General features: G+C 72.1%; 42 protein-coding genes, 3 tRNA genes, 2 pseudogenes and 2 CRISPR repeat arrays (1 of these 49 only partly in view). Of the genes and pseudogenes, 34 read left to right on the top strand and 13 right to left on the bottom strand.

Features of this window, described 5'->3' with window-relative positions:
* From ACIRJT_RS16310 to ACIRJT_RS16300, 3 genes are all read left to right on the top strand, one after another.
* Positions 1–724, top strand: partial view of a M28 family metallopeptidase gene (locus ACIRJT_RS16310; RefSeq protein WP_403909903.1) — the 3' end only. 809 nt of this gene lie to the left of the window's left edge; the window shows 724 of its 1,533 coding nt (coding positions 810–1,533); its start codon lies off the left edge, out of view; it ends in the stop codon at positions 722–724.
* Positions 725–1,061: 337 nt separating this feature from the next.
* Entirely contained in the window at positions 1,062–1,358 is a 297-nt protein-coding gene (locus ACIRJT_RS16305; RefSeq protein ID WP_003967677.1) for a type II toxin-antitoxin system VapB family antitoxin, read from the top strand.
* Between the two features lie 195 nt (positions 1,359–1,553).
* On the top strand, positions 1,554–2,156 hold the full coding sequence (locus ACIRJT_RS16300) for a LytR C-terminal domain-containing protein (protein WP_403909900.1): 603 nt from the start codon (positions 1,554–1,556) through the stop codon (positions 2,154–2,156).
* A 149-nt stretch (positions 2,157–2,305) separates the two neighbouring features.
* On the opposite strand, the gene upp is transcribed toward ACIRJT_RS16300, so the two are convergent.
* Entirely contained in the window at positions 2,306–2,941 is a 636-nt protein-coding gene (upp, locus tag ACIRJT_RS16295; protein WP_403909411.1) for a uracil phosphoribosyltransferase, read from the bottom strand.
* Between the two features lie 102 nt (positions 2,942–3,043).
* On the opposite strand from upp, the gene ACIRJT_RS16290 reads away from it, so the two are divergent.
* The 19 genes and pseudogenes from ACIRJT_RS16290 to ACIRJT_RS16200 all read left to right on the top strand — a co-directional run bounded on the left by ACIRJT_RS16290 (position 3,044) and on the right by ACIRJT_RS16200 (position 25,751).
* Positions 3,044–3,286, top strand: a complete 243-nt coding sequence (locus tag ACIRJT_RS16290) for a hypothetical protein (protein WP_403909408.1) — start codon at positions 3,044–3,046, stop codon at positions 3,284–3,286.
* A 218-nt stretch (positions 3,287–3,504) separates the two neighbouring features.
* Entirely contained in the window at positions 3,505–4,059 is a 555-nt protein-coding gene (locus ACIRJT_RS16285; protein WP_403909897.1) for a hypothetical protein, read from the top strand.
* Between the two features lie 212 nt (positions 4,060–4,271).
* Positions 4,272–4,700: a tRNA adenosine(34) deaminase TadA gene (gene tadA / locus ACIRJT_RS16280; protein WP_403909894.1), complete on the top strand. Its 429-nt coding sequence runs from the start codon at positions 4,272–4,274 to the stop codon at positions 4,698–4,700.
* 136 nt (positions 4,701–4,836) lie between these two features.
* A tRNA-Ser gene (locus ACIRJT_RS16275) sits at positions 4,837–4,924 on the top strand.
* Between the two features lie 292 nt (positions 4,925–5,216).
* Positions 5,217–5,552 (top strand): annotated as a pseudogene (locus tag ACIRJT_RS16270) (HD domain-containing protein); the annotation flags it as partial.
* 369 nt (positions 5,553–5,921) lie between these two features.
* Positions 5,922–7,022: a MarR family transcriptional regulator gene (locus tag ACIRJT_RS16265; protein WP_403909405.1), complete on the top strand. Its 1,101-nt coding sequence runs from the start codon at positions 5,922–5,924 to the stop codon at positions 7,020–7,022.
* Between the two features lie 269 nt (positions 7,023–7,291).
* A CRISPR array of direct repeats spans positions 7,292–10,066; the repeat unit is 29 nt; unit sequence GTGGTCCCCGCGCACGCGGGGGTGGTCCC.
* A 365-nt stretch (positions 10,067–10,431) separates the two neighbouring features.
* Complete coding sequence (gene casA, locus ACIRJT_RS16260; protein ID WP_403909402.1) at positions 10,432–15,171, top strand: type I-E CRISPR-associated protein Cse1/CasA; 4,740 nt, start codon at positions 10,432–10,434, stop codon at positions 15,169–15,171.
* Complete coding sequence (casB, locus tag ACIRJT_RS16255; RefSeq protein ID WP_403909399.1) at positions 15,168–15,944, top strand: type I-E CRISPR-associated protein Cse2/CasB; 777 nt, start codon at positions 15,168–15,170, stop codon at positions 15,942–15,944. The genes casA and casB overlap by 4 nt, the downstream gene beginning before the upstream one ends.
* 84 nt (positions 15,945–16,028) lie before the next feature.
* Positions 16,029–17,288 carry a type I-E CRISPR-associated protein Cas7/Cse4/CasC gene (gene cas7e, locus ACIRJT_RS16250; protein ID WP_403909891.1) on the top strand — a complete coding sequence of 420 codons (1,260 nt, stop codon included), beginning with the start codon at positions 16,029–16,031 and terminating at the stop codon, positions 17,286–17,288.
* Complete coding sequence (gene cas5e / locus ACIRJT_RS16245; protein ID WP_403909396.1) at positions 17,285–18,082, top strand: type I-E CRISPR-associated protein Cas5/CasD; 798 nt, start codon at positions 17,285–17,287, stop codon at positions 18,080–18,082. The genes cas7e and cas5e overlap by 4 nt, the downstream gene beginning before the upstream one ends.
* Positions 18,082–18,816, top strand: coding sequence for a type I-E CRISPR-associated protein Cas6/Cse3/CasE (cas6e, locus tag ACIRJT_RS16240; protein ID WP_403909393.1), 735 nt, complete (start codon positions 18,082–18,084; stop codon positions 18,814–18,816). The genes cas5e and cas6e overlap by 1 nt, the downstream gene beginning before the upstream one ends.
* Positions 18,813–19,772, top strand: a complete 960-nt coding sequence (cas1e, locus tag ACIRJT_RS16235) for a type I-E CRISPR-associated endonuclease Cas1e (RefSeq protein ID WP_403909390.1) — start codon at positions 18,813–18,815, stop codon at positions 19,770–19,772. The genes cas6e and cas1e overlap by 4 nt, the downstream gene beginning before the upstream one ends.
* Positions 19,769–20,134 carry a type I-E CRISPR-associated endoribonuclease Cas2e gene (gene cas2e / locus ACIRJT_RS16230; protein WP_403909387.1) on the top strand — a complete coding sequence of 122 codons (366 nt, stop codon included), beginning with the start codon at positions 19,769–19,771 and terminating at the stop codon, positions 20,132–20,134. The genes cas1e and cas2e overlap by 4 nt, the downstream gene beginning before the upstream one ends.
* Positions 20,135–20,256: 122 nt before the next feature.
* Positions 20,257–21,566: direct repeats of the CRISPR family, unit length 29 nt; unit sequence GTCGTCCCCGCGCGTGCGGGGTTGTTCCC.
* Between the two features lie 51 nt (positions 21,567–21,617).
* A pseudogene (locus ACIRJT_RS16225) lies at positions 21,618–21,831 on the top strand (Uma2 family endonuclease); the annotation flags it as partial.
* A 359-nt stretch (positions 21,832–22,190) separates the two neighbouring features.
* On the top strand, positions 22,191–22,355 hold the full coding sequence (locus ACIRJT_RS16220) for a hypothetical protein (protein ID WP_003967683.1): 165 nt from the start codon (positions 22,191–22,193) through the stop codon (positions 22,353–22,355).
* A 10-nt stretch (positions 22,356–22,365) separates the two neighbouring features.
* A complete protein-coding gene (locus ACIRJT_RS16215) occupies positions 22,366–22,659 on the top strand; it encodes a Dabb family protein (protein ID WP_003967684.1) in 294 nt (97 codons plus the stop codon).
* Positions 22,660–22,857: 198 nt separating this feature from the next.
* Positions 22,858–23,736 (top strand): RNA polymerase sigma factor SigF, encoded by an 879-nt coding sequence (locus ACIRJT_RS16210; protein WP_403909383.1) that lies wholly within the window; start codon positions 22,858–22,860, stop codon positions 23,734–23,736.
* Between the two features lie 234 nt (positions 23,737–23,970).
* Entirely contained in the window at positions 23,971–24,837 is an 867-nt protein-coding gene (locus ACIRJT_RS16205) for an RNA polymerase sigma factor SigF (protein ID WP_403909380.1), read from the top strand.
* An 83-nt stretch (positions 24,838–24,920) separates the two neighbouring features.
* Entirely contained in the window at positions 24,921–25,751 is an 831-nt protein-coding gene (locus ACIRJT_RS16200) for a hypothetical protein (RefSeq protein WP_403909377.1), read from the top strand.
* A 288-nt stretch (positions 25,752–26,039) separates the two neighbouring features.
* On the opposite strand, the gene ACIRJT_RS16195 is transcribed toward ACIRJT_RS16200, so the two are convergent.
* The gene (locus ACIRJT_RS16195; protein WP_003967688.1) at positions 26,040–26,255 is read right to left on the bottom strand and encodes a hypothetical protein; all 216 of its coding nucleotides are present in this window, start codon (positions 26,253–26,255) and stop codon (positions 26,040–26,042) included.
* Positions 26,256–26,479: 224 nt separating this feature from the next.
* On the opposite strand from ACIRJT_RS16195, the gene ACIRJT_RS16190 reads away from it, so the two are divergent.
* The 5 genes from ACIRJT_RS16190 to ACIRJT_RS16170 all read left to right on the top strand — a co-directional run bounded on the left by ACIRJT_RS16190 (position 26,480) and on the right by ACIRJT_RS16170 (position 32,280).
* Positions 26,480–26,992 carry a MarR family winged helix-turn-helix transcriptional regulator gene (locus tag ACIRJT_RS16190; protein WP_403909888.1) on the top strand — a complete coding sequence of 171 codons (513 nt, stop codon included), beginning with the start codon at positions 26,480–26,482 and terminating at the stop codon, positions 26,990–26,992.
* Between the two features lie 30 nt (positions 26,993–27,022).
* Positions 27,023–29,584: an MFS transporter gene (locus ACIRJT_RS16185; protein WP_403909374.1), complete on the top strand. Its 2,562-nt coding sequence runs from the start codon at positions 27,023–27,025 to the stop codon at positions 29,582–29,584.
* Positions 29,585–29,848: 264 nt separating this feature from the next.
* Complete coding sequence (locus tag ACIRJT_RS16180; protein ID WP_403909371.1) at positions 29,849–30,664, top strand: YceI family protein; 816 nt, start codon at positions 29,849–29,851, stop codon at positions 30,662–30,664.
* A 55-nt stretch (positions 30,665–30,719) separates the two neighbouring features.
* Positions 30,720–31,190 carry a PPOX class F420-dependent oxidoreductase gene (locus ACIRJT_RS16175; protein WP_402020934.1) on the top strand — a complete coding sequence of 157 codons (471 nt, stop codon included), beginning with the start codon at positions 30,720–30,722 and terminating at the stop codon, positions 31,188–31,190.
* A 106-nt stretch (positions 31,191–31,296) separates the two neighbouring features.
* Positions 31,297–32,280 carry an NAD(P)-dependent oxidoreductase gene (locus tag ACIRJT_RS16170; RefSeq protein WP_403909885.1) on the top strand — a complete coding sequence of 328 codons (984 nt, stop codon included), beginning with the start codon at positions 31,297–31,299 and terminating at the stop codon, positions 32,278–32,280.
* Between the two features lie 100 nt (positions 32,281–32,380).
* Here ACIRJT_RS16170 and ACIRJT_RS16165 read toward each other — a convergent pair whose 3' ends face one another.
* Together ACIRJT_RS16165 and ACIRJT_RS16160 are read right to left on the bottom strand one after the other, a co-directional pair.
* A complete protein-coding gene (locus ACIRJT_RS16165; protein ID WP_403909368.1) occupies positions 32,381–33,217 on the bottom strand; it encodes a TetR/AcrR family transcriptional regulator in 837 nt (278 codons plus the stop codon).
* A gap of 129 nt (positions 33,218–33,346) precedes the next feature.
* Positions 33,347–34,975 carry an MFS transporter gene (locus ACIRJT_RS16160; protein WP_403909365.1) on the bottom strand — a complete coding sequence of 543 codons (1,629 nt, stop codon included), beginning with the start codon at positions 34,973–34,975 and terminating at the stop codon, positions 33,347–33,349.
* A gap of 292 nt (positions 34,976–35,267) precedes the next feature.
* On the opposite strand from ACIRJT_RS16160, the gene ACIRJT_RS16155 reads away from it, so the two are divergent.
* Together ACIRJT_RS16155 and ACIRJT_RS16150 are read left to right on the top strand one after the other, a co-directional pair.
* Entirely contained in the window at positions 35,268–36,155 is an 888-nt protein-coding gene (locus ACIRJT_RS16155; protein ID WP_403909362.1) for an endonuclease/exonuclease/phosphatase family protein, read from the top strand.
* Between the two features lie 237 nt (positions 36,156–36,392).
* Positions 36,393–37,556: a serine hydrolase domain-containing protein gene (locus ACIRJT_RS16150; protein ID WP_403909359.1), complete on the top strand. Its 1,164-nt coding sequence runs from the start codon at positions 36,393–36,395 to the stop codon at positions 37,554–37,556.
* A gap of 23 nt (positions 37,557–37,579) precedes the next feature.
* Here the strand turns inward: ACIRJT_RS16150 and ACIRJT_RS16145 are convergent, their stop codons facing one another.
* From ACIRJT_RS16145 to ACIRJT_RS16115, 7 genes are all read right to left on the bottom strand, one after another.
* Positions 37,580–39,718: an ArnT family glycosyltransferase gene (locus ACIRJT_RS16145; RefSeq protein ID WP_403909356.1), complete on the bottom strand. Its 2,139-nt coding sequence runs from the start codon at positions 39,716–39,718 to the stop codon at positions 37,580–37,582.
* Positions 39,715–41,097 (bottom strand): glycosyltransferase, encoded by a 1,383-nt coding sequence (locus tag ACIRJT_RS16140; RefSeq protein WP_403909353.1) that lies wholly within the window; start codon positions 41,095–41,097, stop codon positions 39,715–39,717. The genes ACIRJT_RS16145 and ACIRJT_RS16140 overlap by 4 nt, the downstream gene beginning before the upstream one ends.
* A gap of 25 nt (positions 41,098–41,122) precedes the next feature.
* Positions 41,123–42,796 (bottom strand): sensor histidine kinase, encoded by a 1,674-nt coding sequence (locus ACIRJT_RS16135; protein ID WP_403909351.1) that lies wholly within the window; start codon positions 42,794–42,796, stop codon positions 41,123–41,125.
* 16 nt (positions 42,797–42,812) lie between these two features.
* On the bottom strand, positions 42,813–43,559 hold the full coding sequence (locus ACIRJT_RS16130; RefSeq protein WP_403909348.1) for a response regulator transcription factor: 747 nt from the start codon (positions 43,557–43,559) through the stop codon (positions 42,813–42,815).
* A gap of 91 nt (positions 43,560–43,650) precedes the next feature.
* Positions 43,651–44,535: an amidohydrolase family protein gene (locus ACIRJT_RS16125; protein ID WP_403909345.1), complete on the bottom strand. Its 885-nt coding sequence runs from the start codon at positions 44,533–44,535 to the stop codon at positions 43,651–43,653.
* Positions 44,536–44,558: 23 nt separating this feature from the next.
* Positions 44,559–45,536: a DUF2797 domain-containing protein gene (locus ACIRJT_RS16120; protein ID WP_403909342.1), complete on the bottom strand. Its 978-nt coding sequence runs from the start codon at positions 45,534–45,536 to the stop codon at positions 44,559–44,561.
* A gap of 68 nt (positions 45,537–45,604) precedes the next feature.
* Positions 45,605–46,147, bottom strand: coding sequence for a hypothetical protein (locus ACIRJT_RS16115; RefSeq protein WP_403909339.1), 543 nt, complete (start codon positions 46,145–46,147; stop codon positions 45,605–45,607).
* Between the two features lie 105 nt (positions 46,148–46,252).
* Between ACIRJT_RS16115 and sigJ the strand changes: the two genes are divergently transcribed.
* From sigJ to fxsT, 3 genes are all read left to right on the top strand, one after another.
* Positions 46,253–47,197, top strand: a complete 945-nt coding sequence (gene sigJ, locus ACIRJT_RS16110; protein ID WP_403909336.1) for an RNA polymerase sigma factor SigJ — start codon at positions 46,253–46,255, stop codon at positions 47,195–47,197.
* 94 nt (positions 47,198–47,291) lie between these two features.
* Positions 47,292–48,509, top strand: a complete 1,218-nt coding sequence (locus ACIRJT_RS16105; RefSeq protein ID WP_403909333.1) for an NAD(P)/FAD-dependent oxidoreductase — start codon at positions 47,292–47,294, stop codon at positions 48,507–48,509.
* Positions 48,510–48,685: 176 nt separating this feature from the next.
* Complete coding sequence (gene fxsT / locus ACIRJT_RS16100) at positions 48,686–51,574, top strand: FxSxx-COOH system tetratricopeptide repeat protein (protein ID WP_403909330.1); 2,889 nt, start codon at positions 48,686–48,688, stop codon at positions 51,572–51,574.
* 138 nt (positions 51,575–51,712) lie between these two features.
* Here the strand turns inward: fxsT and ACIRJT_RS16095 are convergent.
* Together ACIRJT_RS16095 and ACIRJT_RS16090 are read right to left on the bottom strand one after the other, a co-directional pair.
* Positions 51,713–51,785, bottom strand: a tRNA-Arg gene (locus ACIRJT_RS16095).
* Positions 51,786–52,015: 230 nt separating this feature from the next.
* Positions 52,016–52,106 (bottom strand) — tRNA-Ser (locus ACIRJT_RS16090).
* Positions 52,107–52,404: 298 nt separating this feature from the next.
* Between ACIRJT_RS16090 and ACIRJT_RS16085 the strand changes: the two genes are divergently transcribed.
* Both ACIRJT_RS16085 and ACIRJT_RS16080 read left to right on the top strand, forming a co-directional pair.
* On the top strand, positions 52,405–52,980 hold the full coding sequence (locus tag ACIRJT_RS16085) for an SSI family serine proteinase inhibitor (RefSeq protein WP_403909327.1): 576 nt from the start codon (positions 52,405–52,407) through the stop codon (positions 52,978–52,980).
* A gap of 303 nt (positions 52,981–53,283) precedes the next feature.
* Positions 53,284–57,513, top strand: coding sequence for a PAS domain-containing protein (locus ACIRJT_RS16080; protein ID WP_403909324.1), 4,230 nt, complete (start codon positions 53,284–53,286; stop codon positions 57,511–57,513).
* Positions 57,514–57,671 lie beyond the last annotated feature (158 nt).

The following is a 57,671-nucleotide window of genomic DNA, read 5'->3' as shown; positions in this document are numbered from 1 at the left end:
CGACTCGGTGACCGAGGGCCCCGGCATCAACGACAACGGCTCCGGATCCGCCGGCCTGCTCGAAGTCGCCCTGGACCTGGCGAAGTCGAAGAGCAAGCCCGCCAACAAGGTGAGGTTCGCCTGGTGGTCGGCCGAGGAGAACGGTCTGATCGGCTCGGAGAAGTACGTCGCGGCGCTCTCCGAGAAGCAGCGCGAGCAGATCGCGCTCTACCTGAACTTCGACATGATCGCCTCGCCGAACGGCGTCCAGTTCGTCTTCGACGGTGACAACTCCGACGAGGTCGGCGAGGGCCCCGGCCCGGAGGGCTCGGCCCAACTGGAGCGCGACATCAACGAGTTCCTCGACGGCAAGGGCAAGCCGCACGAGGGCACCGACTTCACCGGCCGCTCGGACTACGGGCCGTTCATCGAGGTCGGCATCCCGTCCGGCGGTACGGACACCGGGGCGGAGGGCATCAAGACGGCGGCCCAGGCCGAGGTGTTCGGCGGCGAGGCGGGGATCGCGTACGACCCCTGCTACCACGCGGCCTGCGACGACCTGGACAACATCGACATGGGCCACTTCGACACCAACATCGACGTGATCGCCAACGCCGTCGGGACGTACGCCCACGACCTGCGCTCCCTGACCCGCCCGGTCACCCCCGACACCGGCACGGGTACGCCGGGCAGCGGTGGCAGCGGCGGCGGCCTGCGCGAGGGCCACGGCCGCGTCGCGGAGTAGCGGCCGCCCCGAAACGGACCCCGCGAGCGACGAGCCTTAGGCGGCGACCGTAAGCACGGTGAGAACCGTGAGCACGGTGAGAACCGTGAACTGAACCGTGAGCACAGTGAACTGAACCGGCCGTGGGCCCGGTGCGGGATCCGTACGTACGTCTCCCGCACCGGGCCCGCTCAGGCACTCCCTCCGCTCCCTGCCCCTGCCCCTGCCCCCGTAACCCCTGTCCCCGTAACCCCTGTCCTGGTATCCCGCCCTATTCAGCGGTATACGGCCTTTGCACCCGCATCGCGGTGAGCTTCCCCGGCTGCGCCCGGTGGCCCTTGCCCGGTAGGCTTTCCGTGTGATCTTCAAGCGCATCGGAAATGGGAAGCCATACCCCGACCACGGCCGGGAAAGCACCCGGCAGTGGGCGGACGTCGCGCCGCGTCCGGTTCGCCTGGACCAGCTCGTGACCACCAAGGGCCAGCTGGACCTGGAGACCCTCCTCGCCGAGGACTCCACGTTCTACGGCGACCTGTTCGCCCACGTCGTGAAGTGGCAGGGCGACCTCTACCTGGAGGACGGGCTGCACCGGGCGGTCCGGGCCGCGCTCCAGCAGCGCCAGGTACTGCACGCCCGCGTCCTCGACCTGGGCTGACGCCGCCCCGGCCACCCACGCTCACCGCCGCGTGGACGCCCGCACACCCCACCCGGGTTTACGCACCTCACCAAAGCCCGATTCGGGCCTTTCGAGTGTTTTCACGCTCATCCGGGTGCCATGTGTTGATCATTTTGTACGCGTCCTCACCGGCCGCACTACGCTGCGTCCATGAGCATGCTCACTCCCCCCGGCATGGGCGGAAAGTACCGCATCACGGGCGACGCCTATCCTCGTATGCGTCGCCCCCGGCACCGCCGCAGGCTGGTCATCGCGGGCATCGGAGCCGTCGTCGCCCTCAGCCTGGCCGGCTGGGGCACGTTGCAGCTCATCGACGTCTTCACCGGCGGCGACAAGAGCGCCAGTGCGGCCGACCACAAGCGGGACTGCCCCACCGCGAAGCCGTCGGCGGCCCCGGCCAAGGCACTGCCGAAGCCCGCCGCCATCAAGGTCAACGTCTACAACGCGACGACGCGCAGCGGGCTGGCCAAGTCCGCGGCCGAGGAGCTCAAGAAGCGCGGCTTCGCCATCGGCGAGGTGGGCAACGCGGCGAAGGCGTACGACAAGAAGGTGCCGGGCACAGGCGTGCTGCTCGGCGCACCGACCGCGACGGACGGCAGCTTCACCGTGCTCGGCACCCAGCTGGCGGGCACGGTGCAGAAGACCGACACCCGCAGGACGGGCGAGGTCGACCTGATCCTCGGGGCGAAGTTCAAGGCGTTCAGCACCCCGCAGGAGGCCACCGCCGCGATGGCGGCCCTGACGAAGCCGGCACCGGCCCCGTCCCCCTCCTGCTGAACCCCGCACACGAAAGCGCCCCGTCCCGGCACCGTACGCATAAGTACGAGCCGGAACGGGGCGCGAAACCGTGGAACGGCCCTACCTGGCCCCTTGGCGTCCGGAGGACCTAATCGGGCCCCGGGGACCCACTCGGCCGCCGCCCGAACCTATTCGGCCGTGCCGTACATCCGGTCGCCCGCGTCCCCGAGGCCCGGCACGATGTAGCCGTTCTCGTTGAGCCGCTCGTCCACGGAGGCGGTGACGACGGTGACCGGGGTCCCGGCCAGCTCGCGCTCCATCACCTCGACGCCCTCGGGCGCCGCGAGGAGGACGACGGCGGTGACATCGTCGGCGCCGCGCCTGATCAGCTCGCGAATGGCCGCGACGAGGGTGCCGCCGGTGGCCAGCATCGGGTCCAGCACGTAGACCTGGCGGCCGGAGAGGTCCTCCGGCATCCGGGTCGCGTACGTCTCCGCCTGGAGCGTCTCCTCGTTGCGGATCATGCCGAGGAAGCCCACTTCGGCGGTCGGCAGCAGCCGCACCATGCCGTCCAGCATGCCCAGACCTGCGCGCAGGATCGGGACGACCAGGGGCCGGGGGTACGAGAGCTTCACCCCGGTCGTGGGCGTCACCGGGGTCTCGATGTCGACCTGCTCGGTGCGCACATCCCGGGTGGCCTCGTAGGCGAGAAGGGTGACCAGCTCGTCGGCGAGCCGCCGGAAGGTCGGGGAGTCGGTGCGCTTGTCGCGCAGCGTGGTGAGTTTGTGCGCCACCAGCGGGTGGTCGACGACGTGGATCCGCATGTGTCAACAGTAACCGCGCCGCCCGATGCTCTGCGCTGGCATCAACCACCTGTTCGGAGGGAAGGTGGGGGCATACGGACCCAGCACTGGGGTGGTGTGTCGATGGCTGACGGGGAACTGCGGAGCGGCCCGGCCTCGCGCGGGCCGCGCGATGGGCGCGACGCCGAGGGCGCGGCGAATGACGTCGAGGACGCGCAGGAGAGTGACGCCGCCCGACGCCGGCGACGCGCCCAGTTCCTCCGCGAACTCCACGAGGCCAAGCAGCTGCGCGACCGGGTGCAGCCGCGCCGCGCCCGTGCGGCGCGTATGCGGCAGCAGATGCGGATGCGCACGTTCCGCTGGTGAATTCTCCTCGTACCACCGGCGCACTCCCTCCGCCGATCGGCTCGTCAGGGAGACGGCCGACCAGGCACTCCTGGAACTGATGGCCGACGCAACGGCCGAAGAGGTCTCGCACAGCGCTTGTTTCTGCCACGATGCCGATTGGGCGGGGCTCAGGACGGACGGATCACCGTTCGCCCTCCCGTCGGACCGATTCGCCTATGACCAGTGGGAGAGTCACGGTGTACTTCGCCGCACTGCTCGCGCGCACCGAAGACGGGTGGGAAGCGAGCGATACAGAGCTCGACGATGTGGAGACCCTGTCCGATCTGACGGATCTGGCCCGGGAGGCCTCGGTGGACGAGGACACGGTCCTGGTCTACATCGAGCAGGAGGACGCCTGGTTCGGCGTCGTCCGGGTGGACGGTGAGGAGGACCCCCGAATCTACGTCTCGGACGCGTCCGCCGCCGCCCGCTCCTCGTACGGGGAGATCCTGCTCACCGACGAGATCCTCGGCCGAGAACCAGGGGCCGAGGACGAGATCGCCGCCCTGGAGGAGCTCGTCGACCTCGACGGCACCGAGGACGGCGAACCGGAACGGCCTGCCCCCGCGGCCGTCGACCCGGACGAGGACGGCCCCGACCCGGACACCGTGCCCGCGGGACCGATCGGGGAGCTCGGGGTCCTCGCCGACCTCGGGATGTCCGAGAAGGAGCTGCTCACGCTGCAGACCGACGCACTCGCGGAGATCGCGGAGGCCGTGGGAGCGGCGGAGGTCCTGGAGTCGGTCCGCTAGGCCGGGCCGACAAGCGTTCTGACCGTCGTGCGCCTGTCCCTGTCCGGATGTCCGTCCCTGTCCGGATGTCCGTCCCCGTCGTATGTCCGTCCTGTCCCGTCCGTTAGGGTCCGCGGGTGACCGCCGGACCGCCGAACCCCTCACCCGAGCCCGCCCCGGATCCCGTACGCGTACCCGAGCCCGACCCCGTGCGCGACCCCTGGCAGGCACCGATGCGCCGCGCCCTGGCCGAGGCCGGGCGGGCGGCGTCGGCCGGCGATGTGCCGGTCGGCGCCGTCGTCCTCGGCCCCGACGGCGCCGAGCTGGCCGCCGCCCACAACGAACGCGAGGCCACCGGCGACCCGACCGCCCACGCCGAGATCCTGGCCCTGCGCCGGGCGGCCGAGACCCGCGGCGGGTGGCGGCTGACCGGCTGCACGCTGGTGGTCACCCTGGAGCCCTGCACGATGTGCGCGGGCGCCCTGGTCCAGTCCCGCATCGCCCGGGTCGTCTACGGAGCCCGCGACGAGAAGGCGGGCGCGGCCGGCTCCCTCTGGGACGTCGTCCGCGACCGCCGCCTCAACCACCGCCCGGAGGTGATCGGCGGCGTCCTGGAGGACACCTGCGCCGAGCAGCTGACGGCCTTCTTCCGCACGCTCTGACCAGGTACGACCTGGTCGACCGACCAGGTACGGCCTGACCGCTCGACCACCTACGGCCCGGCCGCCCGACCGGGTAGGGCCCCGCTCCCGAGAACCGATTTCTGTCCACGCCCCGGGATGGTCTAAGCTCTCTCTCGGTAGCGTGTCCGAGCGGCCGAAGGAGCTCGCCTCGAAAGCGAGTGTGGCGTAACCCGTCACCGTGGGTTCAAATCCCACCGCTACCGCTCTTACACCCCCCTTGATCTGCGGAGACGCGGTCAAGGGGGGTTTTGCGTGCGCCCTGTGATACACGGCCGCAAAAGCACGAGACCACCGCCAAGAAGTCCGCCACCATCCCCAGATCGCTTGCGAGCGAGGTCGAAGCCCGCACAAACGGCCGGGGACTCTCTCGCTTCGTCTCCGACGCCGCCGAACACGCCCTCGCCCTGACCAAAACCAGAGAGATCATTGAGGCGTACGAGGACGAACACGTCCCCTTAACTCCCTTGGAGACTGATGCTCCCCGCGCGTGCGGGGGGGAAGAAGTACGCGCCCGCCGGCGACCCGCAGGAAGTCACCGCCGACCAGACGGCCGGCATGCCCGATGTGCTCGCCTCGGCGGTCCGCGAACTGGTCGCGGAGTACGAGGCCAAGGAGTCACCCGAGGCGGTCTGCGCCCGGGACGCGGACAAACTGGAGTGCATGCTCCAGGGCATCGAATACAAGGCCCAGGGCTACGAGAACGCCCAGCGCTGGATCGACAACAGCCGCAGCCGCCTCGTCACCGACACCGCCAACCGCCTGGCCGACGAACTTCTGGCGCAAGGAAGCCTCGACTGGCTCCGCGCAGCCCTGAGGGAGGGCAAGAAGTAGCCCTCCCCGAAGCTCGGATCCCGAGCCCTGAGCTTCGGGCTTCGGGCTCCGGGCTCCGGGACGGTCGGGTCACTCTTCCGGGGGTACGTGAGCGGGTCCCCGGCCCGAAGCTCGGGTGCCGGGACTCGGGCGTCGGGATGCGGGACCCGGGGTTCGAGCGCCTTCTTTAACCGGCAGGGAGAAATAGGGGGTTAGGGAAAACCTCCCCTACCCCCCTACCCCGTCACGGGCAGCAAGTATGACTAATCCCGACAGCTTGCGACACAGCGTCACGACTGCTTACGGTGCGAGAACTAAACGACCCCGACCGGTGTTGTAGCACCAGGCCGGGGTCTCACCACAAGATCACCCCACTAGAAAGACGATCCCGTGGCTACTCAGCACCCTAGCTCCGCCCTGCACGCCCCAGCAGCCTCCGCCGCGTACCCGATGGCCAAGCCCGGCTACGGCAAACGCTCCGCACCGGACCAACAGGCCCGTACGCGAGATGACTTCGCCCTCCTGCCGACGCGAGAGCGGTACGTCGCCGGGTTCGTCGACCACCTCCCCGAAGGCGCGGCGATGAGCGTGAAGACCCTGGCGAAACAGCTCCCGCTCTACGGACAGCAGGCCATCTCCACCGCCCTGACGGCCTTGTCCGTCGCCGGGCACCTGCGGCGCGTGCGGTGCGCGGTCGGCGGTACGGGCGAGGAGACGCGCTGGGTCTTCCGCACGTTCTGGTCGCGCACGGCGCGGGACAACGAGTGGTGGAACACCTACCTCGCCACCGAGAAGGCCACCCTGGCCGCAGCGCCTGTACCGGAAGCCTCCGCCCTCGACACGGCACCGCCGTCACCGTGGGGTCCGGCCGAGGAACCGTCGCCGCACACCCCGGAGAGCCCCGACACGGACCAGGCTCCCGAACCCACCGCCGTACCGCGCCAGCGCGCACTGGCCCCCGCGCCGGAAGCCGAACCCGCACCGTCCGCTGCGGACACCGCTCCCGCGAAGCCCCACGCCTCCGAAGCCGGCCGGTCTCCCGCCTACCTCGCCCTGGCCCGCCTCGGCCGCGACGACCACCGCCTCACCCTCTCCGCCGACGACTGCACCGCCCTCGAAGCCCAGGCGGCGCAATGGCTCGCCCGGGGCGTGAGCGTCGACTACCTGACCCACGCCCTCACCGCGGGACTCCCCACCCAGGTCGACAGCCCCCTCGGATTCCTCCGCCGCCGCCTCACCGACAAGATCCCACCGCGCCTGGCCACCGAGAACACCCGGCCCGCCGCCCCCGCCCCGGCTCGCCGCCTCCTCATGGAATGCACCGACTGCGGACGCCCCGGCCAGCCAGAAGCCCTCCCCGACGGCCTCTGCCGCCCCTGCCGCACAACCCACACCGGCTCCCTGGACGACGAGAACACGACCCACCCCGCCGACATCGCCCACGTCAAAGCACACATGAACAACCTCCGCGACCTGCTCAAACCCGTCTGAGCTCACGTCGACAAGCCTGCTTGCCTCACGGCCCCGGCATACCGTAGCCATCGGCAAGGTCCACTCCTGAGGCCAGGCTCCCTCACGACGGGCGACGACCATGTCTCCCTTAAAGACACCGCCCCTCACGGCCCCGGGAAGGGCAGAATCACTCCCAAGCATGTAGGGCTTCAAGCAAAGCCATTCGCAACACAGAGGGCAATATGTCCGTTTCTCAAGAAGTAGGTAAATTCAGCCCCGCCGCCACATAAACCCGCAGGTCACGAACTGTGGTCCCCGCGCACGCGGGGGTGGTCCCGTGCCGGACAGCTCCAGTCGCGTGGACTGGACGTGGTCCCCGCGCACGCGGGGGTGGTCCCACCTTCGTCCAGTACGACATGCGGTTCGCGTACGTGGTCCCCGCGCACGCGGGGGTGGTCCCCTTGTGAGCGGCACCCGGTCCGGATCGTTCGAGTGGTCCCCGCGCACGCGGGGGTGGTCCCGCACTGCGGCCACCAACCCAGTGGGTTGGTGGGTGGTCCCCGCGCACGCGGGGGTGGTCCCCCGAAGAAGGGCGTCGTCGTGGAGCCGGTCGGATGTGGTCCCCGCGCACGCGGGGGTGGTCCCGCACTCGGGTTGGGATTCGACGATCCCCTCCCGTGGTCCCCGCGCACGCGGGGGTGGTCCCCAGCGTCCAAGTCGGTGACGGATCCGGCGTCGGTGGTCCCCGCGCACGCGGGGGTGGTCCCGCTCCGATCGCGGCCCCGGATGCGGTGAGCCCGTGGTCCCCGCGCACGCGGGGGTGGTCCCTCCACTACCCGACTACCGGGGGTTTTTTCATGGTGGTCCCCGCGCACGCGGGGGTGGTCCCATCATCAAGCGCTATGAGGAGAGCGCATAAAAGTGGTCCCCGCGCACGCGGGGGTGGTCCCGGCGTCGGCCAGTGGCCCGGGGCCGGCCAGGGGTGGTCCCCGCGCACGCGGGGGTGGTCCCGAACGGGTGGGAGTACCCGCGCGAGCCTGGCCGTGGTCCCCGCGCACGCGGGGGTGGTCCCCACTTCCCCTCGGGCCGCTCATGCCAGCCTGCGTGGTCCCCGCGCACGCGGGGGTGGTCCCTCCGGTTCGCCCGCGCACCGTTCGAACTACTGGTGGTCCCCGCGCACGCGGGGGTGGTCCCTTCTGGACCGACGCGATTACGTCGCCGCGCTGGTGGTCCCCGCGCACGCGGGGGTGGTCCCCTTGACAAGGTTCTGTCGATCGGGTCCGCGATGTGGTCCCCGCGCACGCGGGGGTGGTCCCGAGTGAGGGCCCACCCGTGACCTGGCCGGTCGGTGGTCCCCGCGCACGCGGGGGTGGTCCCAGGGTGCCGAGCCCGGTGAACCACCGGAACAGGTGGTCCCCGCGCACGCGGGGGTGGTCCCGGTGGGGCCGGTCGGCCCGGTCGAGCATGGAGGTGGTCCCCGCGCACGCGGGGGTGGTCCCGCGGCTGCGGCTTGTCGGTGTGCGGCTCGGGTGTGGTCCCCGCGCACGCGGGGGTGGTCCCGGATATCAGTTCTTCACCGACTGACCAGGGGGGTGGTCCCCGCGCACGCGGGGGTGGTCCCGCGCCGATCGCCGCCCCGGATGCCGTGAGTCCGTGGTCCCCGCGCACGCGGGGGTGGTCCCCGATCATGCCGCCGAGCGCAGCCCGGTTCGTCGTGGTCCCCGCGCACGCGGGGGTGGTCCCAAGCGCGGCCCGGCCACGAACGTCCTCCGGGAGTGGTCCCCGCGCACGCGGGGGTGGTCCCGGAAAGGGCCCCCACCGAGGTGGGGGCCCTACGTGGTCCCCGCGCACGCGGGGGTGGTCCCCTTGTTGTCGGAAAGCCGAGCGGCCAGGGACCGTGGTCCCCGCGCACGCGGGGGTGGTCCCGTGATCAGTGAGATTGCGCTGATCGACGTCAAGTGGTCCCCGCGCACGCGGGGGTGGTCCCGTCGCGGCGTGTCCAATCAGTTCGTCCCGCTTGTGGTCCCCGCGCACGCGGGGGTGGTCCCTGGTTAGAGCGCCCGCCTGATACGCGGGAGGTAGTGGTCCCCGCGCACGCGGGGGTGGTCCCGGGCTCACCATCCCCGAGACCGCGCACACCATGTGGTCCCCGCGCACGCGGGGGTGGTCCCTCCGCCAAGCAGGCGAAGTTGTCGCACCTCGGTGGTCCCCGCGCACGCGGGGGTGGTCCCGCGGCGCCGCCGATCTACCGGGGCCAGTGCGGGTGGTCCCCGCGCACGCGGGGGTGGTCCCGGACCGCCGGGGGTGGCCACCGGCGGACCGTCGTGGTCCCCGCGCACGCGGGGGTGGTCCCGTCACGTTCCCGGAGCCGTTCCCCGTGGCCCCGTGGTCCCCGCGCACGCGGGGGTGGTCCCTCGTCGACAACTCGGTTGCCGGGCCACGCCCCGTGGTCCCCGCGCACGCGGGGGTGGTCCCACATGGGTGCCGCTGCTGGAGATGGCGCGGGGGTGGTCCCCGCGCACGCGGGGGTGGTCCCATGGTCCACCTCCTCGAAGCCCCCGGCGTACGGTGGTCCCCGCGCACGCGGGGGTGGTCCCGGATGGACGGCGCACACCAGACGAAGGCGTGGGTGGTCCCCGCGCACGCGGGGGTGGTCCCGACGTGATGGTTACGGGCTGTTGGGTGTGGTCGTGGTCCCCGCGCACGCGGGGGTGGTCCCATCGCGTACGAGATCACGGGGCCCGACGCGGGGTGGTCCCCGCGCACGCGGGGGTGGTCCCGCCAATCACGTGCGCGTTTTCGAACACGCCATGTGGTCCCCGCGCACGCGGGGGTGGTCCCGTCAAGGACAAGGCGTACGGGGCGAAGGGCGAGTGGTCCCCGCGCACGCGGGGGTGGTCCCTGGTCGACCATGTCGTGGATGCGGTCCAGCCGGTGGTCCCCGCGCACGCGGGGGTGGCCCCGTGTTGGAGCCCCTGCAAGACGCCGCACTGTTGTGGTCCCCGCGCACGCGGGGATGGTCCCGTCGCGAGCGCGGTCCGTCGCGTCGTAAAGGTGTGGCCCCCGCACGCGGGGCAGCCCCCCACCCGGGTCAACCGAGTGAGGAACTACCCCCACCGGTCGACCGGCATGGTTGGCCCCCTTTGTGGTCCCGGCCGGGGGGCACGTGCGAATCAAGCCGTCCTGCCTCAGCGAGGGCTGCCTCTCGCGCTATGGCGCCCGTTCTCCTACCGCTCCCGCCATGCCCCCACACTCCGCGAGTCGACCAACGGAGCCCCCGCGACCAACGAAGCCCGACAACCAGGCTCACCGCCGCCTCCGGTCGGCACCAAGCGCGGCGCGCATCAGCAGCTCTCTCCCCGACCGCCACACTCGATCAGATGAACGCACTTGCGTTCATTCTCGATCATCGCGACCGCCGGCGACTTCGACGATGTCCAATACGCCCATGAGCCGCGATCATCCGGAAAGCCTTTCGGCTTACGCCCGCCTGTCCCCCGCGTCCCGCACCGCCTGGGGCAAGCACGACCGGCAGACCGAACAGTGGCTCCCTCTCTGGCGGCACATGGCGGACAGCGCCGCCGTGGCAGGCCGGCTCTGGGACGAGTGGGTGCCCGACAACGTCAAAGTGCTCGTCGCGGACGCGTTCCCCCACGGCGAGCAGGACGCGCGACAAGCGGCCGTCTACCTCGCCTGCGTCCACGACATCGGCAAGGCCACCCCCGCCTTCGCCTGCCAGGTGGATGGGCTCGCCGACCGGATGCGGGTGGCCGGGCTCTCCATGCCGTATCAGAAGCAGTTCGGGCTGGACCGCAGGATGGCGCCGCACGGGCTGGCCGGGCAGATGCTTCTTCAGGAGTGGCTGGCGGAGCGGTTCGGGTGGAGTGAGCGGGTTTCCGGGCAGTTCGCCGTGGTCGCGGGCGGGCATCACGGCACACCTCCGGATCACCAGCAGATCCATGATCTCGGGCTCCGGCCACAGCTGTTGCGCACCGGAGGAGAGAGCGAGGGCGTCTGGCGAGACGTCCAGTACGAGTTGATGGATGCCTGTGCCGTGCGGGCCGGCGTGGACGAGCGGTTCGACGAGTGGCGGCCCGTCCGTCTGCCGCAGCCCGTGCAGGTCGTGCTCACGGCGATCGTCATCGTCTCGGACTGGATCGCCAGCTCCTCCGAGCTGTTCCCGTACGATCCCGCCTCCTGGGCCCCCGTGGGCCCGGAAGGGGAGGGCCGTCGGCTCGCGGCCGCCTGGGCGGGGCTGGACCTTCCCGGGCCGTGGCGGGCGGATCAACCAGGGGGCACCGCGGCGGAGTTGTTCCAGGATCGGTTCGATCTTCCGCCGGGCGCCGCGATCAGGCCCGTACAGGAAGACGCCGTACGGGTCGCCCGGGAGCTGCCGGGAGCCGGGCTCCTGATCATCGAGGCGCCCATGGGCGAGGGCAAGACCGAGGCCGCCTTCGCGGCTGCGGAGATCCTGGCTGCCCGGTCGGGTGCCGGAGGATGTCTCGTGGCGCTGCCGACCCGTGCCACCGGCGACGCCATGTTTCCCCGTCTGCTGCGCTGGCTGGAGCGCCTGCCCACGGACGGGCCCCGCTCCGTGGTCCTCGCCCATGCCAAGGCCGCCCTCAACGAGGTGTGGGCCGGGATGACGAAGGCCGACCGGCGGACGATCGCGGCCGTCGACCTGGACAGCCCGGTGGAGGAGGTCTCCCGTGCGGGGGGCGCGCGCCGCGTGAATCCTGCCTCCCTCCACGCCCACCAGTGGCTTCGCGGCCGCAAGAAGGCGCTGCTCTCCTCCTTCGCCGTCGGCACCATCGACCAGGTGCTCTTCGCCGGGCTCAAGAGCCGGCATCTGGCACTGCGGCACCTCGCCGTCGCGGGCAAGGTCGTCATCATCGACGAAGTGCACGCCTACGACGCGTACATGAACGCCTACCTCGACCGGGTACTGGAATGGTTGGCCGCCTACCGGGTGCCCGTCGTCATGCTCTCCGCCACCCTGCCCGCGCGGCGCCGCCGCGAGCTGGCCGCGGCGTATGCCGGGGAAGAGACTCCCGAACTCGCCGATGCCCTTGAACTGCCCGATGACGCCTACCCGTTGATCACCGCCGTCGCCCCCGGAGGCCTCATCCTGACGGCCCGGCCCGAACCCGCCTCCGGGCGGCGCACCGAAGTGGTTCTGGAGCGACTGGACGACGAACTCCTCCCGCTCGTACGGCGGCTGGACGAGGAGTTGCGGGACGGCGGCTGCGCCCTCGTCGTACGCAACACCGTCGACCGGGTTCTGGAAGCCGCCGAACACCTCCGCGCCCACTTCGGGACGGAGGCTGTCACCGTGGCGCATTCCCGGTTCATCGCAGCCGACCGGGCACGCAATGACACCGACCTGCGTGAGCGGTTCGGGCCCGGTGGCGACCGTCCCGCCGGGCCGCACATCGTCGTGGCCAGCCAGGTCGTCGAACAGTCCCTGGACATCGACTTCGACCTGCTGGTCACCGATCTCGCCCCCGTCGACCTGGTGCTCCAGCGCATGGGACGGCTGCACCGTCATCCGCGTACCCGACCGCCCCTCCTCGCGCAGGCCCGCTGTCTGATCACCGGGGTGGAGGACTGGAACGCCGATCAGCCCGCGCCCGTACGTGGCTCCCTCGCCGTGTACCAGGGGCCGCACACCTTGCTGCGAGCCCTCGCCGTGCTGGGTCCGCATCTCGATGGCGTAGCGCTGGTGCTGCCGGACCACATCAGTCCGTTGGTGCAGGCCGCTTACGACGAACGACCGGTCGGGCCCGCGCACTGGGCCCCCGCGCTGGCCGAAGCCCGGCGACGGTATCTGACCCGGCTGGCCGAGAAGCGGGAGCGGGCCGATGTGTTCCGGCTGGGGCCGGTACGGCGGGCGGGCCGGCCCCTGTTCGGCTGGCTCGACGGCAACGCCGGGGACGCGGACGACAGCCGCGGAGGGCGCGCGCAGGTGCGGGACAGCGAGGAGAGCCTTGAGGTCCTGGTCGTCCAGCGCCGCGCGGACGGCCGACTGACCACCGTGAGCTGGCTCGACGGCGGCCGTGGTGGGCTGGATCTGCCGGAGCACGCGCCTCCGCCCCATCGGGCCGCCGAGATCGTCGCCGCGTGCGCGTTGACGCTGCCCCGGTCGCTCACTCATCCGGGTGTGATCGATCGGACCATCGCGGAGCTGGAGCGCTTCGTCGTACCGGCCTGGCAGGTGAAGGAGTGCCCGTGGCTGGCGGGAGAGTTGCTGCTCGTTCTGGACGAGGACTGTCAGACCCACCTGTCAGGGTTGGAGGTCCACTACAGCGCCGACGACGGACTCCGGGTGGGTCCTGTCGGCGCGCGCAGCGCAAGCAGAGCAAAGGGGCTCGAAGCAGTGGCGTCCTTAGTACCTTCTTTCGACCTGGTCTCCCGGCCGTGGCTGCCCGTCCAGTACGAGGACGGCTCCATCGGCGAGCTGTCGCTGAGGGACGTCTTCGCGCGGGCGGGCGAGGTACGTCGGCTGGTGGGCGATCTCCCGACACAGGAACTGGCCCTGCTGCGCCTGCTGCTGGCGATTCTGTACGACGCGTTCGACGAGGCCGAAGGCCGATCGGGCGGCGCACCGGCGCAGCTGGAGGACTGGGAAGCGCTGTGGAACGCCCCGGGTTCCTTCGAGATCGTCTCCGGCTATCTCGACCGGCACCGGGACCGCTTCGATCTTCTCCACCCGGAGCGCCCGTTCTTCCAGGTGGCGGGGCTGCATACGCAGAAGCACGAAGTCGCCTCGCTGAACCGGATCGTGGCCGACGTGCCGAACGGTGAGGCGTTCTTCTCCATGCGCCGGCCCGGTGTCGGTCGGCTCGGTCTCGCCGAGGCTGCCCGCTGGCTCGTCCACACCCATGCGTACGACTCGTCCGGGATCAAGTCCGGTATGGAGGGCGACGCGCGGGTCAAGGGCGGAAGGGTCTACCCGCAGGGTGTCGCCTGGGTGGGCGGCCTCGGTGGCGTCTTCGCGGAGGGCGCGTCCCTGCGCGAGACCCTCCTGCTGAATCTGATTCCGACGGATGAGGACATCCTGACGGCGGAGCCGAAGGCCGATCTCCCCGTATGGCGCCGCGAGACGCCCCCGGGGCCCGGCGTGGTGGAAGGCGACCCCTCCACGCCTCGCCCGGCGGGGCCCCGCGACCTCTACACCTGGCAGTCCCGGCGGCTGCTCCTCCACACGGAGGGCGTCGACGTCACCGGAGTCGTCCTCGGTTACGGTGACCCGCTCGCCCCCGCCAACCGGCAGAAGGCGGAGCCGATGACGGGCTGGCGCCGCAGCCCCGCGCAGGAGAAGAAGCTCGGCCGCCCGCTGATCTACCTGCCGCGTCAGCACGACCCCGCCCGAGCGGCGTGGCGTGGCCTGGCGAGCCTGCTGTACGCCCAGCGGCAGGACGGCGACACGACCGGGCGGGGCACGGACCAGAGCCGACCGCCCGGGGTCGTGAAATGGCTGGCCCTGCTCAGTACCGAGGGACTGCTGCCGAAGGGTTCGCTGATCCGTACGCGGTTGGTCGGCGCGGTCTACGGAACGCAGCAGTCCGTGGTGGACGAAGTGGTGGACGACACCATCGCCCTGCCGGTCGTTCTGCTCCACCAGGACCGCCGCCTGCACGGGGCGGTCGCGGTCGACGCGGTCGCCGACGCCGAGCGGGCCGTGTCCGCGCTGGGGCACCTCGCCGGGAATCTGGCGCGTGCGTCCGGTTCGGAGGCCGGGCCGGCCACCACCACTGCCCGGGACCAGGGCTTCGGTGCTTTGGACGGACCGTACCGGCGCTGGCTGGTGGACCTCGAAGAGGACACGGACCTGGAGCGGGCGCGTGCCACGTGGCGGGCCACCGCCCGGCACATCGTGCTCGGCCTCGGCCGTGAGCTTCTCGACTCGGCGGGCCGGGGGGCGGCCGAGGGGCGGGTGATCGAGTTGCCAGGCGTGGGCAGGCGCTGGATCGACAGTTCTCGGGCGGATCTGTGGTTCCGGACCCGCGTCAACAAGGTGCTGCCCAAGCCGCTACCGGAAACATCTGTACCGACCGCCGCCAACCACGCCAACCACGCCGATCCCGCCGGCCTGGCTGACCGCACCGACCTCGCTGACCGCACCGACCTCGCCGGCGAAGCACCTGACGAAACACCTGACGAAGCACCTTCGGAGGGACCCGCATGACCATCGCCCCTACAACGACCGGCGCGGACGCCTCGCCGCCTCCCCAGGACGGCGCACCAGCGGTCGGGCAGATGCCCGCCCACCGGCTGGTCGCCCGCGCGACGGGCTCGTACATCGCACGAATCCAGCCTCAGTACCTGTCCGACACGTCGGCCGCCGTGGCGGAACTCGCCCGGTTGCGGCGCGGCGCGGGAAAGCGTGCTCATCAGGTCCAGGACCTCTGGGGCATCGGAGGCACGGAGGAGTTGGCCCGGCTGCTCGATGGCCGGCGCGAGTTCATCCGTCTCGAATACGCCGAGGAAGCCGTCTTCCTCGCCTCCACCATGTGGGCCCTGCACCAGCAGTCCGGCCGCGACACAGGCATGCACGACCGGAGGCAGAACCTCGGTGGAGCCGTCCGCGCGCTGATCCGGCTGAAGGGGGCCTCAGGCGAGGACGAGGAGGACTCCCCGCTGCGCAAGCGCCTGGTGCGGGTCGGAACGGCCGAATCCCTCGACTCTGTCGCGGTACGGCTCAGGGAGATCGTGTTGCTCCTGCGCGGCGCGCGCGAGCCCCTCGACTACGCGCGCCTGGCCGGGCAGCTCTACCGGTGGCAGCACCGCCCCGACCGGGCCGGGGTTCAGCGGGAGTGGGGACGCGAGTTTCATCTGGCCGCGGCCTCGGCCGCGGCCGCGAGGAAAGGCAAATCGGCCTCCGAGGGCGGCACCGGCGATGCGATCGACCGAACATTGGCCCCGGATGAGGAATACGGCGGATACGCGGCAGGGGAATGACGCTTCCCGCTCAGCCCCCGCACCCTTTCCCCTCATAGAACATCTCTCGCGCATGACGAACAAAGGAATTGAGCACGCGTGACCCTGAACCGGACGATTCTCGACATCCACATTCTCCAGACCGTTCCGCCGAGCAATCTGAATCGCGATGACACGGGGACGCCGAAATCGGCGACGTACGGGGGCGTGCGGCGCTCCCGTGTGTCCAGCCAGGCGTGGAAGCGGGCGACCCGTACGGCGTTCGCGGAGCTGCTCGACCCGTCCGAGCTCGGCATCCGCACCAAGAAGGTCGTGGAGGTCCTCGCCGACCGGATCCTGGATCTGGACCCGTCGCTGCCGCGTGCCGCCGCGCAGAGCCTGGCGGCGGAGACCATCACCACCGCAACCGGCTCGAAGGTCGCCGTCCCCAACCGAAAGAGCAAGCAGGACCTGGAGGATCCCGCAGCCGAGTCCACCTATCTGATGTTCCTGAGCGGTCGGCAGTACGACGCCCTCGCCGCGATGACGCTCGAAGGCGGGAAGGGCGGTGACGTCAAGGCGCTCAAGGAATTCTTCAAGGACAAGGAGAACAAGGCCCGGGCCAAGCAACTCGTCCTCACCGAGCACTCGGTGGACATCGCCCTGTTCGGACGCATGGTCGCAAATTCGACCGACCTCAACGTGGACGCGGCGGCCCAGGTCGCCCACGCACTGAGCGTGCACGCGGTGGAGGTCGAATCGGACTACTACACAGCGGTCGACGACAAGAACACGAACGCTGAGACCGGTGCCGGAATGATCGGCACCGTCGACTTCAACTCCGCCACCCTTTACCGCTACGCCGCACTCGATGTGAACCGTCTCCAGGAGAACCTGGGCGCCGGACACGACGATGCCCGGCCGGTGGAACCCACTCGACGCGCTGTCACGGCCTTCCTCGAAGGCTTCATCACGTCCCTTCCCACCGGAAAGATCAACTCCTTCGGCCATCAGACCTTGCCGGCGGCGGTGATCGTGAAGGTCCGGTCCCGGCGCCCCGTCAGTTACGTGGCCGCCTTCGAGGAACCCGTGGCGGTGGGCGGGGAAGGCGGCTTCCTCGCGGGGAGCTGCGAGAAGCTGGCCGACTTCGTGCCGGATCTGGAGGCGAGCTTCGGCCTCTCCGACGGCCCGGAGGGCTGGGTCGTCCGGGTGGGCAAGGAGACGAAGCCCCTGGAGGCGCTGGGCAGGTCCGTGAGCCTGCCCGAGCTGCTGACCGCGGTGGGAGACGCTGTGGTCGCCCGGGTGGCACCGGAGGGCGCGGGGCCCGCCACCGGCGTCCCTGGTGCGAGGAGCGCCTCGGGCCTCGTGCCGGAGCCCGGGGCATGAGCGTGCTGCTGCTGCGGCTCGCGGGGCCCCTCCAGTCCTGGGGATCGGCGGCCCGCTTCACTCGCCGCACCACGGAGAACGCGCCGACCAAGAGCGGCGTCATCGGCCTCCTCGCCGCGGCTCAGGGACGTAGGCGGGATGCCGGCCTCACCGACCTCGCGGCGCTGGAGTTCGGTGTGCGTATCGACCAACCGGGCACCCGGCTGCGCGACTTCCAGACGGCGCACCACGGCGACACGCTCAAAGCGATGCCGCTGTCGGAGCGCTTCTACCTCGCCGACGCGGTGTTCGTGGCAGGCGTGCGCGGTGACCCCGGACTCGTGCGGCGGCTGTACGAGGCGCTGCTGGAGCCGGTGTTCCTGCCCTACCTGGGCCGTCGTTCCTGTCCGCCGTCGCAGCCGGTGACGATCGCGGAGCCGCTGGACGGGGAGCTGGAACAGACCCTCCGGGAAGCATCGTGGGAGGCGTCCGGCTGGTACCGAAAACAGCGTGCTGCCTCTTTTCGCCGACAAGGCCAGTCACCACCCGCCGACGTGCGCCTGGACCTCCTGCTGGACAGCCCGTCCGCCCCCGGCCGGTTGCCGGACATCACCCTGCGGGATCTCCCGGTGAGCTTTGATCCGCGCCACCGCCGGTACGGGTTGCGGGGCGTACGGACGACCGAGGCCAGCGTGCCCACAACGGCCGGGGCCCGATCGTCACGGCCGCCACACGAACCCACCGCCCTGCTCACACCCGTCACACCCGCTACGCCCGCCACGCCCGCCACGCCCGCCGCAACGAGGACCGACTGATGTACCTCACCCGATTCCGTGTGAACACCGGCCGGTCAGAGGGCCGCCGACTGCTCGGCTCACCGCACCGTCTACACGGCGCGGTGAACGCATCCTTTCCCACCCCGCCCTCCCGCGACGGTTCCGGCCCCCGCGTGCTGTGGCGTGTGGACCGCAACGGGACCTCCGAGACGGTGCTCTACATCGTCAGCCCCAGCCGCCCCGACCTGACCCACCTGGTCGAGCAGGCGGGCTGGCCCGCCTCGGACGAGCCCGGGTGGACGACGTTCGCGTACGCCGATTTCCTCACCGCGCTCCATCCGAACGACACGTGGGGATTCAGGCTCACCGCGAACCCCGTGCACAACATTCGCCACGCGTACGTGAAGGAGGGCGAGCGGACGAAGAGGGCCGCGCACCAGACCCCCCGTCACCAGATGAACTGGCTGCTGGAGCGGCAGGAGAAAGCCGGCTTCGAGGTCGTTCGCAAGCCGCCGGAACAACGCCTGCTGCCCGTGGGTGACGAGTACGAACTGATCGTCCGCGACCAGATCCCCCTCCAGTTCCGACGTACGTCGGAGACGACGCGCGGGAACAGCGATGTACAGATCACCAAGGTCACCTTCGACGGCCGCCTGCGCGTCACGGATCCGGACCTTTTCCGCCGCACGCTCACCCACGGCCTGGGCAAGGCCAAGGCGTACGGCTGCGGCTTGATGACGCTGGCCCCCGTACAGGTGAAGGGGGAAGGTTGAGCACGGTCGGCCGTAGAGGGGCCTCCACCCCTCGCGAGCTCACACGGGTCGGCGACCGGCTTTCGTTCGTCTACCTGGAACGGTGCACGGTGCACCGGGACTCCAACGCGATCACCGCCGAGGACGCGGACGGCGTCACGCACATTCCGTCAGCCACCATCGGCACGCTCCTGCTCGGCCCCGGCACCCGCGTCACCCACCAGGCGATGGCCCTCCTCGGCGACAGCGGCGCGGGCGTGGCATGGGTCGGCGAGCACGGGGTCCGGTACTACGCGGGCGGCCGGGCGCTCACCCGATCCTCGGGCCTGATCGAGGCCCAGGCCACGGCGTGGGCGAACCGGCGCACCCGGCTGGACGTGGCACGCGCCATGTACCGGCTGCGGTTTCCGGGCGAGGACACCACGGGCCGCACGCGGAACGAACTCCTCGGCAAGGAGGGCACGCGGCTGCGGGAGTGCTACAAGCGGGAGTCCCTACGTACGGGCGTTCCCTGGCGCAAGCGTGAGTACCACCGTGACGACTTCTCGGCGGGCGATGCCCCCAACCAGGCCGTCACCGCCGCCGCGCAGTGCATGTACGGCGTATCCCACTCCGTCGTCGCGGCCCTCGGCTGCTCGCCCGGGCTGGGGTTCGTCCACTCCGGCCACGAACGCTCGTTCGTCATGGACGTCGCGGACTTCTACAAGACGGACATCGCCATTCCCGCAGCCTTCGACGCGGCAGTCGAGGGCGTGGACGACATCGCGGCCCGGACCCGCCGCATGCTCCGGGACCGCATCAACCGGATGGGCCTGCTCGACCGCTGTGTCCAGGACATCAAGGACCTGCTCGGCTACGACGGCACCCGCGACACGACCCGGGCGGACGGCACGCCGTCGGACCGGGTCACGCTCCAGTCCGACGGAGACGTCATGGTCGAGGGCGGGCGCAACCACGGAGACGAGATCATCTGGTGACCGTCATCGTCCTCACCAACTGCCCGGTCGGCCTCAGGGGCTTCCTCACCCGCTGGCTGCTGGAGATCTCCCCGGGCGTCTTCCTCGGCTCTCCGTCCACCCGCATCCGCGACCTCCTGTGGGCCGAAGTCCGCGAGTACGCCGGCCAGGGCCGCGCCCTGCTCGCCTACCAGACGGACAACGAGCAGGGCTACGCCTTCGAAACCCACGACCACACCTGGCACCCGACCGACCACGAGGGCCTCACGCTGATCCACCGCCCGAGCTCCCGCGCCCCGCGGGCGGGGAGCGCGGCGGCCGATGTTCCCCGCCAGGGCTGGAGCAAGGCGTCGAAAAGGCGGCGGTTTGGGGGCGGGAGGTAGGTGCGGCTTCGAGGGCAGATGCGGGTCGGCGTGCACCACAGAACGGAAGGGCCCCTTATGCCCGAATTCAAAGAAGTGGGTAAAAACAGGCTCCTGCCCTCATAGAACACCAGGTCAGTGACGTCGTCCCCGCGCGTGCGGGGTTGTTCCCCGGGCGAGGACGCCCCTCTCCACCGCCTCCATGTCGTCCCCGCGCGTGCGGGGTTGTTCCCGCTGGGAGTCGCTGCGGCCGACGGTGGGGGCGGTCGTCCCCGCGCGTGCGGGGTTGTTCCCTTCGAGTTGTCGCCTGTCAGGGGAGTAGATCGGTCGTCCCCGCGCGTGCGGGGTTGTTCCCGCCTCGGAAAGGTCCTGGCCCGTGGTCCAGATGTCGTCCCCGCGCGTGCGGGGTTGTTCCCTCGTCGACAACCCAGTCGTCGGACCATGCCCCGTCGTCCCCGCGCGTGCGGGGTTGTTCCCATGTAGAGCGGGAGTTCCGCAGGGCGCGCGGGGTCGTCCCCGCGCGTGCGGGGTTGTTCCCTGCTGGATACGGACGCGCGCCGTGCCCGGGGTGTCGTCCCCGCGCGTGCGGGGTTGTTCCCCCGATGCGGGTGGGGACCAGTCAGAAACAGGTGTCGTCCCCGCGCGTGCGGGGTTGTTCCCGTCTGGGTCTCGGTGCAGGCGTCCAACTGGACGTCGTCCCCGCGCGTGCGGGGTTGTTCCCTCGTCAAGGTCGAGGAGGGCTTCGCCTGCCTCGTCGTCCCCGCGCGTGCGGGGTTGTTCCCTGGTCCGGGGCCCTGAACTGGCCCGATGCCGAGTCGTCCCCGCGCGTGCGGGGTTGTTCCCTTGCGGGTCTGCGTGGCGTGGACGGCCAGGGCGTCGTCCCCGCGCGTGCGGGGTTGTTCCCTGGTTGAAGAAGGTGAGCATGAGCGTCCTTGGGTCGTCCCCGCGCGTGCGGTGCTGTTCCCGGACAGGTACCGCAGGTGCAGGACGGGGTACCGTCGTCCCCGCGTATGCGGGGCTGTTCCCAGCGGATTCGGCCGCGGGTGGAGCATGCCGAGGTTGTCCCCGCGAGTGCGGGGGTGTTCCCAGATCCTCGGCCAGGTGACCGAGGATGCCGCCGGTCGTCCCCGCACATGCGGGGTTGTTCCCTTCGGCCCTCTCCAAGCGGATCGGGGGGACGTGTCGTCCCCGCACATGCGGGGTTGTTCCCTTCGGCCCTCTCCAAGCGGATCGGGGGGACGTGTCGTCCCCGCGCGTGCGGGGTTGTTCCCATTCCGACCGTGTCCGAGTTCTGGATGAGCACGTCGTCCCCGCGCGTGCGGGGCGTAGCCCTGCTTTGCAGTGTCAAAAAGGTGAGGGCCGGGTCTCCCTCGCGCGTGCGGGGCTGTTCCCCCTATGGCGAAGTACCTGAAGCCTCAGCGGCTGTCGTCCCCGCGCCGGCGGGGGCATTCCCCAACCTTGCATCACGTACTCATCCAACTGATACGTCCCGGACATCGCTGTCGCGAACGCGGAGACGGACCGGGCCGTCAAGCGACGTAGATACGCCGAGTACGGGGGCACCGTCGTACCTGCTCGTCGACCGCGTCGATCGCAGCATCACGCTTTTCTCAGAGCCGCAGAAGCTGGGGTACGCCCACGTGGAGGGTTCCTACCCGTTCGGTGCCGTCGTGCGGCTTCCGTTGCCGTTCGGCCTCGACATCGACACGAGCGGGCTCGTCCGAGCGGCGGCGTGGGCGTCGGGAAAGTCAGGTCGGGGGAAGCGGCATCGGGGGGACAAGCCGCTTCCCCCGGTGAGAACAGGGCCTGCTGGTCCTCCGCCGCGGTCAGGGGGGATCGCGCGGCGGTGACCCCACAGAGAGGCCCTGTTCCGGCCCTCCGGGTCCTGCCTGGTCCCGTTGGGCTCGGTTTCCATCCTGCCGCGCGGCAGGATCCTTGAGGTCGGGCAAAAGACCTTGATGGCGAGGTCATAAGTCCCTAAAGGCCGCATCAGTGATCAGAAACAGCCACCCGGATACGACCATCCGTGCGGATACAATCGCCCGATCGCACATGGGGTCGATGGAGGGGCAGGATTGTGGCCAAGGCAAAGACGATCATCATCTACATAGTGGTGGTCTTCGTGCTGTACACGATCATCATGTCTCCGCAGCGGGCCGCCGAGCTGGTCCAGGTAGGGTTCGAAGGCATTTCCACCGCCGCGCAGAGCGTCGGTGACTTCATGTCAGAGCTGGTGAAGTAGGAGTAGTGCGATGATCCGCCACCTGGTCCTTTTCAAGCTGAACGAGGGCGTCGAGCGGGACGACCCGCGGGTCGTCGCCGGGGACCGGGCCTTCCGGGAGCTGGAGGGGCAGGTTCCGGAGCTGGAGTTCTGGGAGTGCGCCTGGAACATCACCGACCGGCCGATCGCGTACGACTACGCCATCAACTCCGCCGTCGCCGACGAGGACGCGCTCAAGCGGTACATCGAGCACCCGGCCCACCAGGCCGCCGCCGGACAGTGGCGGGAATTCGCCACTTGGGTGATCGCCGACTATCCCTTCTGACGCTTCCCCGGCACCGGTCCGTCCCGGTTCCAGCAACCCCTCGCCTGCCAGGCGGGGGGTTTCTCCGTTCTGTTTAAACCTTTATGACCTCAACACGGCACTATGAGGTGCTTGCACACAGTGGACATGTCTTGTGATGCTATGACCGCTTTTGACGGATGAGTTGACCGTAGTTGACCGCAAAGGGGTGGCGTCACCGTGCCGGCCAGTACAGCGCCTCAAGTGCCTCCCCAGACCGTCCAGACCGTTCAGACCGCCCGGGCCGAGGACATCCAGACCGAGACCCCGGACCCCTCGGCCAGGCCCGCCAGGGCCCGCGGCGCCGACACCAGGGCGCTCACCCAGGTCCTCTTCGGCCAGCTCAAGGACCTGGAGCCGGGCACTCCTGAGCACCGCCGGGTCCGGGCCGCCCTCATCGAGGCGAACCTGCCCCTCGTGCGGTACGCCGCGGCGCGGTTCCGCAGCCGCAACGAGCCGATGGAGGATGTCGTCCAGGTCGGCACCATCGGCCTGATCAACGCCATCGACCGGTTCGACCCGGACCGCGGGGTCCAGTTCCCGACGTTCGCCATGCCCACCGTGGTCGGCGAGATCAAGCGGTACTTCCGCGACAACGTGCGCACCGTCCACGTCCCCCGCCGGCTCCACGAGCTGTGGGTCCAGGTCACCGGCGCCACCGAGGACCTGACGACCGCGCACGGCCGGTCCCCGACCACCGCCGAGATCGCCGAGCGGCTGAGGATCTCCGAGGACGAGGTACTGGCCTGCATCGAGGCCGGGCGCTCGTACCACGCGACCTCGCTGGAAGCCGCCCAGGAAGGTGACGGGCTGCCCGGGCTCCTCGACCGGCTCGGTTACGAGGACCCCGCGCTCGCGGGCGTCGAACACCGCGATCTCGTCCGGCACCTCCTCGTCCAGCTCCCCGAGCGCGAGCAGCGCATCCTCCTCCTGCGCTACTACAGCAATTTGACCCAGTCTCAGATCAGCGCGGAACTGGGCGTCTCCCAGATGCATGTGTCAAGGCTTCTGGCCAGAAGTTTCGCCCGACTGAGATCCGCAAACAGGATCGAGGCGTAGCCGGAACGGGTAGACCGTCCACAGAGCAGTTCTGACGGCATAAAAGGCCTACACCCCCTCTTTCCAGGGCGGATTCGGCGCTGACTTGTCGACATGTCACTACAGCGTGTTGCCGACATGTGACATTCTGCTCGAAGCGCGTTTGCCGCAGCCCCGCCTCCGGTATTCAGGTGGAGGCTGCGTTCCTCCGATGGTCGCGGCCACCGCGACCGTCCGCGACCTCAAGGGGGTGGCATGTCCGAAGAACAGGGCAGCTCGAAGGTGCTCACGCTCACGAAGAGCGTGCCGGCACCCGCCGTGCTCACCAGCTCGCCGGAAGCCATCGACACCCGCACGCTGTCCCGCTCCCTGTTCCTGCGGCTCGCCGCGCTCGGCCCCGCCTCGGGCCCCGGGGGAACGGACAGTCCGGAGCGGACCTATGTGCGGGACACACTGATCGAGCTGAACCTCCCGCTGGTGCGGTACGCCGCGGCGCGGTTCCGCAGCCGCAACGAACCGATGGAGGACATCGTTCAGGTCGGCACGATCGGCCTGATCAAGGCGATCGACCGGTTCGACTGCGAACGGGGCGTCGAGTTCCCGACGTTCGCGATGCCCACCGTCGTCGGCGAGATCAAGCGCTTCTTCCGCGACACCTCCTGGTCCGTGCGGGTCCCCCGCCGCCTCCAGGAGCTGCGGCTCGCCCTGACCAAGACCAGCGACGAGCTCGCGCAGAGGCTCGACCGCTCGCCGACCGTGCCGGAGCTGGCCCGCGCGCTCGGGGTCTCCGAGGAGGACGTGGTCGACGGTCTTGCCGTCGGCAACGCCTACACCGCCTCCTCGCTGGACTCCCCCTCCCCCGAGGACGACGGCGGCGAGGGCTCCCTCGCCGACCGCCTCGGGTACGAGGACGCGGCGCTGGAAGGCGTCGAGTACCGCGAGTCGCTCAAGCCGCTGCTGGCCAAGCTCGCCCCGCGCGAGCGCCAGATCATCATGCTGCGGTTCTTCGCGAACATGACGCAGTCCCAGATCGGCGAGGAGGTCGGCATCTCCCAGATGCACGTCTCCCGGCTGCTGACCCGCACGCTCGCGCAGCTCAGGGAAGGGCTCATCGCGGACTGAGGCCGGCCGGCGGAGTTCGGCCGGACTCCGCCGGTCCCTGCACCGGGGTTCAGATTTGACGGGTCGTCAGCCACACTGGCGCGATGCGACGTCAGACATTCGGCTCCACCCGCCGCCGAGGCACCGTCGTCGTCGCCTCGGCGGCCGCTCTGTGTCTGGGCGGCGGCCTCCTGGCCGCCTGCGGGAGCGGACCGGGCGACGACGGATACGTGGCCGTGGGCGCCGCCGCCGATGGCGGGGACCGGCCGTCGAGCGGCGACGGCAAGCCCTCGGGCAAGGTGACGCTGGTCCCGCTGGACGGGAACGGCGGCAGCGGTGAGCGCGGGTCCGGCGGCCGCGGGTCCGGCAGTCCCTCGTCCGCGCCCTCCTCCCCGGGTGCGAGCGGGCCCGGGCGCGCCCAGGACACTCCCGGCGGGGCGCGTACGGAGACGCCGGGCGGTCAGGGAGGCGGCTCACCCGCCGGGCCGGGCGCGAAGCCGCCGAAGCCCGCTGAGCCCTCGAAGCCGGGCAGCGGCTCCCGGCCCCCGGCCTCCGGTGGGCCCGGCACCCCTTCACCACCGGGTGAGGGTGGTCCCGGAACCCCGGAACCTCCCGCTCCCCCCGCGACCCCGGCCGCGCTGACGTTGAGCGCACCGCAGCGCGAGGCGGCGGACAAACGGTGGTGCGAGAAGGTGACGGTGGAGTTCCGCAACACCGGCGGCTCCCCGGCGCACTCGGGGACCGTCACCTTCGCCACGCACATCATCGGCGCCCTGGGCGTCGACTGGGCGACCATCACCTCCTCCCAGCCCCTGCCCGCCCCAATCGGCGCGGGCTCGGCGCGCTCGGAGACGTACACCGTCTGCGTGGAGTCCTGGCGGGTCCCGCTGGGCATGCGCGTAGAGACTCAGGACGTCTCCGCCGTGTGGAAGTGACCTGACCGGACGGCGGGACCCCGTGACGCACGAAGGCCGCCCGGGGGCGGTGGCGCGGTGGTCGGCTGTGCGGCCCCGCTTCCCGTCCTCCGTGCGGCCGGATCGTACGGTCGTACGCGTCGTGCTGTCGTGTCGTGCGGTCGCGGCCGCACCGTCCTGGAGCGCGCATGCCGTCGAGGCCGGCCGCAGGTCCTGGAGCGCGGGTGCTGATGAGGGCGCACCCTCTTGCGGCGCGCGTGCCGGCGTGGGCGCGCGCACCGTCCTGGGGCGCGGCCGTGCCGGCGCGGGTCAGCCCAGGGCGAGCCAGGCCACCGCGCCGAGGACGACGACGACCGCGATCACCGCCGCGATCACCCCGACCTTCGGCCCGGAAGAGGTCGCCGCGGGCTGCTGCCGGCGCTGCGGCTCGCCCTCGTCGACGAAGGCGCGGAACATCTGCGTGCTGCCCGCCGGGTCCGGGGTGCCCTCGGGGCCCGGCTGAGGGGCGTGGGGGTTGTGTGCCATGGGGCAGGACCCTAGCGAACTCGGGCCCACGGCCCAACCCCCGGGCCACCCGGCACCCCCTCCGACCTGCGTCGGCGCGGCCGGGCGGCGGGCTTGACCCGGACCCTACGGAGGCTTTTGCGTTCCTTTACTTCTGCAAGGCCGTTTTCGTTTGCCTGTAGCAACCAACGGCTTCTATCGTTGCCCTAAGCAACAACATAGTCGTGAGTGTGCTGGGGGTTCCCGTGGCCGCACGGAGTAGTTACGAGGAACTGGCCCGGCAGCTCAGCGCCGTCGGGGCCGTCAAGAGGGGACTGGCCCGCGCGCTGCCCCACGAGTGCCCCGCGGGCTCCGCCGCCGTGCTGACCCTCCTGGACCGGCACGGCGAGATGCGGATCAGCCGGCTCGCCGAGCTGCTGTCCGTCGACATGTCGGTGACCAGCCGTCATGTGACCCACGTGGCCGATCGCGGCTGGATCGAACGGTCTCCGGACCCGGCGGACAAGCGGTCCCGCATCCTGCGGCTGACCCCCGGCGGGCACGAGCAGCTCGACGAACTGACCCGGCGGACCACCGAGGTGTTCGCCCACAACCTCCAGGACTGGTCCGACGACGACGTCGGCCGGCTCATCGCGCTGCTGTCCCGGCTGCGCGACAGCTTCGCCTGTCGCGGATCCGGTGGCTGCGCCCCCGGACGTCACACCGGCGAGTGCAGGACCCGCCTCGGCGACGAGGCTCACACCCGTACACCTGTGTAACAGAAGCAAATTCGCACGGATAGGAACTCAATGGCTACGACCACACCCACCGGTGTGCGGGGCGGCCACGCCAAGCACGGAGGACACGGAGGCGCCACCGCCTCCGGCGCCTCCGACGGCACGCCGATGACACACCGGCAGATCATGGAGGCGCTGACCGGGCTGCTGCTCGGCATGTTCGTCGCGATCCTGTCGTCGACGGTCGTCTCCAACGCCCTGCCCGAGATCATCTCCGACCTCGGCGGCGGCCAGAGCGCCTACACCTGGGTCGTGACGGCCTCGCTGCTGGCCATGACCGCCACCACCCCGCTCTGGGGCAAGCTCTCGGACCTCTTCAGCAAGAAGCTGCTGGTCCAGATAGCCCTGATCATCTACGTCCTGGGCTCGGTCGTCGCCGGTCTGTCGACCAGCAGCGGCATGCTCATCGCCTGCCGGATCGTCCAGGGCATCGGCGTCGGCGGTCTCTCCGCCCTCGCGCAGATCGTCATGGCCGCGATGATCGCCCCGCGCGAGCGCGGACGTTACAGCGGCTACCTGGGCGCGGTCTTCGCCGTCGCCACCGTCGGCGGTCCGCTGCTCGGCGGCGTCATCACCGACACCAGCTGGATGGGCTGGCGCTGGTGCTTCTACGTGGGCGTGCCGTTCGCGATCATCGCGCTGATCGTGCTCCAGAAGACCCTGAAGCTCCCGGTCGTCAAGCGCGAGGGCGTCAAGGTCGACTGGACCGGCGCGTTCTTCATCAGCGCCGCCGTCTCCCTGCTGCTGGTCTGGGTGACCTTCGCGGGCGACAAGTACGACTGGATGTCGTGGCAGAGTGGCGTGATGGTCGCGGGCTCCGTCCTGCTCGGCCTGATCTTCGTCTTCACCGAGTCGCGGGCCGCCGAGCCGATCATCCCGCTGCGCCTCTTCCGCAACCGCACCATCACGCTGGCCTCGATCGCCTCGCTGTTCGTCGGCATCGCGATGTTCGCCGGCACCGTCTTCTTCAGCCAGTACTTCCAGCTGGCGCGCGGCAAGTCGCCGACGATGTCCGGCGTGATGACCATCCCCATGATCGCGGGGCTCTTCCTCTCCTCGACCATCTCCGGCCAGGTCATCACCAAGACCGGGCGCTGGAAGGCGTGGCTGGTCACCGGTGGCTTCCTGGTCACGGCCGGGCTCGGGATGCTCGGCACGATCCGGTACGACACCGTGTACTGGCACGTCGCGGTCTACATGTTCGTCATGGGTCTCGGCATCGGCATGATGATGCAGAACCTGGTCCTCGCCACCCAGAACCAGGTCGCTCCCGAGGACCTCGGTTCCGCGAGCTCCGTCGTCACCTTCTTCCGCTCCCTCGGCGGCGCGATCGGCGTCTCGGCGCTCGGCGCGGTCCTGGGCAACCGGGTCACCCACTACGTCAAGGACGGCATCGCCGCTCTCGGCCCGGAGGGTGCCGCGTTCGGCCACGGCGGTACCGGCGGCGGGGGCATCCCCGACCTGGACAAGCTGCCCGAGCCCCTGCGCCTGGTCATGGAGGCCGCGTACGGGCACGGCGTCGGCGACGTCTTCCTGTACGCCGCTCCGGCCGCGCTCGTCGCCTTCATCGTGACGCTCTTCATCAAGGAGGTCGCGTTGAAGAGCAGCGTGGCGAACGACGCCCCCGCCGACGCCCCCGCCGACGCCTCCGCCGACGCCTCGGCCGCCGTCGGGACGGCCGAGGTGCCCGTACCCGCCGCCGTCGGCGCGGTCACGGGTCCGGTCTCCGAGGGCGCGGCCGGGGTCACCTCGGTCGACACCGCCTCCGCCTCCGCCTCGTACGACACCGTCGACAGCGGCAGCATGCAGGGCACCCCGGTGCACGGTGTGGTGCGCGGTGCGGAGGGCGCTCCGGTCGCCCGCGCCGCCGTCACCCTGATCTCGCTGGGCGGCCGGCAGCTCGGCCGCTCCGTGGCCCGGCCCGACGGCGGTTACCGCCTGGACGCCCCCGGCTCCGGCAGCTACGTGCTGATCGCCTCCGCCGACGGCTTCCAGCCGCAGGCCTCCACCGTGGTCGTCGGTGAGGAATCGCTGGCCTTCGACATCCTGCTGTCCGGTACGAGCGGACTGGCCGGAACGGTCAAGGCCGCCGAGTCCGGCGCCCCCGTGGACGGCGCGATGGTCGTCGTGACCGACGTCCGGGGCGATGTGCTGGCCACCGGCGCGTCCGGCCCGTCCGGCGAGTTCGCCTTCGGCGAGCTGATCCCGGGCTCCGTGACCGTCGCGGTCAACGCGGCCGGCTTCCGTCCGCTGGCGCTGCCGGTGGAGATCGGCGGCCAGGGCGTCACCCGCGTCGAGGCCGCGCTGCGGTCCGGCGCGCTGGTCCGGGGCGTCGTGCGGGCCGGGTCCGCACGGGGCCCGCTGACCGACGCACGGGTCACGCTGATCGACGCGGCGGGCAACGTGGTCGCCACGGCGACGACCGGCGAGGACGGGGCGTACGCCTTCACCGACCTGGACGCGGGCGAGTACGCGGTCATCGCGACCGGCTACCCGCCGGTGGCCGGATCGCTGACCGTGAGCGGCCCGGGAGTCGACGGGCACGACATCGAGCTCGCCCACCCGGGCGAGTGATCGATCCCCGCGGTGCGGGCGCGCGCCCACACCTGTCGCGCGCGCACCTATAGGGATGCGCACGCGCACGTGAAGGGATCGCGAAGACCCCTGGTCGGACGGCACTTTCAGCGGAGAGGCTGTCACGACCGGGTGGAAATGGGCCCCGGTGGCGGGTACGGCGAGCAGGGGACGGCCTGCCGTGACCGCCCCGGGGCCCGACTCATGCGGCCCCGGGTTCCTTCGGGCCGGCCGCGGGTCATCGAGCTAGGAGAGAGATACGGGATGGGACTTCGCGCACAGGTACGGACGCGGGACGGCTGGGCGGTCCAGCACGCCGTCATCACCGTCACCGACATGACCGGCGCCCAGGTGCTGCGCGCCGCGGCCGACGAGGACGGGGCCGTCCGCACGGACGGTTCCCTGGCGGCCGGCGCGTACACGGTGATCGTCACGGCGGTCGGGTACGCCCCTTCCGCCTCCACCGCCCTCGTCACCGCGAGCGGCCGCATCGAGGGCGGCCAGATCGTGCTGGCCCGCCAGGGCGGGGTGGAACTGCCGCCGCCGGGCGTCTGGTCGCTGGACCCCGCGCACTCCTCGGTCGGCGCGGTCGCCCAGCACCTGGGGATCTCCAGCGTGCACGGCCGCTTCACCGACTTCGGCGGCCGGATCGAGATCGCCGAGGACGTCTCCCGCTCCCGGGTCGACGCGGTGATCAGGGCGGCCGGCATCGACACCGGCAACGAGATGCGGGACAAGCACCTGCGCTCGCCCGACTTCCTGGACGTGGACCGCTACCCGGAGATCGCCTACCGCTCCACCGCGCTGGACCCGGCGGGACCCGACCGCTGGACCGTGCACGGCGAACTGACCATGCACGGCGTCTCGCGCCCCGTCGACCTCGACCTCAGCTACCTCGGCACCGGGCCCGACCCGTGGGGCGGGGTCCGCGCGGCCTTCCACGCCACCGCCGAACTGCGCCGCGCCGACTTCGCGATGAACTACAACCAGGTCGTCCAGGCGGGCATCTCCGCGATCGGCACGACCCTGCGCGTGGAGCTGGACATCCAGGCCGTACAGGGCGAGGCGGTGCCCGGCTAGACCTCGGCGGGGCGCTTCCCCGGCCCTGGCCCGGGCCGGTCGTAGGGTGGTGGGCATGGCACCGAACATCGCGACCAACACCGCCGTGGAGCTCGACGAGTTGCTGGCGTTCGTACGCCCCCGGCACCGGGCGGTCCTGCTCACCACCCGGGCCGACGGCCGCCCCCAGGGCTCCCCGCTGACCTGCGGCGTGGACGACGAGGGGCGGATCGTCATGTCGACGTACCCCGAGCGCGCCAAGACCCGCAACGCGCGGCGCGACGAGCGGGTCAGCGTGATCGTGCTGTCGGACGAGTGGGACGGGCCGTGGGTGCAGGTCGACGGTTCGGCGGAGGTCATCGACGCCCCGGACTCGGTCGAGCCGCTCGTCGCGTACTTCCGGAACATCTCGGGCGAGCATCCGGACTGGGACGAGTACCGGGCGGCGATGGTGAAGCAGGGCAAGTCGATCATCCGGGTCACCCCGGAGCGCTGGGGCCCCGTCGCCACCGGCGGCTTCCCCGCCCACCTGGCCCCGGGGAGCTGACCGCGCGGTGACCGGAGAAGCCGCAGGGGACCCGGCGAACGGGAACGCCGAGCCCGCTCCGCCGGTATCCGTCCCGGGGCAGCCCCACTCGCTCCTCGGGTGCGGGATTCCCGTCCCGGCCCCGCTGCCCGCGCCCGATGCCCTCGCACGCGCCCGGCTGCTGGTCGCGCCCTCGCTCGACGGCGGCCTGGTACGGGAGCTGGAGCGGATCACCGGGCGGGACGCGGAGGCCCTGGAGGACGTCCCGCCACCGTCCGACGCACCCCTTCTGTGCGTGGGAGAGACACTGCCCGACGCGCTCCGGACGAACCGGCTGCTCTGGTTCCACAGCGTGAACGCGGGCACGGACCCGCTGTTCGCCGGAGGTCCCTGGCCCGGCTCGGCACTCCTGACCCGGACCGTGGGGCGGATGGGCGAGCGGATCGCCCAGTACGTCCTGGCCTGGATGCTCGCCGAGTGCCAGTCCGTACCGGAGTTCACCGCCCTGCACGCCCGCGCGCACTGGGAGCGCCTCCCCTCGGAGCTCGTCGCCGGGCAGACAGCCCTGATCTACGGGACCGGCCGCATCGGCGCGGCTGTCGGGCGGCTGCTGGGGGCCTGCGGGGTACGCACCGTGGGCGTCGCCCGCACGACACGCTTCGGGCCCGCGCCGGGCACCGTCCGGGTGGTCCCCGGCTTCGACCGCGTGATCGGGGCCGCCGAGGACGACGACCCGCTGGGTGAGGCCCGTTGGGTGGTCTCCACGCTGCCGCTGACCGGGGCCACCGAGGGCTTCTTCGATGCCGCCCGGTTCGCGGCGGTGCGCGGGGCGACGTTCATCAACGTGGGGCGGGGCGCGACCGTGGACATGGCGGCGCTGGAGACCGCGCTGCGGGACGGCCGACTGCGGCGGGCGGTGCTGGACGTGCTGCCGGAGGAACCGGCCGCGCCCGGCGACCCGGTGTGGGAGCTGCCCCGTACGGTCATCACCTCGCACTCCTCGGGGATCACCACCGACGAGGACGTCGCCGGCGACTTCACCGCCTGCTGGGAGGCCGTGGCGGCGGGCCGCCGGCCCGAGCTGACAGTGCACGTGGGCCGCGGCTACTGAGCGTCCCTCCAAGGGCCCACGCCGGCACCGAGCGTCCCTCGGAAAGGGGCTGGAGAGGCGGAGGGGCCGGAGCGGGTGAGGCGGAGGTGCCGGAGCGGGGCTACTGGGCCGCTGACCCGCTCCGGTCGCGCACCGCCTCGATGCCCGCGATCAGCAGGTCCAGCGCGAACACGAAGTCCCGTTCGCGCATCTCCTCGACCGTGTCCCCGCCCCGGGCCGCCATCAGGCCGTCGGAGTAGTCGACGATCTTCCGCAGGTGCGGCTGCGCCCTGATCGTGCCCATCGCCTGCTGGTGGTACTCGTCCTGGGTGATCCCGGCCGCGTCGCACCGCGCCTTGAAGTGGCCCTCGACGGTGCCGAATCCGTACACGAACTGGAAGACCGCCGAGAGCGCGCCGGTCTGCCGTTCCAGGGGCAGCCCGGTGGCCCGGACGATGTCCTGGACGGCGTACGAGAACAGCATGGAGTTCGGGCCGATGTTGAGGAAGGTCCCGGCCAGCGGGGAGATCCAGATGTGGCGGACGAGGAGTTCGCGGTAGCTGCGGGCCAGCTCCCGCAGCCGGTCCCGCCAGTCGGCGGCCTCCCGGGGCGGGGCGATCTCGGCGTAGACCGAGTCGAGCGCCAGCTCCAGGAGGTCGTCCTTGGTGTCCACGTACCAGTAGAGGGACATCGCGGTGACGTCCAGCTCGGCGGCGAGCCGGCGCATCGAGAACCTGGCGAGGCCGTCGGCGTCCAGCAGCCGCACCGACGCCTCGGTGATCCGGTTGCGGTCCAGGCCCGCCGGGGACTCGGACCTGCGGGAGCGCGAGGGGGTCCGCCGGTCCAGCCACACGCTGGTCCGCGCGGGGTTGTTCACGCGGTCGCCCCCGGACGCGGACTCCGGCTCGGGCACGGACTCCGGCTCGGGCACGGACTCGCGGTCGGACTCGGACACCATGGCGCACTCTCCTCGTCTTGCGCGGACCGCTCCGCCGTTCGATCCTGCCGGAAGGGCGCGACAGAGCCGTCCTGCCGGAAGGACGGCGTACCGGACGCTGACGGTCCGGTACGCGCGCCCTGTCCGATGCTATGCCGCCGGTCCCGGCGAGTCCGCCCGGTCCCCGGCCTTCGCGGCCCCGGCCACTGGTGCCGCGGTGTCCCCGGCCACCGGTGTCGTCTCCGCGCCCCCGGCCGCCGGCGCCGCGGTAGCCCCGGCCGCCGGCGCCCCCGCCCGCTCGGCCCGCCGCAGCAGCAGCGCGGCGAGCAGTCCGCCCGCCAGCACCGCGACCGCACCGGCCAGTTGGCTGACCTCCAGGCCCGAGGCGAAGGCGTCCTTGATCTGCTCCCGGGCGGCGGGCCCGTCGGCGGCGGCCAGGGCCGCCGGCAGCGAGGCGGCGCCGACGGCGGCCGGCACGAGAGCAGCGAAGCGGGCGTTCAGCACCGCGCCGAGCACCGCGACCCCCAGTCCGTTGCCGAACTCCGCGAGCATGCCGTTGACGCCCGCGCCCACCCCGGCCTTCTCCGGCGGGATCGCGCTCATGATGGCGTTGGCCATCGCGGGCATCGCCAGGGCGATCCCCACGCCCATCACGACCAGGCCGAACAGCATCCCGCCGTACCCGCCGCCCCCGCCGAGCACCGCGATGGCGGCGAGACCGGCGGCCAGGCAGCTCATCCCCGCGGCGATGACGGTGGGCGTCCCCAGCTTCCCGACCAGGCGCGCGCCCAGGCCGGTGAGGTTGAGAGCGACCACGGTGAGCGCCATCGGAGCCGTACGCAGACCCGCCTCCAACGGCCCGTACCCGAGGACGAACTGAAGGTGCTGGGTGAGCAGGAAGAGCGAGCCGGTCATCCCGAAGGCGACCAGGATGGCCCCCGCCACCGCGCCGACGAACTTCTGGTTCCGGAAGAAGTGCATGTCGAGCATCGGGTACGGGATGTGCAGCTCCCACAGCACGAATCCGGCCAGTACCGCGACCCCCACGAACGCCGTCAGCAGCACCTGGCCGGACGCCCAGCCGTGCTCGGGTCCGGAGATGATCGCGAAGACGACGGCGGTCATGCCGATCGTGGAGAGCAGCGCCCCCAGCAGGTCGGGGCGCTCCCCCTGGCCGTTCTTCGACTCCGGTACGAGCCGGGCGACGGCGACCAGGCCGATCAGGGCGACCGGGATGTTGATCAGGAAGATCGCGCCCCACCAGAAGTGGTCGAGGACGAACCCGCCGAACAGCGGCCCCGCCGCGAAGCCGAGGGAGGCGACGGTCGACCAGATCCCGATCGCCTTGACCCGCTCGGTGTCGTCGAAGATCTGGACCACGACGGCGAGCGTGGTGGTGAGCAGCAGCGCGCCGCCGACGCCCATGCCCGCACGGGCAGCGATGAGTTGGCCCGAGGACTGGGAGAGCCCGGCCACGAGCGAGCCGACGCCGAACAGGGCGAGGCCCACGATCAGCATCTTCTTGCGCCCGTAGCGGTCGGCGGAGCTGCCCGCGGTCAGCAGCAGACCCGCCTGGACGAGCGAGTAGGCGTTGATCATCCACTGCACGTCGGAGGTGGAGGCGTCCAGCTCCGACGTGAGGGAGGGGATCGCGACGTTCAGGACGGTGTTGTCGAGCAGCACCGTGAGCTGGGCCAGGCAGATGACGCCGAGGATCAGCCAGCGCTGGGGATGCCCCTGGGGGGCGAGGTCTGTTCGCTGTGCGGCGGGCGCCGTCATGCGGGCTCCGTAGGGGTGTTGGGCGGCCCGGGAGGGCCGGATGTGACGTGTGCGGGTTCCGGGTCCGGTGCGGTGGCAGCTCGCTCCGGAGCGGTCGTACGGCACGCGAAGCTCGGCACTGTACGGCGTATGGCGTATCGCTGACGTACACCGTAAGGCAGTCCCTGTACAACGTACAAGTCGATTTCCGCGCCATGGATCGGCCGCGCCGGTGGGGCGGCACGGCGGCCGAGCGGTACGGTTCTCGACGCTGACCTGACAAAGTGCGCGATTTTCGGCCGGTTGGAGAGCCATGTCGCTGCGTCGCCGTACCTCTCGTGTCCCTCAACTCCTCTTCGCGGTAACCCTCTTGGGCGCGCTCATCGCGCCGCCCGCCGCCGCCGTCACCACGACCCGCCCGCCCGTCGGCGGTGACGTGCCGCTGCGGGTCGCCACGTACAACATCCACGCCGGGGCGGGCGTGGACGGTGTCTTCGACCTGGAACGCCAGACGGCCGAACTCCGCGCGCTCGACGCGGATGTGATCGGCCTTCAGGAGGTCGACCGGCACTGGGGCGACCGCAGCGGGTGGCGGGACCTCGCCGGCGAGCTGGCGCGGCGGCTGCGGATGCACGTCTCCTTCGCGCCGATCTACAGCCTGGACCCGGCCCGACCGGGCGGCCCCCGGGCGGAGTACGGGGTGGCGGTACTGTCGCGGCACCGCGTCCTGAGCGCCGAGAACCACGAGATCACCCGCCTCTCCACCCAGGACCCGAACCCGGCCCCCGCTCCCGCCCCGGGGTTCGGCGAGGTCGTCGTACGGGTGCGGGGGCTGCCGGTGCACGTGTACGTGACCCACCTCGACTACCGCCCGGACCCCGCCGTCCGCGTCGCCCAGGTCGCCGACACCCGGCGGATCATGGCCGAGGACCGGGGCCCCCGGATCCTGCTCGGCGACCTCAACGCGGAGCCCGCCGCCCCCGAACTGGCACCGCTGTGGCGAGAGTTGACGGACGCCGACCCGGGCACGCCCACCTTCCCGGCGCAGGACCCGGTCAAGCGGATCGACTTCGTGGCGGTGTCGAAGGGCGGGCCGGGCACCGGGATCACGGTGCGGAAGGCGTGGGTGCCGGAGAGCGTCGCCTCCGACCACCGGCCGGTGGTCGCGGACCTGCTGGTACGGGGAGGAAGGGGCCGATGAGCCACCGACGGGGGTCGGTCGGATGAGCCCGGACGGGGCCGGGACCGGAGCGGGGCCGATGAGTCCCGGGAGGGCCGGGAGTCATCAATTCCGGCCCGAATGCCTCCTTTTACGGCCGGCGCGCGTCCTCCTGTCCGAGGGCCGCGCCCGGTCCACCACCCGCGGTCGCGCACCGCGGGGCGCCTCCCGGGGCGCAGGCCTCCGACAGCACACGCGGTACCGGACGAAGGACGACCCATGACCACCACCCCCCTGCACGAACTGCTGGACGCCCACATCGCCGAGGGGTCGATGCCGGGCGCGGTGGCCCTGGTCGCCCGGGACGGGAGGACCGAGGTGGCCTCGGCCGGTACGGCCGTCCTCGCCGGGTCCGCGCCGATGCGGCGGGACTCGCTCTTCCGTATCGCCTCGATCACCAAGCCGATCGTGGCGGCGGCCGCCATGACACTCGTCGAGGACGGCCTGATCGCCCCCGCCGACCCGGTCGCCGCCTGGCTGCCCGAACTGGCCGCGCCCCTCGTCGTACGGACCCCGCGGAGCCCGGTCGACGACGTGGTGTCGGCTCTCCGCCCGATCACCCTGCTGGACCTGCTGACCTTGCGGGCCGGATACGGCTTCCCGTCCGACTTCTCGCTCCCGGCCGTCGCCCCGCTGTTCGCCGAGCTGAAACAGGGGCCGCCGCAGCCGCAGGCCGTCCTCGCGCCGGACGCCTGGATGGCCGCCCTGTCCCGTATCCCGTTGCTGCACCAGCCGGGCGACGGCTGGCTCTACAACACGTGCTCCGACATCCTCGGCGTCCTCATCGCCCGGGTCGCCGACCGCCCGCTGCCCGCGTATCTGGCGGAGCGGCTGTTCGAGCCCCTCGGCATGACGGACACCGGGTTCGCCGTGGAGCCCGCCGCGCTCGACCGGCTCACGGGCTATTACCGGGCCGGGGCGGACAGCGGCAGTGACCCGGTCCTGATCGACGCGCCGGACGGGCAGTGGAGCAGCCCGCCCCCCTTCCCGTCCGGCGCGGGCGGCCTGGTCTCGACCGTCGACGACTGGGCCGCCTTCGGCCGGATGCTGCTCGCCGGGGGCCTGGACGACGAGGGCCACCGGGTGCTGGCCGCCGAGTCGGTCCGCCAGATGGTCACCGACCACCTCACCCCCGACCAGCGCGCCGCGAGCGAGCTGTTCACGGAGGGGCAGGGCTGGGGGTTCGGCGCCGCGGTGGACGTCGAGGTCGCGGCCCCCTGGAACGTGCTGGGCCGCTACGGCTGGGTCGGCGGCACCGGCACCACCGCCCACGTCATCCCGTCCACGGGCACGGTCGCCGTCCTGCTCACCCAGATGGAGATGGCCGGACCCGCCGCGCCTCGGGTGATGCGGGACTTCTGGACGTACGCGGCCGGGTTCTGATCCCGACCGCGTACGCCCGGTCCTCAACCCGTCGAGCGTGTCAGGTCGTAGAACGTGGTGCTGCCGACCGTGACCTCGGTGAAGTTCTCCGTCACCCAGGCGGAGATCTGCGACGAGGTGCCGGAGCTGCCGCCCCTACCGGCTCCGCCTTCCACCCCGCCTCCTGGCCCGTCTCCTGGCCCGCCTCCCGTTCCTCCGCCCGTTCCTCCGCCCGGGACGAAGTAGTGGATCTTCCCCTCCGCGACGTACTTCTTGAACTGTGCGAGCGTCGGTGACGGGTCGCTCCCGTTGAAGCCGCCGACCGCCATCACCGGTTTTCCGGTGGCGAGTTGGTAGCCGGCCGCGTTCTGCGCGCCGACGGCGGCGGCGACCCAGGTGTAGTCGTCCGCGCCCTTCTCCAGCAGCGCCTTCGCCTCGGCGTCGACGGACGCGCCGTTGAGCAGTCCGCCCATGCCGCCACCGCCACCGCCCCTCGCGCCCTCGCCGGAGCGGGGGTCCGTGCCGGTGCCGGCACCCGTGCCCGTACCGCCGGATGCGGTTCCTCCGGGTGCCGTTCCTCCGGGTGCGGCACCTCCGGGCAACGTGGGCATGCCGCCGCGCTGCCCGCCGCCAGGTCCACCACCGGGTCCGCCACCGGGTCCGCCCCGACCGCCACCGCCCCCGGGTCCGCCCAGGCCGAAGCCGGCCGAAGGACCGGCGGTCACGATCGAGCCCTGGTGGCCGCTGTTCAGGGTGGAGACGGTGTACGCCGCCGGCCCCGCCAGCGACGCCGCGCAGCTCAGCCCCACCACGGCGGCCGCCAGGCCCCGTCCGCCGAACCGGCCCACGGCCGGCAGCCCGAGCGCACCGATCAGCCCGGCCGCCAGGACCGCCCACCGCAGCCACGGCAGGTAGTCGGGGGTGCGGCCCAGCAGGACGTACGCCCAGACCACCGTCGCGACGACCGTGCCCGTGAGCACCGCACGTGGCCACCACGCGCCCCGCTCCTCCCACAGCACCGTGACACCCATGGCGACGAGCGCCGCGACGTACGGGGCGAGGGCCACCGTGTAGTACTGGTGGAAGATCCCGGCCATGAAGCTGAACACCGCCGCGGTCATGATCAGCGCACCGCCCCAGGCGACGAACGCGGCCCGCGCGGAGTCGGTCCTGGCCGACCGTCGGGTCAGCCAGAGGCCTGCCGCCAGCAGGATCAGCGCGGCGGGGAGCAGCCAGGCGATCTGGCCGCCGACCTCGGAGTTGAACATCCGGCCGATGCCGGTCTCACCCCAGCCACCGCCGGCGCCTCCGCCCCCACGACCGCCACCGCCACCGACGCTCCCGGTCTCCTCGCCGTTGATCCGGCCGAGCCCGTTGTAGCCGAAGGTCAGCTCCAGGAAGGAGTTGTTCTGCGAGCCGCCGACGTACGGGCGTGAGGAAGCCGGCATCAGCTCGACGATCGCGACCCACCAGCCGCCGGCGAGGACCATCGTCAGCGCGGACAGGGCGAGTTGACCGAGCCGCTTCGGCACGGGAACGGGCGCGCACACCGCGTACAGCACGGCCAGCGGCGGCAGGATCAGGAACGCCTGGAGGGTCTTCGTCAGGAACGCGAGACCGACCGCCGCGCCCGCCCACAGCAGCCACGCGGTCCGGCCCTGCTCCAGGGCCCGCAGCACGCACCAGACGGTGACGGTCATCAGCAGGGCGAGCAGCGCGTCCGGGTTGTTGAAGCGGAACATCAGCGCCGCCACCGGCGTCAGCGCGAACACGCCCACCGCGATCAGCCCGGCGACCGGCCCGAAGCGACGGCGTACGGCGGTGTTCAGGACGGCCGCCGTGGCGAGCGCCATCAGGACCTGGGGGGCCAGGATCGCCCAGGAGTCGAGCCCGAACAGCCGCACCGACAGGGCCATCGGCCAGAGCGCGGCGGGCGGCTTGTCGACGGTGATGGCGCCTGCGGAGTCCAGCGAGCCGAAGAAGAGGGCCTGCCAGCTCTGGCTGCCCGCCTGGACGGCGGCGGAGTAGAAGGAGTTGGCGTACCCGGAGGCGCTGAGGTTCCAGAAGTAGGCGAGCCCGACCGCGAGCAGCAGCCCGTACAGCGCGGGGCGCGCCCAGCGGGGGCCCTCCCTTCCGGTCGGCGGCGCGGCGACAGGGATCGCGGGGGCGGCGGTCGTGGTCATCGGGCATCCTCGGCTTCGTCGCGGACCGGGAGGGCGGCCGCCGCGGGCAACCGCGCCTCCACGTCGTCCCGTTCGGTGGCGCGGCGCTCCGGGAAGACCCAGGCGCGCAGGAGCAGGAAACGCAGCACGGTGGCCGCGAGGTTGGCGGTGATCAGCACGGCCAGTTCCGTGCCGTGCGCGGGCGATCCGGTCGCCGCCCCCAGCGCGGCGAGCGAGCCGCTGGTCAGCGCGAGGCCGATGGCGAAGACCACGAGTCCCTGCGCCTGGTGGCGGAAGGCCCCGTCCCGGCCGCGTACACCGAAGGTGAGGCGGCGGTTGGCGGCGGTGTTGGCGACGGCGGAGACGAGCAGCGCGCCGCCGTTGGCGAACTGCGGGCCGACGCCGAGCCGGAAGAGGGAGTAGAGCGCGAGGTAGAACAACGTCGACAGCGCGCCCACGAAGCAGAACCCGACGAGCCGGCTGGCCGGTCCGCGCTCCACTCCGGTCAGCGCCCGGTCGCGCGGGTCGTCCCCGAAGGGCCGGGCCAGCCGGTCCAGCGGCAGCGCGCCGACGGCCAGCGCCCTCCCCACCCGCCACACCCCTTTCAGGTCATCGGTGGCCGTCCGCACGATGCGGACCGTCGAGTCGGGGTCGTCGATCCAGTCGACGGGCACCTCGTGGATGCGCAGCCCGGCCCGCTCGGCGAGGACCAGCAGCTCGGTGTCGAAGAACCAGCCGCTGTCCTCCACCATCGGCAGCAGCCGCTCGGCGACCTCGCGCCGGATCGCCTTGAACCCGCACTGGGCGTCGCTGAACCCGGCGGCCAGCGAGGAGCGCAGGATCAGGTTGTAGGCACGCGAGACGAACTCCCGCTTCGGCCCCCGTACCACCCGCGAACTCCTCGACAGCCGGGAGCCGATGGCCAGGTCGGAGTGGCCGGAGATCAGCGGGGCGACCAGCGGGAGGAGGGCGTTGAGGTCGGTGGAGAGGTCGACGTCCATATAGGCGAGGACCGGTGCGTCGGACTGCGCCCAGACCGTACGCAGCGCCCGCCCGCGGCCCTTCTCCGCCAGCCGCACGTACCGCACCCCGGGCAGCTCCGCGGCGAGCGCGGCGGCGACGGCGGGGGTGGAGTCGGTGCTGGCGTTGTCGGCGACGGTGATGCGGAAGGGGTACGGGAAGGTCCGCGCGAGGTGGCCGTTCAGGCGCACGACGCAGGGGCGGAGGTCCTTCTCCTCGTTGTGCACGGGGACGACGACGTCGAGCACGGTGACGTCGGCGGCGGTGGTCGAGCCGCGGGCCGGGAGGTGCTCCCTGTCCGGCAGTCGGGCGCTGTGCCCGCCGCCCCCGCTGCTGCGGCCGGTCGTGCCGGGGCCGCTCCGGAGGCTGTCGGTGGTCATGCTCCGACCTTCGCCGTCCGCGCTGTCACACCGGTGTGCTGAGCCTGTCCCTGCCCTGTGAGTCCGCGCCTGGCGGTTCGCCTGCCGGTTCGTCCGCCGGCAGCTCGACCACGAACACCGTGCGGCCCGGCCCGGATTCCACCCGTACGCGCCCGCCGTGCGCGCAGACGACGGCCTGCACGATGGCGAGGCCGAGCCCGGTGGAGCCGGTCGCCGCGCCCGTACCGGCCCCGCGCGAGCGGGAGGCGTCACCGCGGGCGAACCGTTCGAAGACGTGCGGCAGCAGCTCCGCCGGGATGCCTGGCCCGTCGTCGCCCACCTCCACCGTGACCGGCCCCCCGGCGCGCGCGGACGGCCGTACGGACACGGTGACGGTGGTCCCCGCCGGGGTGTGGGTGCGGGCGTTGGCCAGCAGGTTGACGAGCACCTGCTGGAACCGGTCGGGATCGGCGCGCACGGTCACCGGCTCGGCGGGCAGTTCCAGCCGCCAGCGGTGCCGGGCGCCCCGGCCAGGCTCGTCCGGGTCCACCGCGCGGGCGTCCGGGTCCACCGCGCGGGTGTCCGGGTCCGGCGCACCCCGGCCCGCCGCCCCCTGGTCCGCCGCACGGGCGTCGCTGATCGCGTCCACGACCAGCGGCAGCAGATCGGTGCTCCCGTACGAGAGCGGACGCCCGGCGTCCAGCCGGGCCAGCAGCAGCAGGTCCTCCACCAGGCCCGTCATCCGGTCCGCCTCCGACTCGATCCGGCCCAGCGCGTGCCGGGTCACCGGGTCGGGCTCCGGCGCTTCCCGGCCCCCGGTGGTGCGCCGGGTCAGCTCGGCGTAGCCCCGGATCGAGGCCAGCGGGGTGCGCAGCTCATGGCTGGCGTCCGCGACGAACCGCCGGACCCGCGTCTCGCTCGCCTGGCGGGCGGCGAGGGCCGAGCCGACATGCCCGAGCATGCGATTGAGCGCCGCGCCCACCTGCCCGACCTCCGTACGCGGGTCGGCCTCGGCATCCGGTACCCGCTCCAGGAGGGCCACCTCGCCGCTGTGCAGGGGGAGTTCGGATACCCGGGTGGCCGTGGCGGCGACCCGGCGCAACGGCCGCAGGGCGACCCCGACGAGCACGGTGCCCGCGATCGACGCGGCCAGCAGCCCGGCGGCGGTGACGCAGACCTCGACGACGATCAGGGTGGTCAGCGCACCGCTCACCTCGGCACTGGGGATGCCCACGAGGACGGTGTACCCCTCGGTGGTGGTCGCGGCCTCGACCCGGTAGCCGCCGAGCCCCGGGAGATCGACGCTCCGGGCTCTCTCACCGGTGGTCGGAGCGGCCGCCTCCAGGGCGCTCCGCTGCTCCCCGGTCAGCGGCTTCGCGCTCTCCTGGGCCCGCAGCCCGCTGTCCTCGACGACCTTCGACGCGGTGACGTCCCCGCCCTCGCCGAGAAGGGCCCCGAACGTGCCGAGCGGCTGCCCGCCCCCGCCGACGAAGCCGAGCGGACCCGCCGCGCGCAGCGCTTGGGGCACCGGCACCGGCCCCGGCCCGGGCGGGCGCTGGGCCCGCTCGGCGACGGAGTGCAGTTGGTCGTCGAGCTTGCCGTACATGTAGCTGTGGAAGGCGATCGCGGTGACGGACCCGATGACGGCGGCGACGACGGCGATCAGCGAGACCGCCGATACGACGAGCCGGGTCCGCAGCGTCCACGGCCGCCGCAGCACCCTCGCACCGCCTCGCCTACGCACCGGGCTTGATCAGATACCCCGCGCCGCGCCGGGTGTGAATCATCGGCGTGCGCCCGGCGTCGATCTTCTTGCGGAGGTAGGAGATGTAGAGCTCGACGACGTTGGCCTGGCCGCCGAAGTCGTAGTTCCAGACCCGGTCAAGGATCTGCGCCTTGCTGAGCACCCGGCGCGGATTGCGCATCAGGAAGCGCAGCAGCTCGAACTCGGTGGCCGTCACGTGGATCGCGTCCCCGCCCCGGCTCACCTCGTGGCTGTCCTCGTCGAGCACCAGGTCCCCGACGACGAGGGTGGACTCGCTCCGCCCGGCGGCGACGGCCGAGCCCGAGCGGCGGATGAGCCCGCGCAGCCGGGCCACGACCTCCTCCAGGCTGAACGGCTTGGTCACGTAGTCGTCGCCGCCCGCGGTGAGCCCGGCGATCCGGTCCTCCACGGAGTCCCGGGCGGTCAGGAAGAGGACCGGCACATCGTCGTACTCGCGGCGCAGCCGCCCCAGCACGGACAGCCCGTCCATGTCCGGGAGCATCACGTCCAGGACCACCGCGTCCGGGCGGAAGTCCCGCGCGGCCCGGACCGCCCCGGCCCCGTCCCCGGCGCTGCGCACCTCCCACCCCTCGTACCGCAGGGCCATCGAGAGCAGCTCGGCGAGCGGAGCCTCGTCGTCCACGACCAGGACCCGCACGGGGGTACGGTCCGGCCTGAGCAGTTCGGTACGCCCCTGGGGCGAGGTCGTCGTCGTCATGGGGACCACTCTGTGAGGCACCCGTGAGAGAAGCCTGACCCGTTCCTGTGAATTCCCTGAGAAAGCGGCGCGGGTTCCGGGGCGACAGGCCCTACGTGCCCTGGGCGGGGAACAACGCGGCGGCGTTCCCGTGACAGACCGCCCGCAACCACGCGTCCCCGAGCCCGAGCCGCTCCAGCGCCTGGAGCTGATGGACGTACGGGTAGGGGATGTTCGGGAAGTCGGTCCCGAGCAGGATCCGGTCCCCGAGGTCGGCTAGCCGCCCCCGCTCCGCCGCCGGGAAGGGGCTGAACCCCTCGCTGAAGTCGGTGAACGCCATCGTCGTGTCGAGCCGGACCTCCGGGTACGCCTCCGCCAGCGCCAGGAACTCCGCGTATTCCGGCATCCCCATGTGCGCGACGACCAGCCGCAGCCGGGGATGGCGCGCCAGCAGCCGCCCGATCGGCTCCGGCCCGGTGTACGCACCCGGCGCGGGGCCCGACCCGCAGTGCGTGACCACCGGAATCCCGGCCTCCGCGAGCAGCCCCCACACGGGGTCCAGGAGTGGGTCGTTGGGGTCGTACGCGCCGACCTGGAGGTGCGACTTGAAGACCCGCGCGCCCGCCTCGACGGCCTCCTTCACGTACACCTCCGCACCGTCCTCCGGGAAGAGGGTCGCGGTGTGCAGACAGTCGGAGGTCCGGGCGGCGAAGCCGGCGGCCCAGCCGTTCAGCCAGCGGGCCATGCCGGGCTTGTGCGGATAGAGCATGGAGGTGAAGCGCAGCACCCCGAAGGACCGCAGCAGCTCCAGCCGCCGCTCCTCCTCGTACCGGTAGGTGATCGGCCACTCCAGGCCGGTGAGCGGTCCGACGGCGTCGAAGTAGGCCCATACCTTGCGCAGGACCTGCTCCGGCATGAAGTGGGTGTGCACGTCGATGATCCCGGGCAGCCCGAGCCGCTTCCAGAACCGCACCACGTCATCGCTCTCCGGCCCCACGGACGCTCTCCCTCGGTCGACGGTCAGAACAACCCACCCTGCACAGCGCCGCCGCCGATGTCGATGAGGGGGACACGTACATCACTCTCCGCCACGGTCGCCCCTGCCCCTGCGGACCCGTCGCCCGCGGGCCCGGTGCGGGCGGGAACGGCTTCCGCGGACGCGGCTGCTGCGGGCACGGCCTCCGCCGGCACGGCGGCGAGGTCCCACCCGGTGATCAGACGCGTGTCCAGGACGACCACGCCCACGCCGTCCACCGCCAGGTGCAGATCGGGCCCGGCCGCCGCGACCAGCCGCCCCGCGACGACGCCCCCGTCGACCAGCTCCCGCACCGAGCGGACGGGAGCGGGGGCCCGGTCCAGCCCGAACAGGGCGACCTGATCGACGACTTCGAGCGGCAGCCGCTCCAACGACTCGGGCCAGCCGCGCCCTTCGAGCCGTTCGGCCCGCCCGTACAGCTCCGCCACCTCGGCTGCCCGCTCCTCGCGCCCGGGAAGCCGCCCGCGCACGGCCCGCTTCCTGGCGTACGGGATCCGGTCGGGCACCTTGAGGGCCGCCCGCAGCACCTCCTCGGTCCGCCGGGCCGCCATGAGGGGCCCGCGCCCCAGCCAGCTGAAGACCACGGCCCCCTGCTCCCGCAGCCGGGCGGACCCGCGCTCCTCCCCGGTGATCCCGACCTTGACCATGCCGGGCCCGAACCAGGCGAGGTACACGCGGTACGTCCGGGGGTCGTCCACCATCGTGTCGGCGGCCACCGAGTGCGCCCGGTCCAGCCGCGCGCACTCCGCGCACCGCCCGCCGGTGGAACGCCCCGGCACCACCGCGCCCAGCGGACACACATTCCCCCGGGCTCCCACGCAGTGCCGCTCACCGAGGGCCCGGAACCCGAGGCCGGACCCGTACGCGAGCACGCTCACCCGCCGGTCGCCGCCCCTGCTCCACCCCAGCTCAGGCACCTCGCCGGGCCACCGCACCCCGGCGCACCACCACCCACCGGCCACCCGGACCCCGCTCTCTCCTCCACCGGCACCAGATCACCGGCCGACCCGGTCGAACCGGCCCGGCGATGCTACGCGTAGCCTCCGACACCCTCGATCCGCCGCCGCATCGCGGCCATGCGCCGTTCGAACCGCCGGTTGAGCCAGATGATCCAGCCCATGAACCCCACGCCGAAGCCGAGGCCCCACAACCCGATCGGCACGTTGCCCGCGGCGAACCAGAAGAACGGCATCGCGAGGAAGAGCAGCCCGAGGAAGGGAAGGGCCCACCACCGGTTGCGCCGCAGCTTCTCCTCGCGCCGCCGGATCAACCGCACCATGGCCACCTGTTCGGCCGGGTCCTCGGGCAGTTCGCCGTTCTTCGCGATGCGCCGCTCCAGCTCCGGCACCCGGGCGGCCTCGGTGCCCACGGCACGCGCGTCGCGCCGCCTGCGCCGCATCAGCAGCCAGGTCATCAGACCCGCGTAGACGAACCCGCCGACCAGAATGCCCGGCCACCCCGACCATCCGTAGAAGGCCAGCTGGATGCCGACCCACACCACCAGCACCAGCAGCCCCATCGCCCACCACCGGTCCTGCCAACGCTCTTCCCGCCCGTGCTCCTTCGACCTCATCGCCGACCTCCGAGAGGAACGCGTCCGTCACGCCCCGTACGACGTCGGTTACCCCGCCATCGGCCCTCCGAACGACCACGGGGGACGGCCGTTATGATCCGGCCCATGGCGCTGACCGGTAACCAGGTGGATCTGTTCGAGGCTTCCATGCCCCGGCTGAAGGCCATCGGCTACCGCCTTCTCGGCTCCGCGAGCGATGCCGAGGACGCCGTCCAGGACACGTTCCTGCGCTGGCAGTCCGCCGACATCGACCGCATCGAGGTCCCCGAGGCCTGGCTGACGAAGGTCCTCACCAACCTCTGCCTCAACCAGCTCACCTCGGCGCGCGCCCGCCGCGAGACCTATGTGGGCCAGTGGCTGCCCGAACCGCTGCTCGCCGGGGACCCGATGCTCGGCCCCGCCGACACCGTCGAACAGCGCGAATCGGTCTCGTACGCGGTCCTCGTCCTCATGGAGCGCCTCTCCCCCGACGAGCGGGTGGTGTACGTGCTGCGGGAGGCGTTCGCGTATCCGCACGGGAAGATCGCCGAGATCCTCGACACCACGGAGTCCGCGAGCCAGCAGCTGTTCCACCGCGCCAAGAAGCACATCGCGGAGGGCCGGACCCGCACCGAGATCGGCGAGGCCGCAGCCCGGCGGATCGTCGAGGAGTTCCTCACGGCCGCGACCAGCGGCCGGACCGAACCGCTCGTCCGGCTGCTCACCGCGGACGCCGTCGCGATCGGCGACGGAGGCGGAAAGGTACCGGCCCGCACCAGGCCGTTCGAGGGGGCCGTCGCCGTCGCGAAGTTCATGCGGAGCCTGTTCATCCCCAACCAGGCCGCCCGCAACCTCCTCGGCGGCACGGCGGAGGTCCACGTCTCGTACGCCAACGGGCTGCCCGCGCTCGTGGTCACCGTCGACGGCCGGGTCATCGGCGTCCTGTGCCTGGAGATCACGACGGAGGGCATCGCCGCGTTCCGCAACCAGGCCAACCCCGACAAGCTCGACCGCGCGACGCGTCAGTGGGCGGCGACCAACCACGGAGAACCGGCCCTCCGCATCACCTGACCTCACTGTGATACACGTCACATCTCCCACCTGTCAGGAATCGACGGGCTGCCCGGTTCAAGGGGCGAGACCGCGCGAGACAGGAGTGCAGGACATGCAGGACACGCAGCAGAACATCCAGCGGCACCGCGTCATCGTCATCGGAGCCGGCTACACCGGAGCGAGTGCCGCCGGACGCCTCGCCAGGCGTCTGCGCAGCGAGGACGTCTCCATCACCCTCGTCAACGCCGAACCGGACTTCGTCGAGCGCGTCCGGATGCACCAGCTCGCGGTGGGCCAGGACCTCCGCCCCCGCCCCTTCGACGAGATGTTCGCCGGCACGGGCGTCCGGCTGCGCCTCGGGAAGGTCACGGGCATCGACGTCGACCGCCGAACGGTGTCCGTCATCGACCCGGGCGGAACCGGCGAGCCGGAGACCCTGCCGTACGACACCCTCGTCTACGCCCTGGGCAGCGCCTGGAACACCCAGGCCGTCCCCGGCGCCGCCGAACACGCCCACGACATCGCCGGCCGCCCCGGCGCCCTGCGCCTGCGCGAGCGCCTGGCCGCCCTCGCCCCCGGCGCGCCCGTGGTCGTCGTCGGCGGAGGCCTCACCGGCGTGGAGGCCGCGACGGAGCTGGCCGAGACCCGCCCGGACCTGGACGTCTCCCTGGTCGCCCGCGGAGCACTGGGCGACTGGCTCTCCCCCAAGGGCGCCGGACACCTGCGGAAGGTCTTCACCAACCTGCGGATCACCGCCCACGAACACGCCGACGTCACCACCGTGCACGCCGACCGGGTCACCACCGCCCAGGGCGACGTCCCGGCCGCGGTCACGATCTGGACGACGGGCTTCGCGGTCCACCCGACCGCCCGGGCCACGACCCTGGAGACCGCCGACAACGGCCAGATCGTGGTCGACTCCACCATGCGCTCGACCTCGCACCCGGACGTGTACGCCATCGGCGACGCGGCCCTGGTGGCAGGCCCCGGCGGCAAGCCGCTGCGCATGTCGTGCGCCTCGGGCGTCCCCACCGCCTGGCAGGCCGCCGACGCCATCGCGGCCCGCCTCACCGGCGCCAAGCTCCCGACCACCGCGCCCCGCTACTTCAACCAGTGCGTCTCCCTGGGCCGCAAGGAGGGCCTGATCCAGTACGTCACCGCCGACGACCGAGCAGTCAGCGCGGCCCTGACCGGCCGTGTGGCCGCCCTCTACAAGGAACTGGTCTGCAAGGCCGCGGCCTGGGGCGTCGCCAACCCGACGATGGGCCTGCCGACCCGCCGCCGCCGGGTCACGGCGGAGCGGGCGCGGGCGAGCGTAGCAGCCGCCTGAGGTTCGGGCGGCCGCCTGGAGCCGAACCGACGCGCGAGGCCCCCGGATTCCCCTGGGGGCCTCCTTAACGCCCCTCACCCGAAAGGAACTTTGACCTTTCCCGACGTCATCCCCCGTCCGACACGGGATCATTGCCCGAGACGGAGCGTCAGGCACAGGGAGACTCGGGGGCCACGATGAGCACGACCTCGCAGCGGTTCTTCATCAGCTACGCGGGCGTGGACCGCCCCTGGGCCGAATGGGTGGGCTGGCATCTGGAATCGGCCGGTCACCGGGCCATCCTCGACGTGTGGGACTGGCGCACCGGGGACAACTTCGTCGAGCGCATGGACGAAGCCCTGAAGCAGGCCGACGCCGTGGTGGCCCTGTTCTCCAAGTCCTACTTCGACGCCGAGCGCTGGACACGGGAGGAGTGGACCGCCGCCGTCGCCCGCAGGGAACGCGTCATCCCCCTCGCCCTCGAACCCCTCGCCACCACGGACACCCCCCACCTCCTCGCCCCCAGGCTCCACAAGAACCTCCACGGCCTGGACGAGACAGCCGCTCTCGCCGCGCTGCGCGAGGCGATCAACGGAGGGACCCGCCCGACCAGCCCCCCGCTCTTCCCCGGCAGCACCCCGACAGCACAACCGGCCGAGGCCGGGGGCAGCACGAAGCCGAGGCTGCCTGGCAGCACGGGGCGGCCCGACGTGTGGAACGTACGCCGTCGCAACCCCGACTTCTCCGGCCGTGAGGCCGTCATCGTCCAGCTCCGCGAGAGTCTGCTCAGCGGCCAACAGGCGGTCGTACAGGCGCTGCACGGTATGGGCGGCATCGGGAAGAGCCAGATCGCCCTGGAGTACGCCCACCGCTTCTCCGGTCAGTACGACCTGGTGTGGTGGATCGACGCCGAGCAGTCCGACCAGATCCCCGTCCACTACACCGAGCTGGCCGACCGCCTCGGAATCGCCAAGCCGGACGCCGGCTCCGACCCCAACGCCCGTGCCGTCCTGCACCACCTGCATACGCGGCAGCGCTGGCTCATCGTCCTCGACAACGCCGAGGACCCCGATCAGATCGCGCCCTGGCTGCCCGAGGGGCCCGGCCACGTCCTGATCACCTCGCGCAATCACGACTGGCGCGGCATCGCCCACCAGACCGCGCTCGACGTCTTCACCCGCTCCGACTCACTGGCCTACCTCGGAGCACAGATTCCGGGCACCACCATCGCGCAGGCCGACACCCTCGCCCAGGACCTCGGGGACCTCCCCCTGGCCCTCGCCCAAGCAGCGGGTGTCATCGGCAGCGGCATGACCATCGACCGCTACCGCCAACTCCTCATCGGCAACACCGCGCGCATCCTGCAGGAAGGCGACGCCCCCGGCTACCCCGCGCCCCTGGCCGCCACGGTCCGCATCGCCACCACTCGCCTCGACGACAACCACCCCGACGCCACGGCCCTGTTCCGCCTCGGTGCCTTCCTCGGCCCCGACCCCATCCCCATCGCCTGGCTGGAGTCCGCGCGCCCTCACCTCTCCACCATCCCCGGCGATCCCGACGACCTCATGTGGCCCCACGCCTCGCTCCAGCACCTGGGCCGCTACGGACTGGCCCGCATCGATCACGAAACCTTCCAGATCCACCGACTCACCCAGGCGGTCCTCCGCGACCAGACCGACTCCGCCCAGACGGGAATGGTCCGGGATGACGTCACGACCATCCTCCGCACCATTGATCCGGGCGACCCGGAGAGCCCCGACAGCTGGCCGGCCTGGGCCTCGCTCACCTCGCACCTCACGGCGGAGCACGTCCTCGTCGCTGACCGCCCCGAACTGCGACCGACCCTCCAGAAGGCCGCCGTCTTCCTCATCCGGAGCGGTCAGCCGCGCACCGCGGTCGATCTCCTCACCTCTCTGCGCGAGACGTGGACCGCCGAGTTGGGGCCCGACGACCCCAAGGTCCTCACCTGCACGCAGTACCTCGGCCACGCGACCTCCGACCTCGGCGATTTCAGAAACGCCCGCCCCATCATCGAAGACACCCTGACTCGCCGACGCCGCACCCTCGGCGACGACGATCCGGACACCCTCCAGTCCGCCAACGACCTGGCTGCGGTCCTGAACGAGCTCGGCGACCACGCCGAAGCCCGCCGCATGCACGAAGACACCCTCACCCGCCGGCGTCGCACCCTCGGCGACGACCACCCGAGGACCCTTCAAGGCGCCGCCAATCTCGGCGCCGCCCTGAATGAGCTCGACGAGCACGCCGAAGCCCACCGCATGCTGAAAGACACCCTCACCCGCTGCCGCCGCACCCTCGGCGACGACCACCCCCACACTCTCCAGACCGTCAACAACCTCGCCATGGCTTTGAACGGACTGGGCAAATACACCGAAGCCCGCCGCATGCAGGAGGACGTCCTCACCCGCCGGCGTCGCACCCTCGGCGACGACCACCCGAGCACCCTTCAAGGCGCCGTCAATCTCGGCAGTTTCTTGAACGAACTCGGCAAGCCTGCCGAGGCCCACCGCATGCTGAAAGACACTCTCACCCGCTGCCGCCGCACCCTCGGCGACGACCACCCCCACACCCTCCAGTCCGCGATCAACCTCGCCACCACCCTGAACGCGCTCGGCCACCACGCCGAAGCCCACCGCATGCAGGAGGACACCCTCACCCGGGGACGTCGCACCCTCGGCGACGACCACCCGGACACCCTCCTGTTCGCCAACTCCCTTGCCGTCACCTTGAACCAGCTCGGCAAGCACCCAGAGGCCCTCCGCTTGCAGGAGGACACCCTCACCCGCCGGCGCCGCGCCTTCGGCGACGACCACCGCCACACCCTGCAAGCCGCCCACAGCTTCGCCATCACGCTGCATGAACTTCGCACCTACCCCGAGGCGGTCGAACTGCTCGAAGACGTACGTGCTCGCCAGCGCCGCACCCTCGGCGACAACCACCAAGACACCATGCGCACCACTCGTTCCCTGGCTCGCACCCTCACGGCGATGGGAAAGCGCTACGCGGCCCAGAAACTGCTGGCCGGCAAGAAGCCCAAGCGCCGCCTGGGCCGCAAGCGGCGCTAGCCACCGAGCCCAGGCCCGCCTCTACGAGCAACGCGAGAGGCCCCCGGGACTTCGTCCCGGGGGCCTCCGCCTCAGGTAACCGCCTCAACGCAAAACACCGGAGGCCCCAGGATTTCTCCTGGGGCCTCCGGTTTGCTGTGCACTCGGCAGGATTCGAACCTGCAACCTTCTGATCCGTAGTCAGATGCTCTATCCGTTAAGCTACGAGTGCTTGGCGTTCCGGGCTTTTTCTCCCCGGTCGGCGTTGCGAGAACAACATTACATGACCTGCGCCGTGACGCGAAATCCATTAGCCGTACCGCTGCCGACCTGCGGAAACGGCCTCCCGAAGCCCGCTTCGACCACCCTCCCGAACCGGCCACGAACCGGCCCCGCCACCTCCCCCCGCGCCCCCGGAACGGCCGAAGCCCCGTGCCAGGGGCACGGGGCTTCGGGGTGGAGCGGAGGCGGAGGGATTTGAACCCTCGATGGGCTTTAAGACCCAAACCGCATTAGCAGTGCGGCGCCATAGACCGGACTAGGCGACGCCTCCTCCACACACCTCGCGCGGACGCGAGTGGTGCGTGCAGATGATGACACAGTCGAGCGTCGTGCCACCAATCGCCGCACACGTTACTAGGCCCCCGGGGGCCAGGGCAAAGCAGTTCGGCGTGGTGCCGCAACGTCCGGGCGTGGTGCGCGTTAGAGAGGGTGGGGGCCCCGGTCTCCGTCAGTCGTCCCGTCGTCGTCGCCCGTCAGTCGTCCGTCAGCCGTGGCGCCCGGGCGGGTCGGTGGTCACCCGTGACCGCCGCCCGTGGCCGACCCCGCCGCAGAGATCCTGGAGCTTCCGCATGCTGCGCCGTCTCGCCCTCACCGCCGTCGTCTCGCTCGCCGCGCTCGCCACCGCCGTACCGGCGTCCACCGCCACCGCCTCCGGCCCCGTGTCCTCCGGTCCGACGCCCGCCGCCGTGCCCACCTCCGGGCCGTTCGCCGCCGCCCGGCCGGCCCTCGGGCCGCTGCCCCTGCCCGTCCCGCTGCCCGGGTTCCTGGAGGGCGGGGGCGGGAAGGGCGCGGGTGAGGCGAGCGAGGTGCTGACGCGGCTCACCGTATCCGTCGCGAACAGCGGGGTCGCCGGGGCCGACGGCACCTTCGAGCTGGAGTGCGGGCCCACCGGAGGCAGCCACCCGCAGGGGCAGGCGGCCTGTGACCGGTTGGCGGAGGCCGGCGCCACCCGGGCCGGGCGGCAGGAGCTGTTCCGGGCGACCCCGGAGGGCACGATGTGCACGATGATCCACGGCGGCGACGCCACCGCGCGCATCGTGGGCACCTGGGAGGGACGGGCCGTGGACACCACCGCGAGCCGCCGCGACGGATGCGAGATCTCGCGCTGGAACAGCCTCGTGCCGGTGCTCCCGGATGTTCGATAGCCCATCGGCCACGGCGTAAAAGCGTTTGCCTCCGCATATCCGCCGCAGACGGCTCCGGGGGCCCGCGCGCCCCGCAGGGGCCGGCCTCGTCGCGCGTCCGCGCACGTCACAGGGTGCGCGGACGCTCACGTCATGGGACCGCGGCGTACACGGCGCGCACAGAACCTTGGTGAGAGCTCCCCCTCATCCGCCGCCCCCGGGGCCTCCCCTGCCCTTAGACTCCTCCAGTGACAGTATGCGGCCCGAGGGGCAAGATGGGGCCCGCTGTCGGCAAGGTGCGGTAATCAGGGAGGAAGCGTCGTCGTGAGCAGCAGGCCATCCCGAGGCACTGCTCGCCTCGCAGCCATACTCGATGCCCTTCCTGACGGGCTTCTGCTCGTCAATTGCAACGGCACGGTCGTCAACGCCAACGCCATCGCCCTCGAAATGTTCGAGACCCCGGGCACCGCGCTCGTCGGTCGCGGACTGCTCGATCTGCTGCCGGAGTTCGACTCCAAGCTGATCCCGGGTTCGATGCGCCGGCCCGAGGCTGCGGACGAGCAGGGCAGGACCAAGCCGACGCGGATGACCGCGCGGCGCACCGACGGCCACGAGTACCCGGTCGAGGTCACCAGCGCGAGCCTCGACAGCGGACAGGCCGCGTACAACGACATCCACTCCAGCTACACCGGTGACGAGCTGCTCATGCTCGTCGTGCGGGACCTCTCCGGCACCGTCGACACCGAGGCGGAGCTGGCCCGTTCGCAGCGCCAGACCGAGATGATCCTGCGGGCCGCCTCCGAGGGCGTCGTCGGCACGGACACCGACGGGCGCGTCGTCCTCGTCAACCCGGCCGCCGCGCAGATCCTCGGCTTCCGGGCCAGCGACCTCGGCGGCCAGGAGCTGCATCCGCTGATCCTGCATTCGCGGGCGGAGGGCGAGCCGTTCCCGTACGAGGACTCCCCGCTCGCCGACACCCTCAAGTCCGGGCGCAAGCACCGGGTGCGCGGGCAGGTGCTGTGGTCCAAGAGCGGCGCGCAGGTTCCGGTGGACCTCACGACCGCGCCGGTACGGGACGGGGACCAGCTCGTCGGCGCGGTGATGACGTTCACCGACCGCCGGCCGTACGAGGAGTTGTCGACGCAGCACGAGAGCGTCGTCGCCGAGCTGACCACGAGCCACTCCGCCGAGGTCACCGCGCTCGAGGAAGCGCACGCCGCCGAACTGGAGGCGCTGAAGGAGGCGCACGCCGCCGAGCTCGCCGACCGCCGCGAGCGGTACGCCGCCGAGATCGAGGGACAGGCCGAGCTGCTCGCCTCCCTGGGCGCCCAGCACTCCCAGCTCACCGCCGTCCTGGGCGGTTCGCTGCGCGGGCCCCTGGAGGAGCTGCGCGGCGAGCTGTCCACGCTCGCCTCCGACCCGGCCGGGCAGCTGTGGCCCGAGGCCAACCAGATCCTGCACCATCTCGCCGCCGGGTACGCCCGGATGACCACGCTCGTCGACAACGTGCTGGGGTACCAGCGTCTGGACGCGGGGGTGGAGGGGCTGCACAAGGCCCCGGCGATGGTGGACGGCATCGTCACGGGCGGCATCGACGGGGCGGTCGAGCTGATCGGCCCCGGGCGCGCCCAGTTCGCCGTGCACACCCCGCCGATCGAGGCCGAGGTCGACGCGCCCCGGCTCGCGACCGCCATCGCCCACCTCGTCGCGGACGTCTGCGGCGTCGATTCGACCGGCAAGACCCGGGCGGTGCCCGGGGGCGGCTATGTCGACTCGACCGTGGTCGTGGCCGCCGCCCAGCGCGGTGACGTCGTACGGATCGAGGTGCGCGGTCCGTTCGCCGGGGGCGACCCGGTGCACGAGCCGATCGTGCGCGGCATCGTCCGGGCGCACGGCGGGGTCCTCCAGACGCACGAGATGCCGGGCATGAGCGGCAGCGCGTACGTGCTCGACCTGCCCATCGGCACCGCGTCCGGCACGATCGCGCCCCCGGAGACGGACGGCAACGCCCTGCTGCCGGAACCTCCCCCCGCCGCCTCCTCGTCGCCCGAAGGGCTGGGAGCGCCGGGCGTCACCAGCGGCGGCCGACGCCGGGCGCGCAGGTCCTCCACCGACGCGTTCCTGGACAGCCCCGGTGGTACGCCGGAGAGCTTCGGCGACAACGCGGTCGGTGCCGTGGCTCCCGCTCCCGATGACCGCCCGGCCGCCGAGCCGACCGGGCGGCGGCGGGCACGCCGTGGACCGGCCGCGCCCGAGGAGCAGCAGTCGCCCGAGCTGATCCCGGCCCAGCAGGGCGAGGGTTCCGGGCGTCGGCGCGGCCGTCCCAGCCCGGCCGAGGCGGCCCCGGGCACGGTTCCGGCAGACGCCGGGTCCGCCGTGCGGGAGCAGCCCCAGCCGCCGCAGCGGGGGGCGCTGGCCCTGACCTCCGCCCCGTCCGCCGCGCCCGGCGCCCCTTCCGAGGGGTCGGTCGTCACCGCGGCCGAGAACGCCCAGGGCGGCGGTCGCCCTCAGCTCGGGCAGACCGTGCCGCCGCAGGGCGTCCCGGTGGGCCCGCAGCAGCCCGTACCGCCCACCGGACGGCGGGCCCGTCGTGAAAGCGAGCCCGCCCGCCCCGCCCTGCCCGCCCTCGCCTCCGGAAGCAACGGCGACAGCGGCAACAGCGGCAACAGCGGCACCGAAGGCGATGGCGGTCACCCCGGTCCGGAGCACCCCCAGCAGCCCGGAGGACGGCGTGCCCGGCGTGCGCTGGCCGCCGCGCAGGAGCGCACCGCTGCCGAGGCCGGACCGCGTACCGCCTTCGCCCTGCCCCCGGCCGACGCGGACCGGGCGCCACTCGCTCCCGACGCCCTGGTGGCCCCCGGCGACGGGGCGGGCACGCACCACGCGCGTACCGCACCGGAGGCCGGTCACACGCCTCCGCAGGCACGCCCCGCCGCCCCGGCGCACACCGGCCCGCGGACGGACGGAACCTCCGGGCAGGGCTTCCCTGCCGCGCCCGAAGCGGGCCGCGCGACCCACGTCCCCGGGGCGGCACCGCATGCGCCCGGCCCGCACGAGGGCGGCGTACCGGAGGCTCCGAGCAGCCCGGCGCCGGACCTCGCGCCGTGGGGCGACACCGGGCAGAACGTGCACTCCGACCCCGGGTCGAGCGCTCGCCCCGGCACCGGGCGGACCGCCCACACCACTGGCGTCGCGGCCGTCGCCGATCAGGTGGCGCACCCGGCCGACGGTGACGCGGGCTCCCCGGGCTCGCGGCGGCAGCCGCTGCCGGCCGAGGAGCCGATGCCGGACGGCGGCAACCCCGACTCGACGCAGGGGAGGGCCTTCAGCGTGCGAACGCTGGGCCAGGGCGTGCCGTTCGCCCAGCACCTCGCGCATCAGCAGAACCAGCCGCACCAGAGCCTCGGCGGGGCCGGCCGACGCCGCAAGCTCGCCGCGCCGCCGGAGGACGACCGCGCCCCGGACCGGGCCGCCGACGACCGGCCCGGTCCGGCGCAGCCGACGGGCCCCGCGCAGGCGCCCGGACCGCAGCAGAGCCAGACCCGCACCCATCCTCACGACCAGGACCAGAACCAGAACCAGGGGTCGGACCGGGGGCCGGTCGAGGCGCAGGAGTCCGGCCGTACGGGTCAGCCGGGTCAGTCGGTGCACGGCGGGCCCGGTGCCGCGTACGGCGAGGGGCAGCTGCTCGCGCCGCCCGTCGCGGAGGGGCGGGCATACGCCATACGGGCGCCCGACGAGGGGGCGGAGGGCCCCGAGCCGCTGGACGGGCCCGGGGGCGCGGTCGAGGTCGCCAACCGGCCGCACCCGCACCCGGTCGACGACGAGCTGCCGCCGGAGCCGCTGGACAACCCGCGCCGGCTGCTGGTCTGGCCGGCGCCCGACGTACCGACCCAGCAGGCGCTCAGCGACCGGGGCTACCGCCCGGTGATCGTGAACTCCCGCGAGGAGGTCGACGCCCAGATCGCCGCGTTCCCCGCGGCGCTCTTCGTCGACCCGCTGACCGGCCCCATCACCCGTACCGCGTTGCAGTCGCTGCGCCAGGCGGCCGTCGCGGCCGAGGTCCCGGTGCTGGTCACGGCCGGTCTGGGGCAGGCGACCCGGGAAGCGGCGTACGGCGCCGACCCGGCCGTCCTGCTCAAGGCGCTGGCCCCCCGCGACAGCGAACAGCATCCCTCGCGCGTACTCCTGATCGAGGAGCACGAGGAGATCGCGGTGGCGCTGACACAGACCCTGGAGCGGCGCGGGATGCAGGTGGCGCGTGCCGCGACGGACAGCGAGGCCGTCGACCTGGCGGGCCGGATGCGGCCGAACCTCGTGGTGATGGACCTGATGCAGGTACGCCGCCGGCGCGCGGGGATCATCGACTGGCTGCGGGCCAACGGGCAGCTGAACCGCACCCCGCTGGTCGTCTACACCTCGGCCGGAATGGACCGGGCGGAACTGCCGCGGCTCGCATCGGGTGAAACCGTCCTCTTCCTGGCGGAGCGGTCGACCAGCGACGAGGTCCAGTCACGGATCGTCGACCTGCTGGCGAAGATAGGCACCAACTAGACGGACGCGGAGAGCGGTACAGGGCGGGGGGGGGGGGGGGGGGGGGGGGCGCCCCCCCCCCCCCCGGGGGCGGCCCCCCCCCGGGCCCGGGCGGAGCCCCGGTTACGGGAAGGGGCGGGGCGAAGCCCCGCGCTGCGGCCGACCACGCCGGGCGCAGG

The sequence above is a fragment of the Streptomyces sp. NPDC102283 genome (assembly GCF_044766265.1).
GTDB lineage: Bacteria > Actinomycetota > Actinomycetes > Streptomycetales > Streptomycetaceae > Streptomyces.
This window is presented reverse-complemented; position numbering and strand designations above follow the sequence as displayed.

Coding starts and splice junctions, on each gene's coding strand:
- casA (WP_403909402.1), top strand. CDS start 10,432: ATGAGCCGCGATCATCCGGAAAGCCTTTCGGCTTACGCCCGCCTGTCC.
- fxsT (WP_403909330.1), top strand. CDS start 48,686: ATGAGCACGACCTCGCAGCGGTTCTTCATCAGCTACGCGGGCGTGGAC.
- ACIRJT_RS16155 (WP_403909362.1), top strand. CDS start 35,268: ATGTCGCTGCGTCGCCGTACCTCTCGTGTCCCTCAACTCCTCTTCGCG.
- casB (WP_403909399.1), top strand. CDS start 15,168: ATGACCATCGCCCCTACAACGACCGGCGCGGACGCCTCGCCGCCTCCC.
- ACIRJT_RS16085 (WP_403909327.1), top strand. CDS start 52,405: ATGCTGCGCCGTCTCGCCCTCACCGCCGTCGTCTCGCTCGCCGCGCTC.
- tadA (WP_403909894.1), top strand. CDS start 4,272: ATGCGCCGCGCCCTGGCCGAGGCCGGGCGGGCGGCGTCGGCCGGCGAT.
- ACIRJT_RS16115 (WP_403909339.1), bottom strand. CDS start 46,147: ATGAGGTCGAAGGAGCACGGGCGGGAAGAGCGTTGGCAGGACCGGTGG.
- ACIRJT_RS16105 (WP_403909333.1), top strand. CDS start 47,292: ATGCAGGACACGCAGCAGAACATCCAGCGGCACCGCGTCATCGTCATC.
- ACIRJT_RS16165 (WP_403909368.1), bottom strand. CDS start 33,217: ATGGTGTCCGAGTCCGACCGCGAGTCCGTGCCCGAGCCGGAGTCCGTG.
- ACIRJT_RS16180 (WP_403909371.1), top strand. CDS start 29,849: ATGGGACTTCGCGCACAGGTACGGACGCGGGACGGCTGGGCGGTCCAG.
- ACIRJT_RS16195 (WP_003967688.1), bottom strand. CDS start 26,255: ATGGCACACAACCCCCACGCCCCTCAGCCGGGCCCCGAGGGCACCCCG.
- ACIRJT_RS16205 (WP_403909380.1), top strand. CDS start 23,971: ATGTCCGAAGAACAGGGCAGCTCGAAGGTGCTCACGCTCACGAAGAGC.
- ACIRJT_RS16150 (WP_403909359.1), top strand. CDS start 36,393: ATGACCACCACCCCCCTGCACGAACTGCTGGACGCCCACATCGCCGAG.
- cas6e (WP_403909393.1), top strand. CDS start 18,082: ATGTACCTCACCCGATTCCGTGTGAACACCGGCCGGTCAGAGGGCCGC.
- ACIRJT_RS16160 (WP_403909365.1), bottom strand. CDS start 34,975: ATGACGGCGCCCGCCGCACAGCGAACAGACCTCGCCCCCCAGGGGCAT.
- ACIRJT_RS16185 (WP_403909374.1), top strand. CDS start 27,023: ATGGCTACGACCACACCCACCGGTGTGCGGGGCGGCCACGCCAAGCAC.
- ACIRJT_RS16140 (WP_403909353.1), bottom strand. CDS start 41,097: ATGACCACCGACAGCCTCCGGAGCGGCCCCGGCACGACCGGCCGCAGC.
- ACIRJT_RS16215 (WP_003967684.1), top strand. CDS start 22,366: ATGATCCGCCACCTGGTCCTTTTCAAGCTGAACGAGGGCGTCGAGCGG.
- ACIRJT_RS16145 (WP_403909356.1), bottom strand. CDS start 39,718: ATGACCACGACCGCCGCCCCCGCGATCCCTGTCGCCGCGCCGCCGACC.
- ACIRJT_RS16175 (WP_402020934.1), top strand. CDS start 30,720: ATGGCACCGAACATCGCGACCAACACCGCCGTGGAGCTCGACGAGTTG.
- sigJ (WP_403909336.1), top strand. CDS start 46,253: ATGGCGCTGACCGGTAACCAGGTGGATCTGTTCGAGGCTTCCATGCCC.
- ACIRJT_RS16290 (WP_403909408.1), top strand. CDS start 3,044: ATGGCTGACGGGGAACTGCGGAGCGGCCCGGCCTCGCGCGGGCCGCGC.
- upp (WP_403909411.1), bottom strand. CDS start 2,941: ATGCGGATCCACGTCGTCGACCACCCGCTGGTGGCGCACAAACTCACC.
- ACIRJT_RS16130 (WP_403909348.1), bottom strand. CDS start 43,559: ATGACGACGACGACCTCGCCCCAGGGGCGTACCGAACTGCTCAGGCCG.
- cas5e (WP_403909396.1), top strand. CDS start 17,285: ATGAGCGTGCTGCTGCTGCGGCTCGCGGGGCCCCTCCAGTCCTGGGGA.
- ACIRJT_RS16200 (WP_403909377.1), top strand. CDS start 24,921: ATGCGACGTCAGACATTCGGCTCCACCCGCCGCCGAGGCACCGTCGTC.
- ACIRJT_RS16300 (WP_403909900.1), top strand. CDS start 1,554: ATGGGCGGAAAGTACCGCATCACGGGCGACGCCTATCCTCGTATGCGT.